At 59.1% G+C, this 47,702-nt stretch carries 54 protein-coding genes; 25 read left to right on the forward strand and 29 right to left on the reverse strand.

Translation table 11 applies throughout. The features are described from left to right. From ABIZ35_RS15860 to greA, 3 genes are all read right to left on the reverse strand, one after another. Positions 1-419, reverse strand: a 419-nt coding sequence (locus tag ABIZ35_RS15860) for a PaaI family thioesterase (protein WP_348220895.1), incomplete at its 3' end; no start/stop codon positions are given. Next, positions 416-1,132, reverse strand: coding sequence for an endonuclease III (locus tag ABIZ35_RS15865; protein WP_348220896.1), 717 nt, complete (start codon positions 1,130-1,132; stop codon positions 416-418). The genes ABIZ35_RS15865 and ABIZ35_RS15860, both read right to left, overlap by 4 nt. Before the next feature lie 72 nt (positions 1,133-1,204). Further along, a complete protein-coding gene (gene greA / locus ABIZ35_RS15870) occupies positions 1,205-1,675 on the reverse strand; it encodes a transcription elongation factor GreA (protein WP_348220897.1) in 471 nt (156 codons plus the stop codon). Positions 1,676-1,880: 205 nt separating this feature from the next. Here greA and ABIZ35_RS15875 point away from each other — a divergent pair, with 205 nt between their 5' ends. Then, positions 1,881-2,120 (forward strand): hypothetical protein, encoded by a 240-nt coding sequence (locus ABIZ35_RS15875; RefSeq protein WP_348220898.1) that lies wholly within the window; start codon positions 1,881-1,883, stop codon positions 2,118-2,120. Positions 2,121-2,288: 168 nt separating this feature from the next. Here ABIZ35_RS15875 and ABIZ35_RS15880 read toward each other — a convergent pair whose 3' ends face one another. Both ABIZ35_RS15880 and ABIZ35_RS15885 read right to left on the reverse strand, forming a co-directional pair. Beyond that, on the reverse strand, positions 2,289-2,975 hold the full coding sequence (locus ABIZ35_RS15880) for a sugar transferase (RefSeq protein ID WP_348220899.1): 687 nt from the start codon (positions 2,973-2,975) through the stop codon (positions 2,289-2,291). Between the two features lie 290 nt (positions 2,976-3,265). After that, a complete protein-coding gene (locus ABIZ35_RS15885) occupies positions 3,266-3,619 on the reverse strand; it encodes a VOC family protein (RefSeq protein ID WP_348220900.1) in 354 nt (117 codons plus the stop codon). A gap of 179 nt (positions 3,620-3,798) precedes the next feature. Here ABIZ35_RS15885 and ABIZ35_RS15890 point away from each other — a divergent pair, with 179 nt between their 5' ends. Together ABIZ35_RS15890 and ABIZ35_RS15895 are read left to right on the forward strand one after the other, a co-directional pair. Continuing rightward, positions 3,799-4,308 carry a MerR family transcriptional regulator gene (locus ABIZ35_RS15890; RefSeq protein WP_348220901.1) on the forward strand — a complete coding sequence of 170 codons (510 nt, stop codon included), beginning with the start codon at positions 3,799-3,801 and terminating at the stop codon, positions 4,306-4,308. A 29-nt stretch (positions 4,309-4,337) separates the two neighbouring features. Continuing rightward, entirely contained in the window at positions 4,338-5,387 is a 1,050-nt protein-coding gene (locus tag ABIZ35_RS15895) for an NAD(P)-dependent alcohol dehydrogenase (protein ID WP_348220902.1), read from the forward strand. Between the two features lie 120 nt (positions 5,388-5,507). Here ABIZ35_RS15895 and ABIZ35_RS15900 read toward each other — a convergent pair whose 3' ends face one another. From ABIZ35_RS15900 to ABIZ35_RS15985, 18 genes are all read right to left on the reverse strand, one after another. Then, positions 5,508-6,863: an ABA4-like family protein gene (locus tag ABIZ35_RS15900; RefSeq protein ID WP_348220903.1), complete on the reverse strand. Its 1,356-nt coding sequence runs from the start codon at positions 6,861-6,863 to the stop codon at positions 5,508-5,510. Between the two features lie 30 nt (positions 6,864-6,893). Further along, on the reverse strand, positions 6,894-7,352 hold the full coding sequence (locus ABIZ35_RS15905) for a MarR family transcriptional regulator (RefSeq protein WP_348220904.1): 459 nt from the start codon (positions 7,350-7,352) through the stop codon (positions 6,894-6,896). Positions 7,353-7,761: 409 nt separating this feature from the next. After that, on the reverse strand, positions 7,762-7,989 hold the full coding sequence (locus ABIZ35_RS15910) for an addiction module protein (protein ID WP_348220905.1): 228 nt from the start codon (positions 7,987-7,989) through the stop codon (positions 7,762-7,764). 91 nt (positions 7,990-8,080) lie between these two features. After that, positions 8,081-8,521 (reverse strand): VOC family protein, encoded by a 441-nt coding sequence (locus ABIZ35_RS15915; protein ID WP_348220906.1) that lies wholly within the window; start codon positions 8,519-8,521, stop codon positions 8,081-8,083. Continuing rightward, positions 8,518-8,826, reverse strand: a complete 309-nt coding sequence (locus ABIZ35_RS15920; protein WP_348220907.1) for a hypothetical protein — start codon at positions 8,824-8,826, stop codon at positions 8,518-8,520. Before ABIZ35_RS15920 ends, ABIZ35_RS15915 begins: the two co-directional genes overlap by 4 nt. Further along, positions 8,796-9,446, reverse strand: a complete 651-nt coding sequence (locus ABIZ35_RS15925; protein WP_348220908.1) for a DUF3226 domain-containing protein — start codon at positions 9,444-9,446, stop codon at positions 8,796-8,798. Before ABIZ35_RS15925 ends, ABIZ35_RS15920 begins: the two co-directional genes overlap by 31 nt. Further along, on the reverse strand, positions 9,443-10,597 hold the full coding sequence (locus tag ABIZ35_RS15930; protein WP_348220909.1) for an AAA family ATPase: 1,155 nt from the start codon (positions 10,595-10,597) through the stop codon (positions 9,443-9,445). The genes ABIZ35_RS15925 and ABIZ35_RS15930 overlap by 4 nt, the downstream gene beginning before the upstream one ends. 143 nt (positions 10,598-10,740) lie before the next feature. After that, entirely contained in the window at positions 10,741-13,419 is a 2,679-nt protein-coding gene (gene ppdK / locus ABIZ35_RS15935) for a pyruvate, phosphate dikinase (RefSeq protein ID WP_348220910.1), read from the reverse strand. A 199-nt stretch (positions 13,420-13,618) separates the two neighbouring features. Continuing rightward, positions 13,619-14,275 carry a hypothetical protein gene (locus tag ABIZ35_RS15940; protein WP_348220911.1) on the reverse strand — a complete coding sequence of 219 codons (657 nt, stop codon included), beginning with the start codon at positions 14,273-14,275 and terminating at the stop codon, positions 13,619-13,621. Between the two features lie 101 nt (positions 14,276-14,376). Then, positions 14,377-15,039, reverse strand: coding sequence for a BsuPI-related putative proteinase inhibitor (locus ABIZ35_RS15945; protein WP_348220912.1), 663 nt, complete (start codon positions 15,037-15,039; stop codon positions 14,377-14,379). Positions 15,040-15,079: 40 nt separating this feature from the next. Then, positions 15,080-16,237, reverse strand: a complete 1,158-nt coding sequence (gene mazG / locus ABIZ35_RS15950; RefSeq protein WP_348220913.1) for a nucleoside triphosphate pyrophosphohydrolase — start codon at positions 16,235-16,237, stop codon at positions 15,080-15,082. After that, complete coding sequence (locus tag ABIZ35_RS15955) at positions 16,234-17,388, reverse strand: peptidyl-prolyl cis-trans isomerase (RefSeq protein ID WP_348220914.1); 1,155 nt, start codon at positions 17,386-17,388, stop codon at positions 16,234-16,236. Before ABIZ35_RS15955 ends, mazG begins: the two co-directional genes overlap by 4 nt. Positions 17,389-17,462: 74 nt before the next feature. Beyond that, positions 17,463-18,470 carry a hypothetical protein gene (locus ABIZ35_RS15960; protein WP_348220915.1) on the reverse strand — a complete coding sequence of 336 codons (1,008 nt, stop codon included), beginning with the start codon at positions 18,468-18,470 and terminating at the stop codon, positions 17,463-17,465. A gap of 15 nt (positions 18,471-18,485) precedes the next feature. Next, entirely contained in the window at positions 18,486-19,406 is a 921-nt protein-coding gene (locus ABIZ35_RS15965) for a hypothetical protein (RefSeq protein ID WP_348220916.1), read from the reverse strand. After that, the gene (locus ABIZ35_RS15970; RefSeq protein WP_348220917.1) at positions 19,373-19,951 is read right to left on the reverse strand and encodes a hypothetical protein; all 579 of its coding nucleotides are present in this window, start codon (positions 19,949-19,951) and stop codon (positions 19,373-19,375) included. Before ABIZ35_RS15970 ends, ABIZ35_RS15965 begins: the two co-directional genes overlap by 34 nt. A 122-nt stretch (positions 19,952-20,073) precedes the next feature. Then, positions 20,074-20,871 carry a GNAT family N-acetyltransferase gene (locus ABIZ35_RS15975; RefSeq protein WP_348220918.1) on the reverse strand — a complete coding sequence of 266 codons (798 nt, stop codon included), beginning with the start codon at positions 20,869-20,871 and terminating at the stop codon, positions 20,074-20,076. 48 nt (positions 20,872-20,919) lie between these two features. Further along, a complete protein-coding gene (locus ABIZ35_RS15980; RefSeq protein WP_348220919.1) occupies positions 20,920-21,699 on the reverse strand; it encodes an anti-sigma factor in 780 nt (259 codons plus the stop codon). A gap of 4 nt (positions 21,700-21,703) precedes the next feature. Further along, positions 21,704-22,246: a sigma-70 family RNA polymerase sigma factor gene (locus tag ABIZ35_RS15985; RefSeq protein ID WP_348220920.1), complete on the reverse strand. Its 543-nt coding sequence runs from the start codon at positions 22,244-22,246 to the stop codon at positions 21,704-21,706. 157 nt (positions 22,247-22,403) lie between these two features. On the opposite strand from ABIZ35_RS15985, the gene ABIZ35_RS15990 reads away from it, so the two are divergent. From ABIZ35_RS15990 to ABIZ35_RS16010, 5 genes are read left to right on the forward strand one after another with little or no spacing between them, the layout of a single operon-like run. After that, positions 22,404-23,414, forward strand: a complete 1,011-nt coding sequence (locus ABIZ35_RS15990; protein WP_348220921.1) for a metallophosphoesterase — start codon at positions 22,404-22,406, stop codon at positions 23,412-23,414. Then, entirely contained in the window at positions 23,411-23,833 is a 423-nt protein-coding gene (locus ABIZ35_RS15995) for a DUF2231 domain-containing protein (RefSeq protein WP_348220922.1), read from the forward strand. Before ABIZ35_RS15990 ends, ABIZ35_RS15995 begins: the two co-directional genes overlap by 4 nt. Positions 23,834-23,846: 13 nt before the next feature. After that, the gene (locus ABIZ35_RS16000) at positions 23,847-24,218 is read left to right on the forward strand and encodes a c-type cytochrome (RefSeq protein WP_348220923.1); all 372 of its coding nucleotides are present in this window, start codon (positions 23,847-23,849) and stop codon (positions 24,216-24,218) included. A gap of 33 nt (positions 24,219-24,251) precedes the next feature. Continuing rightward, on the forward strand, positions 24,252-24,689 hold the full coding sequence (locus ABIZ35_RS16005) for a c-type cytochrome (protein ID WP_348220924.1): 438 nt from the start codon (positions 24,252-24,254) through the stop codon (positions 24,687-24,689). Between the two features lie 14 nt (positions 24,690-24,703). Then, complete coding sequence (locus tag ABIZ35_RS16010) at positions 24,704-25,162, forward strand: nuclear transport factor 2 family protein (protein WP_348220925.1); 459 nt, start codon at positions 24,704-24,706, stop codon at positions 25,160-25,162. Between the two features lie 15 nt (positions 25,163-25,177). On the opposite strand, the gene ABIZ35_RS16015 is transcribed toward ABIZ35_RS16010, so the two are convergent. Next, a complete protein-coding gene (locus ABIZ35_RS16015) occupies positions 25,178-25,765 on the reverse strand; it encodes a class I SAM-dependent methyltransferase (protein ID WP_348220926.1) in 588 nt (195 codons plus the stop codon). Positions 25,766-25,884: 119 nt separating this feature from the next. On the opposite strand from ABIZ35_RS16015, the gene ABIZ35_RS16020 reads away from it, so the two are divergent. The 6 genes from ABIZ35_RS16020 to ABIZ35_RS16045 all read left to right on the forward strand — a co-directional run bounded on the left by ABIZ35_RS16020 (position 25,885) and on the right by ABIZ35_RS16045 (position 30,336). Further along, positions 25,885-26,445: a pyridoxamine 5'-phosphate oxidase family protein gene (locus ABIZ35_RS16020; protein ID WP_348220927.1), complete on the forward strand. Its 561-nt coding sequence runs from the start codon at positions 25,885-25,887 to the stop codon at positions 26,443-26,445. Continuing rightward, on the forward strand, positions 26,442-27,401 hold the full coding sequence (coaA, locus tag ABIZ35_RS16025; protein ID WP_348220928.1) for a type I pantothenate kinase: 960 nt from the start codon (positions 26,442-26,444) through the stop codon (positions 27,399-27,401). The genes ABIZ35_RS16020 and coaA overlap by 4 nt, the downstream gene beginning before the upstream one ends. A gap of 62 nt (positions 27,402-27,463) precedes the next feature. Continuing rightward, the gene (locus ABIZ35_RS16030; RefSeq protein WP_348220929.1) at positions 27,464-27,880 is read left to right on the forward strand and encodes a VOC family protein; all 417 of its coding nucleotides are present in this window, start codon (positions 27,464-27,466) and stop codon (positions 27,878-27,880) included. Then, a complete protein-coding gene (locus ABIZ35_RS16035; RefSeq protein ID WP_348220930.1) occupies positions 27,877-28,329 on the forward strand; it encodes a PaaI family thioesterase in 453 nt (150 codons plus the stop codon). The genes ABIZ35_RS16030 and ABIZ35_RS16035 overlap by 4 nt, the downstream gene beginning before the upstream one ends. A gap of 116 nt (positions 28,330-28,445) precedes the next feature. Then, positions 28,446-29,909 carry an alpha-amylase gene (locus ABIZ35_RS16040; RefSeq protein ID WP_348220931.1) on the forward strand — a complete coding sequence of 488 codons (1,464 nt, stop codon included), beginning with the start codon at positions 28,446-28,448 and terminating at the stop codon, positions 29,907-29,909. A gap of 112 nt (positions 29,910-30,021) precedes the next feature. After that, positions 30,022-30,336: a hypothetical protein gene (locus ABIZ35_RS16045; protein ID WP_348220932.1), complete on the forward strand. Its 315-nt coding sequence runs from the start codon at positions 30,022-30,024 to the stop codon at positions 30,334-30,336. A 233-nt stretch (positions 30,337-30,569) separates the two neighbouring features. Here ABIZ35_RS16045 and ABIZ35_RS16050 read toward each other — a convergent pair whose 3' ends face one another. The 4 genes from ABIZ35_RS16050 to ABIZ35_RS16065 all read right to left on the reverse strand — a co-directional run bounded on the left by ABIZ35_RS16050 (position 30,570) and on the right by ABIZ35_RS16065 (position 36,080). Next, positions 30,570-31,076: a chromate transporter gene (locus tag ABIZ35_RS16050; RefSeq protein WP_348220933.1), complete on the reverse strand. Its 507-nt coding sequence runs from the start codon at positions 31,074-31,076 to the stop codon at positions 30,570-30,572. Continuing rightward, positions 31,073-31,666: a chromate transporter gene (locus ABIZ35_RS16055; protein ID WP_348220934.1), complete on the reverse strand. Its 594-nt coding sequence runs from the start codon at positions 31,664-31,666 to the stop codon at positions 31,073-31,075. Before ABIZ35_RS16055 ends, ABIZ35_RS16050 begins: the two co-directional genes overlap by 4 nt. 267 nt (positions 31,667-31,933) lie before the next feature. Further along, complete coding sequence (locus ABIZ35_RS16060) at positions 31,934-35,314, reverse strand: polysaccharide lyase family protein (protein WP_348220935.1); 3,381 nt, start codon at positions 35,312-35,314, stop codon at positions 31,934-31,936. Between the two features lie 10 nt (positions 35,315-35,324). Then, complete coding sequence (locus ABIZ35_RS16065; RefSeq protein ID WP_348220936.1) at positions 35,325-36,080, reverse strand: phytanoyl-CoA dioxygenase family protein; 756 nt, start codon at positions 36,078-36,080, stop codon at positions 35,325-35,327. A 113-nt stretch (positions 36,081-36,193) separates the two neighbouring features. On the opposite strand from ABIZ35_RS16065, the gene ABIZ35_RS16070 reads away from it, so the two are divergent. Then, the gene (locus ABIZ35_RS16070) at positions 36,194-36,976 is read left to right on the forward strand and encodes an AraC family transcriptional regulator (protein ID WP_348220937.1); all 783 of its coding nucleotides are present in this window, start codon (positions 36,194-36,196) and stop codon (positions 36,974-36,976) included. Positions 36,977-37,017: 41 nt separating this feature from the next. Here the strand turns inward: ABIZ35_RS16070 and ABIZ35_RS16075 are convergent, their stop codons facing one another. After that, on the reverse strand, positions 37,018-37,290 hold the full coding sequence (locus ABIZ35_RS16075) for a ferredoxin family protein (RefSeq protein ID WP_348220938.1): 273 nt from the start codon (positions 37,288-37,290) through the stop codon (positions 37,018-37,020). Positions 37,291-37,450: 160 nt separating this feature from the next. Between ABIZ35_RS16075 and ABIZ35_RS16080 the strand changes: the two genes are divergently transcribed. The 10 genes from ABIZ35_RS16080 to ABIZ35_RS16125 form a co-directional block, all read left to right on the forward strand. Continuing rightward, positions 37,451-38,131, forward strand: a complete 681-nt coding sequence (locus ABIZ35_RS16080) for a Crp/Fnr family transcriptional regulator (protein ID WP_348220948.1) — start codon at positions 37,451-37,453, stop codon at positions 38,129-38,131. 152 nt (positions 38,132-38,283) lie between these two features. Continuing rightward, on the forward strand, positions 38,284-40,962 hold the full coding sequence (locus ABIZ35_RS16085; protein ID WP_348220939.1) for a diguanylate cyclase: 2,679 nt from the start codon (positions 38,284-38,286) through the stop codon (positions 40,960-40,962). 110 nt (positions 40,963-41,072) lie between these two features. Continuing rightward, entirely contained in the window at positions 41,073-41,537 is a 465-nt protein-coding gene (locus tag ABIZ35_RS16090) for a GNAT family N-acetyltransferase (protein ID WP_348220940.1), read from the forward strand. A gap of 135 nt (positions 41,538-41,672) precedes the next feature. Then, on the forward strand, positions 41,673-43,496 hold the full coding sequence (locus ABIZ35_RS16095) for a hypothetical protein (protein WP_348220941.1): 1,824 nt from the start codon (positions 41,673-41,675) through the stop codon (positions 43,494-43,496). Positions 43,497-43,625: 129 nt separating this feature from the next. Next, positions 43,626-44,006 carry an MmcQ/YjbR family DNA-binding protein gene (locus ABIZ35_RS16100; protein WP_348220942.1) on the forward strand — a complete coding sequence of 127 codons (381 nt, stop codon included), beginning with the start codon at positions 43,626-43,628 and terminating at the stop codon, positions 44,004-44,006. 30 nt (positions 44,007-44,036) lie between these two features. Beyond that, positions 44,037-44,828, forward strand: coding sequence for a hypothetical protein (locus tag ABIZ35_RS16105; RefSeq protein ID WP_348220943.1), 792 nt, complete (start codon positions 44,037-44,039; stop codon positions 44,826-44,828). Between the two features lie 42 nt (positions 44,829-44,870). Further along, the gene (locus tag ABIZ35_RS16110) at positions 44,871-45,263 is read left to right on the forward strand and encodes a hypothetical protein (protein WP_348220944.1); all 393 of its coding nucleotides are present in this window, start codon (positions 44,871-44,873) and stop codon (positions 45,261-45,263) included. Between the two features lie 30 nt (positions 45,264-45,293). Beyond that, positions 45,294-46,001, forward strand: a complete 708-nt coding sequence (locus ABIZ35_RS16115; protein WP_348220945.1) for a hypothetical protein — start codon at positions 45,294-45,296, stop codon at positions 45,999-46,001. Further along, entirely contained in the window at positions 45,998-46,831 is an 834-nt protein-coding gene (locus ABIZ35_RS16120; protein ID WP_348220946.1) for a hypothetical protein, read from the forward strand. The genes ABIZ35_RS16115 and ABIZ35_RS16120 overlap by 4 nt, the downstream gene beginning before the upstream one ends. Continuing rightward, on the forward strand, positions 46,828-47,702 hold an 875-nt coding region (locus ABIZ35_RS16125; RefSeq protein WP_348220947.1), incomplete at its 3' end, for an aldo/keto reductase. The genes ABIZ35_RS16120 and ABIZ35_RS16125, both read left to right, overlap by 4 nt.

Consider the following 47,702-nt stretch of genomic DNA (forward strand, 5'->3'; position numbering starts at 1 on the left):
CCGCGCGCGATCACTCCCCCGGTCGCTTCGTCGATAACTTCTCCCACGCAGAGGATCAGTCTTGGCCGGACGCTTTCAATATGGCCGCGAACGATGAGCGCCTGGCCGGTGGGCGCAGGCTGAACGAGCCGAGTTGTCAATTCCGCCGTGACCCAGTCCAAACCGTGACGCTCCAAAGCGGCGCGCGAAAGGACTTCATCGAGCAGTAGGGCCAGGATCCCGCCGTGCACCCGGCCGACCCAGCCCTGATGCTGGGCTTGCGGAATAAAGCGCGTACTGTAAGTATCCCCATCCCAGCCGAAAATCAAATGCAAACCGATCGGATTTTCCGAGCCGCACCCAAAACACATTCCATCATCGCGCAGCAGAGACGAGCCGTCCGCCATCGGAGTGGAAGACGCGGTCAGTCCGTCGCTCATGCCGCCTCCTTGAGCTTTTCCGCGCGATACCAATCACACACGGTCCGGACAGGGCATATCGCGCACTCTGGGCTGCGCGCGTGGCAGATGCGCCGGCCATGCTCGATCAAATGGACATGAAAGGAATAGACCTGATCGTCTTGGAGCAGAGCCTGCAAGGCGTCATGCGCCTGATCGGCGGTGGTCTTCGGTCCAATCAAACCCAGGCGTCCCGAGACCCGATGGACATGCGTGTCGACCGCAAGAACGGGACGTCCTAGATTGAACATCAGAAGACAGGCCGCCGTTTTGGGGCCAACGCCGGGAAAGGATCGGAGAAACTGCCGGATATCGTCGTCCGCCCAGGAGCGCAGATGATCGAGGCTTGTGCTTCCGGTCCGTTCATGAATGTCCTGCAGCACATTTTGGATGCGGATGGACTTTGTGTCGGCGAGCCCTCCGCAGCGGATCGCGTCGGCGACGCGGGTAACGTTCGCTGTGCGCACCGTATCCCATCCGCCCGGAAAGGCCGCGCAAAGCGAGGCGTAAGCGCGGCCGGAATTCAAATCGCTGGTGTTCTGTGAGAGAATGGTGGCGACAAGCGCGCCGCAAAGGTCGCGGCTGTAGTTCTCGGCCTTCCAAACACGGGGACCATATGCCTGCGTCAGCATCTCCTCGATCCGCGCCGCCTTGGCTCGCAGCTTCTCTTGCTCTGCACTCTCCACAGGCGCCATTATATCATAACGGCCGGTGCAATGCAAGCAATTTCGCGGGCCGACGCAAGCAGCCGCAAGACTAATCGCATCCTAAGAAAGCTCGATGATCTCGTAGATGGCGACACCGGCGGGAGTCTGTACTTCCACCTTTTCACCAACCTTATGGCCAAGCAGCGCCTTGCCGACAGGAGAGGTGTTGGAGATCTTGTCGGTGGCGGGGTCCGCCTCCATGACGCCGACGATCTGATATTCGATATCCTCATCGAACTCTTCATCGTGGACTTTGACATGGGAGCCAAGCTGAACGACATCGTTGCCGACCTCATAGGCGACGATCCTCCCGCGATCAAGAATACGCTTCAGATTGATGATCTTGCTTTCCAGCAATCCCTGCTGTCGCTTGGCGTCATGATAGTCGAAGTTTTCCCGGAGGTCGCCCAGGGACCGAGCGGTGCTGATACGCTCCGCGATCACGCGGCGCTCGGTCGTTTGCAGCCGCAGCAGCTCCTTTTCCAGTTCTTGATATTTGGCCTGAGTTAAAACAATCTCGTCGTCTGGCATGTTCCGGATAATCGCTTTCCTGCAGTTCAAATTGCGCACTGTTGAGCTGTTTTAGTATTCGAATAATATACCACAGCGCCTTGGCGGTGTCAACGACGCGACGCCGTCTTCAGCGAGAATGAAGACGGTTTGAAAATTAATAACAGAGTGTCAGCAAGCAAGCAGGTTTGGCACGGTTTGTGCACTATGATGTAACGAGACAGTTATGGAGGAGTCAGTGCGGAACGCCTACATCAAATTTTTGTCGAACGAGGACAGCGTGCTTGGGTTTTATGAGCTTGTTACTCATTCACAAGTAACGCGTCTTTCCAACGACATCTACTGCGTGCCGTGGTCCAGCCTCGCGATCCTTGATTCGCGTCAGGTCGAGTATTCGTTCGCAACCGAGGAAGACCTCACGAATGCGCATCCGATCTGGGGTTTTGCGGCCGCCAAAACACGTTAGAACAAGCAATACTCATCACCTATTAAAATATCGGCCCCGGCGCAACGCGCCGGGGCCGATATTTGTTTTTCACCACGCCGGAGTTTGCCCGGTCAAACAAAAATACGTCCCTCAACTACCATCAGAGGGTAGCTCAGGGACGTATTCAATCACGTGAGAACGGAACCGTTAGTAAGCGCCGCGTCCGGCGACGACCGCGGGAATCGTCTTCGCCATGATCTCGACATCCAGCAGCACTGAGCGGCGTCGGATGTATTCGAGGTCCAGGTGGATCGCCTGTTCAAAGGACAGATCAGACCGGCCCGAGACTTGCCAGAGACCGGTAAGACCGGGCGTAACCACCAGGCGCTGACGCTCCTTGTCGGAATAAGTCGCGACCTCGACGGGAAGTGCGGGGCGGGGGCCGACGAGCGTCATTTCGCCGCGAAGGACGTTCAGCAGCTGCGGAAGCTCGTCAATCGACGAACGACGGATCAGGCGTCCGACCTTCGTGATGCGGGGATCTTGCTTCATCTTGAACAAAGGGCCGGTCGCTTCATTGTCCACCAGCAGAGCGGCGCGCCGCTCTTCGGAGTCAATGTACATGGAGCGGAACTTGAAAAACGGAAACTCGACTCCATCTTTTCCCACACGCTTCTGGATAAAGAGCACTGGGCCCGGGCTATCCATTTTGATGGCGATTGCAAGCGCCAGAAACAGCGGAAAGAGGAGTATCAGCGAGAGGGTGCAAAGGGTAAGGTCAATCGTGCGGCGCAGGAATTCGTCGATCATCACGACAACAGGCCGGCGGACGCCGGCGGCTGTGACGATCGGTTCTTCAGCGCAATTACGCATTTTCGTAGCAGGTACGCTCACTTGGAACTCCTTTCTCATTTGCACAAAAGGCAAAGGATTTAGCAGGGGACAGCATTGGCTTCATGCGGGTTGGATTCGACTTGCTTCCCACTCCACGCAAGACTTCATAGCCACGCTGTCATTAACAGCAAAATCCATGCCACCTTGTCCGTAAAATTTGGTCTCAAAACGACAATTGCTCTCAATCCGCAATAAAAGTACGCATTTTTTAATGACTGCCACCGATTTAACCGTTTAAACACACTAAAAACCAAGTCTATAAGCGGCAAACAACAATTTTATATAATATTTTACGACTTGTCATAGACCGTTCGCCTGGACGGATAGTAGATCAATTCGACTTGATTGCCGTCGGGATCGTCAATGTAAATGCCGGAGGTTCCGTCCCGATGCTGGTCGATGGGCTTGCCTGCAGCCATCGCCGCCTCGCGCAGCGTTTCCGCCCCCACCCGCACCGCGACATGTGGCGGATGCTGCGTTGGGGTCACCAGCGCCAGCTTCCCCTGCCCCAGCTTCAGGAAGGCCCAGGTGCCGTCCTGATAGAGCACTTCGGCGCCGAAGTGCTCTACATACCATTGTACGGAGGCGGCGATATCACGCGAGGGAATGGCGACGTGATCAAGCTGATGCTCGGGTGTAGTCATAAGAGGTTGCTTTCCGAATCGATGTGGAATGCTTTCTTTATACCCAATGGATCGATTGTGGCCCCAAACGAAAAATTGCCGAAGTTTTATGTTCGTGAGGGTTGACCTAGAGCGCTCTAGGTCCGTCATACTCTTCTATGGATGCTCGCCAAAAGAAATTTGCCGAAAGGATAATCGCCATGCCCAACACCGCTGCACTCGATCTCCCATGCAGATATCTCATCGCTCCCCTTGAGGAGATGACCGTTCAGCAGGTCGTAGATCTCACCAGTCTGAGTGAGCATACGCTGCGCTACTACGAGCGGCTTGGCCTGATTCATCCGGTCCGGCGGGATCCCAGCAGCGGCCACCGGCGATATTCTCAGGCAGATGTCACGCGACTCGAATCCCTCGCCTGCCTCCGAGCGACCGGAATGCCTCTGGCCGAGATGCGCCAGTACTTTGAAGCGATGAACCAGGGCGCGGAGGCGGCTGTCACCGAGCAGAAGGCGCTTCTCACTCAGCATAAAGCTGTCCTTCAAGAGCGTCTGCGCCAGATGCAGCGCAACTTGGAATACCTGGACCATAAAATCGCGTATTGGGACGCCATCGAAACGGGCGATGAGAAAAAGGCGTGCGCCATTGCTTCGTCCCTGCAAGGCTGGATCCGCGCCGACTCCGAACGCGATCATGACACATCCACTAATTAACGGACTCTCACAAACATAAGGAATACAAAATGAGCAACACACTCGCCTACGCGACGCAAAGCGCGACTACCCCAATTACCCCATTCGACTTCGATCGCCGCGACGTTGGTCCAAGCGATGTCAAGATCGAAATTCTTTTCTGCGGCGTCTGTCACTCCGATATCCATCAGGCGCGCAACGAATGGGGCAACTCCATCTTTCCCATGGTCCCCGGTCACGAGATCGTCGGCCGCGTCACCCAGGTCGGCGCGGAAGTCACACAGTTCGCCGTCGGCGATCTGGCGGGCGTCGGCTGCATGGTTGATAGCTGCCGCGAATGCGAGAACTGCAAGGCCGGCGAGGAGCAGTACTGCGAAGGCGGCAAGCTCGTCCTCACCTATAATAGTAAGTTCCCGGATGGAACGATTTCCCAGGGTGGCTACTCCGACAACATCGTGGTGGACGAAGCCTTCACGCTGAAGGTCTCCCCAAAGCTCGATCTCGCCGCAGTCGCCCCCCTGCTCTGCGCGGGCATCACAACCTACTCGCCTCTCAAGCACTGGGACGTGAAGGCGGGTCAAAAGGTCGGCGTCGTCGGCCTGGGCGGCCTCGGCCACATGGCGCTCAAGTTCGCACACGCCTTCGGTGCGCACGTTACGCAGTTCACTACTTCGCCCGGCAAGGAAGAGGACGCGAAGCGTCTCGGCGCGGATGAAGTTGTGCTCACCCGCGATCCCGAAGCGCTCAAAGCGCTGGCGAACTCGTTCGACTTCATCATCGACACCGTCTCCGCCAAGCACGATCTGTCGATGTATCTGAACCTGCTCAAGCTCGACGGCAGCATGGTCCTGGTCGGCGTCCCCACCGAACCCGCAGGCGTCCACGCCTTCGACCTCGCCCTGCGCCGCCGCCGTCTCGCCGGCTCCGCCATCGGCGGCATCAAAGAGACCCAGGAGATGCTGGACTTCTGCGCCGAGCACAACATCGTCAGCGACATCGAGATGATCGATATCCAGGACATCAACGCCGCCTACGACCGAGTTCTGAAGAGCGACGTCAAGTACCGCTTCGTCATCGACATGGCGTCGCTGAAGGCGTAATATCCCCCTCAAAACTAAGGACAGGAAAGAGAACCTCGGCGCTTGCGGCATATGCCGCAAGCGCTTTTTTTACGTCATGACGTCCCATAATCAGCCGTGTGCGCCTTCAAAACTCTCGGTTCACGCCTTCCTTGCAAAGATAGCGATAATTGCAACAAATATTACGCTCACAATCAGAATCCCCCATGCGCCCAGTGTCGCGGTGTCTGGGCGGACAATCGATAGCCCGCGCAGCGCCTGCCAGACAAGCAGACCGATCCCAGCCAGATACCCGCCTCCGATGATTCCGACCAATCGCAGTCGTACCGTCTCGCTCCAACGCGACATGCCGAGCAGCAGAGCCGCCAGCGGCAGCAATTGCAGGGCGTGCAGTCCAACAAAGTGCGCCACGCGCAAATCGCCCGCCAGTGTGCTCCAGCCCAGAAAAGGCAGCCCCGCGCCGCCGTCCAGGGCGCCGACCGTATGCGCTCCCACGACCGGCATCGCATGCAGCGCGGCGGCCATCGCCAGCTGCGTGGAGGTCGGCGCCGTCATGAGAAACCCGACCGCCATTCCCACCGCCGTGAGCGCCGCTCCCAATCGTATCCCCAGAGCGAGCGGGCGATCCGCAATCCGCGTTCGCAGCAGCTGCACGCTGACGACAATCTGCGCGATCCACAATACGGTAATTGAAATTCCCATCACGCCATAAAGAATGCCATCCAGCAAATTCGCTTGATTGAAATGGCTGGTCGTTCCCCGAAGCGCCTGAATTGGGATGATCATCATCTCCAGTCCGACTGTCACTGCGATAACCCACGACAGTACGCGTACGATCCGCGCTCCCTTTGGCAAAAAGCTCATCATCCACGCCAGCGTCGCACTATAAATAGCGACGGAGATCGCAAACTTCAGCGGCTTCAGCCACGCCGGCGCTCCCGTGATCATCCGATGATCGACCAGCATTCCCACCGACGCCGCGCCGATCAGAGCGACGTTGAACCAAAACAGCAGCATCAGCGGCGTATTGGCGCGAAGCGCCTCCAACATCACGCTCCCACTGCGACGAACCTTGCCCGCGCGCCAAAATCGCAGCGCCGCCCGCAGTGTCAGAAACGTCAGCAGCCCCATCGGACCGAACATCAAGGTGAGATACAGAATAGGGCTGACGATCCACGCCGAGATATTCTCGCGCCTTGCCTCTAGAAAGATCCAGCGTCCCACGAAGAGATCGAAGGCAAGAAAATGCACCCACCCGATAAACGCGCCGCTTGATGATCCCAGCAACGCCGCCACGCCCGCCAAGCTCGGGTGCATAATCGCGGGCGCCACCTGCCCCATCCTCGGCAGAAGTAAAGTCGCATACGCCAGCGCCGCCGGCGCGGCGATCCACGGCGACTCCACAATCTTCCCCGTCACACGCCAGTGCGGCGCAAAGATCATCAGCGCCCAAAATGGCATGATCAGCAAACTCGCCAATGAAAACCAATGCTCCATAGTTCGCTCCTATTCTTCACAAAGACGTATTCAATCAATCGGCGCATCGCTCATCAGCCGTAAACGCGCCTCGATCGTCTCCAGCCGCATCCGCGCCTGCTCCAGATCCCCACGCTCAATCCCCATCAGCGCCGCATCCGCCAGCCGGACCGCCGACGGGATCGCCCGCTCCAGCAGCGCGACGCCCTCTTCCGTCAATTTCAAGAAATGCGTCCGCCGGTTCACCCCCGGCATCCGCACGACCAATCCCCGATCCACCAGCCGCGCCGTCAGTACCGTGACCGTCGCCCGCTCGATCAGCAGCGCCTCCGCCAGATCCGACGGCGCGATGCCCACATCATTCACGTCATACATCGCAATTAGCAGCCGGAACTGCGCCTGCGTCAAATCCAATTCGCGAAACGTCCGGTCAAACACCATCGCCATCCGTGTTCCGATGCGCATGAGGGCGGTGCAGACTTCCGAGGTCAAGAGGTCGTCGTGGTTCATAGTTCGTATTATAATAGTTAGTTTTCAAATTATCAACACTCAAATCAATTTTTATGCTAAAAAACCCAGGACCATTCGATCCTGGATTCACATCTCAATTTCTCCGGGAGCTATTCAACCGCTCGATCTATCCAATAATCCGGTTCCCTCTTTGCGTGCGCGACTGCAACCACCCACACGAAGTGAGAGGTTTCGCGATAGTAAAGCGAGTAAGGAAAATTCCTGAGCACCAAGCGACGATAATTTGTTTCCTTGTATCTCGCTCCTAAGTTTGGAAAGTGAGACAATTTCTCGGCGGCTCCAAAAATCTCATCGAACAATGATGTTCCTAAGCCAGCCTGCAATTCGTCATAATAGAAGACAGAAACTTCCAGTTCAGACCGTGCTTCGGAATGAAAACGGACAGGCTTCATTTCAGTTTGGCTTTCAAGTCCGCAAAGACCTGTTCAGCAGGAATACCTGTCTCTTGTCCATTCTCGATTTGTGCCCAACGCCGCTCTAACACGGCTTCTAAATTTGCTTCGTCGCTCTCGTCCAATGGGCTGAGTGTGCCCAGCAGATAGTGAGCGATCGCAGCGCGATCCACCACGGGCAAGTCGCTCAGTTGTACTTTTAGTTGTTCGGCAATAGGAGACATAAGGCGAACTCCGTCTAAAGACTGCATTCTTATTTGAATTATTCTACCAGACTTCGTTCACCAAAACAAGACAAAGCCCAAGCGCCTAATCTTACAGTTCTTCCGCCAGCCCGATAAGAATCCCTTCGGGACCACGGATGTAGCAGAGCCGATACGAGTCCTCGTACTGAACCATTTCGCCAACGAGCTGGGCTCCGCGTTTACAGAGCCTGGCGACTACCTCGTCGATGTCCTCTACATTGAACATGACGCGCAGGTAGCCGAGAGCGTTCACAGGAGCGTTCCGGTGATCGGCGACGACAGGCGGGGTAAGAAATCGCGAGAGTTCGAGGCGGCTGTGGCCATCGGGGGTAACCATCATGGCAATCTCGACGCACTGATTGCCCAGTCCGGTGACGCGCCCGGCCCATTCCCCTTCGATCGTGGCTCGCCCTTCGAGGGTCAGGCCAAGCTCGGTGAAAAAAGAGACGGCCTCATCAAGGGATTCGACCACGATACCGACATTGTGCATTTGTGGTAACTTTTTTGTCATATCCCATCTCCCTTTAATCCATGCGACTTAGGATACGGCTCGACGTACTCCGGCTCTATCCAAATCGAATGCAAATCGCCCCGCTTCGTCCGGTTCCCCTTGTCCGTCATCCACAGTTCCAATTGACCATTCTCATCGAACGCTTCGATCCGAAAGACTTTTCCCAAGCACAGTTCGAAGAAATCGGCGATCTCGCGAGTGACGGGATCGTCATTGTAAAGATATGGAGGGACTTGGACCACGCGGATCTTGTCGCCGATTTTGTAGTCAGCTACTATGCGATCTTGTATAAATCCATCAGCCATTTCTGAAATGCCTTCGCCTGCTCAGTCTCCGTACTGAAATATCGCTTCACAATGGCTTGGCCGATTGGTTTACCAGGTTCTTCCTGCCAGGCAAGCCAAGTGTGCAATCGAGCTTTAGATATTGATTCTTTGAATAACCGTTCGGCTTCAGGAATGTCGTCGATAGCGTTACACGCTCTCGGCCAAAGACTATCCGCTTCCGGTATGAGCATGCGGACAAAGTCTTCCAATTCCCCAGGCAATCGATTATCTGGCATGATCCAAATGCCAATCGTCGGACGCTCAGCCTGAACGACAATAGTTCCTGAAGTTTGTGGCTCAGCAGGCATTTCGTATCCAGCATTTTCAAAAGCGCCACGGATAGAAAGCCAACGCGAGGGAAGATCTTCGTCTGCATCTACAATCACGCCAAACCGTTCCAAGTTACTCGCATCCACACGGGTGTCGATCGAATCACGAAGGCGTTCATAGCCCCCGCCTTCTTCAAGACGAATCTTTCCGACAAGTCGAAAGCGAAGGAACCAGTTTTTCAGCAAAAAGAAATCATCTGCTCCTTCAACGATAAGAATATCGCTCTCAGGCCCCTCTTCTATCTTCAAACTGTCCGAGTTACGTCTCATCGGACCTCTATCTGATCGCGAGTCGCGATGGCTAGACGGCGCTCGTCGAAGATTGTTGGAGCAACAAGACCTTGACGCCTATCCAGGCGAATAAGTATTCCTTCTGAAGAAGCAGAAGTAGTAGAATGCTGAAAAGCTTCTATACACTCCCAGCTATGTGTTGTTGCGAAAACCTGGACGTTCAATTGTTCTGCAACTTTGCGAATTAGCCGCCAGAAATCTGGCATTACACTGTAATGAAGGCCGCTTTCAATTTCGTCAATAAGCAGGACGCCACCGTTCCCAACGGTCGTTAAGCCTAGGATAATGCCAAGTACACGGCTCATCCCTTCACCAAAACTGCGTAGCGGCGCCCGCTCTCCTTCAGTTGATTTTACGAGAGGGACCCGTTGCCCACTTCCGCCTTCTTCGGCGACAAATACCAATCGCTCAATAGAGGGATGTAATATACGCAATGCTTCTAATACAGTTCCCTCGGCAGAAGTTGCAACAACGGCATCCCACATCGTTCCTATCTTCTCGTCTTGAACTCCATGAGGAGTTATATATTCCGAACGACGCATTCCCTTATCGTTCGGTATATCCTTAGAAAGTATGCGACCCAAAATATATTGTCGAACAGGAATAGAACTCCCCTGCCTCACTGTCACATACAGGTCCGGATCATGTGCTCTATCAAGTTGAGCTTCCGCAATGGGACGTAACTCATAATTCTCTTCAGCATCATGCAAAGCAACCATATCAAACCATTCAACATTAACTGTCAATAGTTTTCCTAGAGGTCCCAGTAGAAACGGAGACTGGTATCCGTCTACAAGAGGACGATTATAGAACAAATTCTGAAGTGCTTGTTCTACAGGATGGGAGGGCTGAAAAGCTATCCGGGCGCCGGGATTTCGGCTGCGCATCCAAGCTGTAGGTAATTCATCACGCGATACAAGCAACTTCTGTAGCGTCATTGGAGAAATAAAGCTCGCATACAACTCAATGGCTTCCAACAAAGCGGATTTACCGACATTGTTTTTTCCAGTAATGAGATTCACCTTAGCCAGGTTAGGGATAGACAAACGCTCGAATGCTCGGAAGTTTATGACTTCGAGTGAATTGAGTGCTAGCCCCTCGGCAACTTTATGGTCAATGCTTGACAACATATCAAATCCTATTTACCACGCACAATTTCAAACGGGGAGAAATCAACCAGACAGAGACATTATAGCAGACCTCAAACAGAAAAGCCCAGGGGCCGCAGCTTGCGCTGTGGTCCCTGGGCTTTAGGAGCTAACGTGGCCTAATCTTACCGGTCGCGGTTGCTTCCACCGTCCTTGAGGTTGGCTTGGGCGGCTGCGAGGCGGGCGATCGGGACGCGGTAGGGGCTGCATGAGACGTAGTTCAGGCCGATCTCGTGGCAGAAGGCGATCGAGGAGGGCTCGCCGCCGTGCTCGCCGCAGATGCCGAGCTTGATGTTCGGGCGGACCTTCTTCGCGAGCTCGACGCTGATCTTCATCAGCTGGCCGACGCCCGTCTGGTCGATCGACTCGAAGGGATCGCCAGGAAGGATCTTCTGCTCGATGTACGGCTTCAGGAACTTGTCCGAGTCGTCGCGGCTGAAGCCGAACGTCATCTGGGTCAGGTCGTTGGTTCCGAAGGAGAAGAACTCAGCCTCCTCGGCGATCTGGTCCGACGTCAGCGCGGCGCGCGGGATCTCGATCATCGTGCCGAACATGTAGTCGATGGTCTCGCCGCTCTCTTCCACGACCAGCTTGGCGACGCGCTCCAGGTTGGAGCGAACCGACTTGAGTTCGTTGACGTGGCCGACCAGCGGGATCATGATCTCGGGGTGCGGGTCGGCGCCGTTCTTCTTGGCGGCGATGGCGCCTTCCAGGATGGCGCGGGTCTGCATCTCGACGATGCCCGGGAAGACGATGGACAGGCGGCAGCCGCGAAGTCCCATCATCGGGTTGATCTCGTGCATGCTCTCGACCTGGGCCATCAATTTCTCTTTGGCTTCCAGTTCGGCGGCGTCCGAGCCCGTCGCTTTCAGCGTGGCGACTTCCTCGATCAGCGTTTGCAGGCTCGGAAGGAACTCGTGCAGCGGCGGGTCGATCAGGCGGATCGTGGCCGGGCGGGAGCCCAGGGCCTCGAAGATGCCTCGGAAGTCTTCGCGCTGGAACGGCAGAAGCTCGGCGAGCTTCTCATTGCGCTCTTCTTCGGTGGCGGCCAGGATCATGGCCTGGACGACCGGGCGGCGCTCCTCGGCGAAGAACATGTGCTCGGTGCGGCAGAGGCCGACGCCTTCGGCGCCCAGCTTGATCGCAAGCGCGACGTCTTCGGGCGTATCGGCGTTGGTCCGGATGCCCAGGCGGCGGGTCTCATCGGCCCACTGCAGCAGGATGCCAAACTCGCCGGTCAGCTCGGGATCGACGACTTCCACCTGGCCCTCGATGACTTCGCCAACGGCGCCGTTCAGGGAGATGTAGTCGCCTTCCTTGATCACCTGGCCGCCCTTGGCGACGAACTGGCGATCGGTGACGGTGATGTCGGAGCAGCCTGCAACGGTCGGGATGCCGAAGCCGCGCGCGACAAGCGCCGCGTGGCTGGTCATGCCGCCGCGCTCGGTCAGAACGCCTTCAGCCGCCAGCATGCCCTTGAGGTCATCGGGGGAGGTGTCGGCGCGAACGAGAATGACTTTCTTGCCTTCGCCGCCCTTGCCCAGGTCCGCCGCGCGCTGTGCGTCGAACACGGCGATGCCGGTGGCGGCGCCGGGGCCGGCCGGGAGGCCCTTCGCCAGGACGTTGTACTTGAAGCCGGGCTTGATGACCGGGTGCAGACACTGGTCAAGCAGCTCTGGGTTGATGCGGGCCAGAGCGACTTCCTTCGTGATCAGGCCTTCGTTCACCAGATCAACCGCGATCTTGACTGCGGCGGGGCCGGTGCGCTTGCCGGAGCGGCACTGAAGGATGTACAGCTTGTTGTGCTCGATCGTGAACTCGATGTCCTGCATGTCCTTGTAGTGCTGCTCAAGGCGCTGGCAGATATCGTCGAACTCCTGGTAGATCTCGGGGTTCTGCGTTTTCAGGCCGGAGATCGGCATGGGGGTGCGGACGCCGGCGACGACGTCTTCGCCCTGAGCGTTCATCAGGTACTCGCCGAAGATCTCGTTCGCGCCGTTGCTCGCGTCGCGGGTGAACGCGACGCCCGTGCCGCAGTCTTCGCCCTGGTTGCCGAAGACCATGCTCTGGATGTTGACGGCGGTGCCGAGGTCATCCGAGATCTTCTCACGCTGGCGGTAAAGCTTGGCGCGGTCGTTGAACCAGGACTTGAAGACGGCTTCGACAGCGTCCTCAAGCTGGACGAACGGATCCTGCGGGAAGTCCTTGCCGCTCTGCTCCTTGATGTATGTCTTGTACGTGTCGCACAGGGCCTTGAGATGATCGGCGCTGACGTCCAGATCTTCCGTGACGCCGAGCTCTTTCTTCAGATCGTAGAAGATATGCTCGAAGTCATGCTTGGCAAGTTTGTTGTCGGGGGTGGAGTAAGCGACGTCGCTGAGCATCATTAAGAAGCGGCGGTAGCTGTCGTACACGAAGCGCGCGTTGCCCGTAAGCTTGATCAGAGCCTCGGCCGTCTCATCGTTGAGGCCCAGGTTCAAAACGGTGTCCATCATGCCGGGCATGGAGAACTTGGCGCCGGAACGCACGGAAACCAGCAGCGGGTTCGTCGCATCGCCCAGCTTCTTGCCGGTCTTGGTCTCGACCGCCGCCAGGGCCGTCTTGATCTCGTCCAGCAGTCCTGCGGGGAACTGGCCGTCGCCCTTGTTGTAAGCGATACAAGTATCGGTCGTGATCGTGAAACCGGGAGGGACCGGCAGTCCGATATTGCTCATCTCGGCCAGGTTCGCGCCCTTGCCGCCGAGCTCGTCGCGCATCGTCGCGTTAGCCTCTTCAAACAGCCACACGCGCTTGGTATTCGCCATTCAGTTACTCTCCTATTTTGAAGCTTGTTCGTCGCTTCCGTCTATCGCAAAATTGTCAAAAAGCCGCCGATAAGTATACCTGATGATGCGGTTTGAGGGCAAGGGGGTAGAGTGAAGCGTTAAAACTCTTGCCGCAAAAAAAACGCACGCCTCGCGAAGAAACCCGCAAGGCGTGCGCTACTAGAATTGTGTGTCTGCGCTACTGCAGCGACGGATGACGCACAGGCGCGACGACGTGTGTCGACGGGCTGATGATGATCGTGGTTTCCTCCGACGCGCTGTCCTGGATCGGATCGGCGAGCGGACTGCTGCGGTGCGCCCAGCGGCGGGTCATACCTGCGGAATTCACACGCGCGATGTCCGTCGTGGAAAGAAACTCAGGATTGGAACGCGGATGCAGCGTGTAGACGCCGCTCATGGCTGGCGCCGTCAGCATGTAATCACGATCCAGCAGAGCAAGGATCGCGCTCGGGCGTGGGCCAGCGGCTTCTGCTGGCGCGACACTGACCTGGCCACTCAGCAGGCTCCACTGTTCCTGGCCGTGGCCGTCCATCACCGTGATGTCGCGGGCGGAGCCGGCCGGAAACTTGTAGCCGATAGTCGGGTCGGCGCTCTTGGAAGCGCTGTAATCGACTTCGGCGCCGGACGCGGCGTCGGTGACGATCGTCACGCGAACCGGCGTGTTCTTTGGGTGCTTGATCGTCAGCTTCATCGGCTCGGCGAATGTCGGAGCCGAAAGCATCATATCGCTATTGGCGTTTTGTGTGCTGGCGCTATCGGCCATGACCGGCGCCGCCGTCATGGCGGTCAGCAGGCATAATGCGCTAAAAAGGCGCGTAATCGTCTGGGAATCCATAGTACAACTCTCCCTGGTACTATGCTTATTCCCGATTACGCGCCGTCACAACCACTATTTACCAGTATTCTTCCCAGTTTTCATGGCCTCAATTTGTTATTTTACGACTTTGCGGCCACCTGGAATTGCGTCGTCGCCGTCACCGCATAGCGTGCGGGAGTCTGCACTACCATCCCATTCTCGGCGGGAGAACGGGTCGGCATGCCGATATTATTCGGGTCGCGAACGGGGTTGACGAGAATGCCGCCGCGAATGGCCGGCCGGGTCTGCGTGGTCAATCGTCCCGTCAGCGTGTATCTTCCGGGAGGCGCGGGCTTGCCGTCCACCATCCCATTCCACTGGCCCTTGTATGTGGCGCTGTCGCCTGGCTTCAGCACCAGCTTGTCCGTGGACTGTGTGAAGGAAAGGCCCCGAGACCATTCCCACACGACCACTCCTTTGGGATCGCGCAGTTCAAAGTCGTACTTCTGTCCGTTGTTGAAATCGTATTCGACCGGACTGCCCGTGCGGTTGGCGATCGTTAAGGTAATGGGAACGGGAGATCCAGAGACAAAGCGAGGCTTGCTGGTGGCGACGACTGCCGTCTCCCCAAGAGTGGTGGCTTTCAAGGTCGCACCGGGCAGCGGCAGCACGGCTCCGGCCCCGCCGCCCGGACCAACGCCCGTGGAGGCGCCGACGCCCGCAGACGGCGCGCCCTGCGCGGAAATTTGTATGGGAGCCAGCGCGATCAGCGCCAGCGGCATGGCAAAAATAAGATGCTTCATCGAACGATCCTCCGATTCTATTTCTCGGTTCTCCGATGATTTATTGTTCCCTCTTTGCCTGCGCCCAAACCGTTTCCATTTCGTCCAATGAAAGATCCTGCAAACGCCGCCCTTCAGCCTCCGCGTGACGCTCGATATAACGAAAACGATTCGCAAATCGCAGGGTCATGTTACGCAATGCTTCTTCGGGATCGACTTTCAATTGGCGCGCGACGTTAACCAGTGTGAAGAGCAGATCGCCCAGCTCCTCACCGGCGCGCGCCGTATCGCCGATGGCGATCTCCGCGCGCAGTTCCGCGATCTCCTCGTCGACCTTGTCCAGGACTTCCAGTACGGTCGGCCACTCGAACCCGACCTTGACCACGCGCTTGGAGACTTCCAGGGCGCGCATCAGCGCGGGAAGATCCTTGGGGATGCCGTCGAGGATGGAGGTGCGGTCCTCATTGCCTTTTTCCTTGCGCTTGATAGCGTCCCAATTCGTGAGGACATCTTCAGAGTTTGCGACGGAAACGGAGCCGAAGACATGGGGATGTCTCCGGACAAGCTTCTCGACGATCGCCTGGGTGACGTCGTCCACCGAGAACTCGCCGAGTTCGCTCGCCATCTGCGCGTGAAAAACGACTTGCAGCATCAAGTCGCCCAGCTCCTCGCTCAGCTTCTCGGGCGCCCCCGAATCGATCGCCTCCGCGACTTCATAGGCTTCCTCAATGACGTGGCGGCGGATCGTCCGCGATGTCTGCTCCAAGTCCCACGGACAGCCGCCATTGGGATTGCGCAGGCGCGCCATCAGGGCGACTAAAGCGTCGAAACCATAGCGGGGGTCATCCTCGGCGCGGCGCGCCAGGCGGATCACACGGACTGCAATGCCCTCAGCGCGCGCTTGTGTCCAGAGATGAAGGGAGGCGTTTTCATCCAACAAGGGATCGCCGGGAACGGCGTAAACGACGTCGCCCACACGGGCGGCTTCTAAAATGGGGGTAATGATGGCGGACGCCCGCTCATCCGACGCGCCGACCGGGACGGAATCGAAGGCGGCGTCGAACACGACGCCGCCTTCCGGAGATTCCAGCCAGCCAATCGCCGGCAGCGATCGGGTCCGCGCAAACCGGCGGGCGCCGGCCTGACGGAGGGCGTCGAGCGCCCCCAGCGTCAGGCTATCCCGCCGGCCGTCGCCCAGACCGATCACCGTCAGCGTCAATGGGCCGCCTGCGGCGCGGGTGCGCTGGGAGCGGTCATTGGGGCGGAAGCGCCGGGCCGTGGGCCGGTCGGAGCGCTGGGGGGAGCCAAGTTCATCCCGGGAGGCGCCATGGGCGGCGGCGGGGACTTGATTTCCGCGATCAGATCATTGTACTGCTTGGGAACGATCGAGATGGTTGCTTTGGACTGGAAGTCACGCAGCTTTTGCTCCATCTCCTGCTGCCCCGCCGCATTCTGCTGGGCCTTCTGGCTGAGCAGCATGTACTTGATCGAGCTCTTCACCTGATCCACGGGAACGATTTCCAGAGGCTTCTTATCCACGACCTTAACCAGCCACCAGGCGCCCTGGAGTGGGATGGGCTTGGGAACGTCGCCGATCTTCGCGGCGGTGATGGCCGTCACGAGCGGCTTGACCATAGGGTTCGTCGCGTCGTCCAAGTTCACCCACTGAGTGAGATCGCCGTCCACGGGCTGCTTGATCACGGATTTGGCAACGTAGTCCTCAAACGGCTTGCCCTTTTGAATGTCGTCGTAAACGGAGTTTGCGTCCGCTGCGGTCGCCAAGGCAATGCGCTTGATGTGGGCTCGGTTCGGCTTGGTGAACTGATCCTTCTTGTGCAGATCATAGAACGCCTGGATATCGGCATCCGCGATCGTGACGCCTTTCGTCAGAAGGTTGATCTGCGCCAGCTGCGGCTTGATCTGGAATGTCTTCAGATCCTCTTCGGTCAGGCCGGCGGTGGCGAGGGTGTCGTCGAAGCCGCGCACCAGGACTTTATCCGCGGAGGACTTAAAGTTAGCCATCTGCTCGTTGATCTGCGCGTCGGTCGGCGGAACGCCTTCCTGCTTTGCGAGCTGCTCCGTGAGGGTGTTCATGATAAGCTGCTGCAGGACGGTCTTGCCGGCCGGTGCGGAGCTCATTTGCTGGGGGTTGGGCGTGTAGCGCTGCAGCTGAGAATAGAATTCCGCCTGGGTGATCGCTTCGCCGTTGACCGTCGCTACAGCGTCGGTCCCGGTCAGAGTCGGGGCGCCCTTGCTGCTGGCGTCGCCGCCGGCTCCGCCGCCCGTATTACAGCCGGCGAGGAAAACGCCCATGGCGGCCGCGGAGGCGACCAGCGCGGCGCCGCGCCGTTTATTTTGCATCGTGATCATAAAGATCGACTATCTCCTTTAGATGAGGCTCCCAAAAACTTGGGCGCTAGTTGAACAGATTAGACAAGACGGACTTACAAAACGTTGCGGGCGCGCAGGCCAAGGATCAGCTCGACCTCCCCGCGTCCCATCCCCGTGCGCCGGGCGATCTCCGTAGAGTCCGTGACTCCCGATGCAATCATCGAATAAATCGCGGCGTATCGGTCATTCTCGACAGGAGCCGCAGGCGGAGCGTCGGCGACAACCGACTCCGCTTCCTTCACCGGAGGCTCGGGCGCAGCGGCGGATTCGGGAACTGCGGTCGGCGCGGGAGCTTCGACAGGAGCGGCTGGTTCGATGCGCAAAGAACGCAGACCGATCAGCAGTTCGACTTCGCCGCGCGGCAGTCCCGTACGGCGCACGATCTCGATAGGATCGATCACGCCGATCGCCAGCTGCGCCCGAACGAGCGCGGCGCGGCGCTCGGCTTCCATCACCTGCTGATGCAGTGTCGGAGGCTCCGCCGTAATCTCGGGCTTGGCAGCCGCATCCGAGGCGAGAAGATCTTCGGGCGGCGCGCTATCCTGCGCATCCCCCACCCCAATCGGCGCGGCGGCGGGCGAGACGATCTCATCCGCCGCTTTTTTTAGCGTCTTAACGGCGGGCGCGGCAGGCTCCTCCGCAATGACGGGCGACGCAGGTTCTTTCGCGGCAGACGGCGCGGCTGCCTGGGGCGTCACAGCGACTGGCGGCTTGGGCGCGGCCGCGACAATCGGCGTGACGGGCGCTTCCACAGCTGCTGACGAGACAGGCACCGCAGCGACACGGGAGACTTCTGATGGTGCGGTCACACTCGCGACAGACGAAACGAGGGGAGACTGCAGGGCGCGCGCTTCGGCGATGAGCGCCGACAGCCGCTTTTCTTCCTTCGTCACGCGCTCTTCCAAAGCAGCCGTGAGCGCTTCCACGGTTTCCTTCAGCTGATCCACTTCGGCGGATGAGGCGGCGCGCAGGCGCGCCGCCCGGGCCGTGAGGTCGCGCTTCGCCAGCCACCAGACCAGCGCTGTAAAAGCCAGCACCAAAAACTGTACAAATTCCGTCATTACGCTTCGGCCGCCTTACTGCACAGTTTGAATTGTCTTGCCGGTTTCCCGGTCTCGCCCCACGAGCAGCGTCAGCATCTTCGGCGTGGCTCCCGAGGCGAGCGCCTCCGGCTTCAGCCAAACGCGCAACTCCGTCCCATCCGGCTCCAGCGCCAATCGGCTAACGACCGCGACAGGAACGGCGGGAAAGATCCCCACCACCAGCACGCGATCCGGCGTCGTCTTCCCCATCGCCGCCAGCCGGGCTCGCTCCTCGGGATGCGCGGTCGGCGTCGACCGGTCTACCGCGAGACTTCGGCGAATGAGTGGAATACGGCTGACAGCCCCCATTCCGTTCCGCACGACCATGCGTCGAAAGCGCGGCAGGCCGTCGGCGCCGGCCGCAAGGCGCGGCATTTTTGGCGCGCGGGCAAATTTCGGAAGCACCGTCGCGAGCCGTCCCATCCGAGGAACGCTCAGCCCATCCAGCGGCAGCATTCGGCACGCGCCTCCTATCGGCTGGGTCGGCTCCTCGGAAACGCCTAAGGCTCCAAACTGCCACTGGCTGGAACGGGGGGCGAACACCCGAGCGGCGTCCGGCGCGATGGACGCGGCATGTGTGCGGCAGTCGCCATTCCCCAGAGCGCCGTTGCCGCTGATCACCGTGATGACGGCGGCGAGATCGACCCCGCCTCCGCCCGCACGGGCTTCCGGCGTGATATGAGCGAGCACACGCGCTCCCGGACGGCACTCCATCTCTCGAATCCCCTGCGCCGGTTCGGGACCGCGCAGCAGGTCGTTCTCTGAAATGGAGGCGAGGCGCAGCAGGGCGTCCGGCGGAAGATCGCGCACCTGTGTGCGTGCAACCCACTTGCCCATAGCGCGGCGCACAGCCTCCCAAGCCTGGGCGGCGACTGCGGCGCCTAACCTGTCGGAGTCTCGGGCGCTTCTTCCCATAACATCTTTACCGCCGCCTCAACACGGGCCTGCGGCTCCAGCAGATCCATTGTCCGGCCGCAATCGGTCAAAATCCGTGTGATCTCCGCCTTGCGCGTTGCATCGGTCGCGGCGGCGCCTGTCAGCTGAAAACGAATGCGCATCGGCGCGCCGCTTTCCGTCAGCTGCATAAAAAACTCGCCGTCCGCCCCATCCTGCACCGCGCCGTATTCCTTCAAAGGCGCGCCGCGTCCCGGCGCAATCGAAACGATCTTCTGTTTGGAGCCGTCCATCGCCGTCAGCAGATTGGAATCAAAGACCAGGATCAGCTCCGGCTTCTGCTCCAGCCGCCCCACGAGGTTTCCCGCGATGACGTCCGCCTGGATATATTTCTCCAGTACATCGCCATACAATACCCGCTGCAGCTTCGTCGCGCGCACCGGTTCGGTGTATCGAAACTCCAGCGGCAAGCCGAATGCGTCCGTCACCATTGCGCCTCCCATAAAGACGCTGTCGGCCACCGGAAGCGCCAGCACGTACCCGATCGTCAGTTTCGCGGCCGCCATGAGTTTGTTCTACCACCAGGAAAAAGCTTACAGTTCCCCGTAGTGTAGCAAATTGCGGGGGGAGTGTCAAGTCAAACGCGCCATAAACGAAGCTTAATCGAGACCGAAGCACAGCGCCTCGGTCAACTTCGCCACCAAGTCACACCCATCTGACGCTCGACAGGGAGGAAGCCGACGCCTTCATAGATGCGCGCGGCGTGATAGTGCGCGTCGGCGACCATTACCAAAACTTCCGCTCCCATATTTGCCAGGGCGTATTCTGCGGCTTCATAGACCAGAGCGCCGCAGACGCCGATGCGGCGAAACTCGGGATGCGCGCCGACCGCCTGGAAACGGCCGACGCCATCCCGCACGAATAACCCCAGATCACCGACTAATCGGCCGGCCAGGAACGCGCCGAACCAGTTTCCCCACCCGGCGCGGGCCATCGCATGGCGACGCTCCATTTGCCTTGTGGCGTAAACACGCCAGCCTGCCTCCTCGTGCTTGGGGTCGCGGCATGCAATTTTGTTCTGGAGGGCCGCCTCCCATTCCCAATCTTCGGCAAGAGGCCGAACAACGACCTCTTCGTTGTACTTCGCAGGCCGGACGATGACGCGCGCCGTCAGGACGACGGAATCCTCCAGAGTGAACCCAGCCTCCAGAAACGGCGCGATCTCGCCCGTCTCCCCAGCAGTTCCGTCCCACCCGAAGGCCATATGGTTTACTATGGGAGACGCGCCGATTTCCTTCGCAAACAGCGCCCGCCATCGGTCGAAGTCCCCCTCAGCGGGCGGTGCGGCGAAGAGCAGAAAGTTGCCCCAGTAGAAGGACGGATTGGAGGGCGTGCGGATCACGATGTAGTCGCCACGGTCCATCACTTCACCATCGAAGCGAGGAAAGAACAGGTCCGTTCGGTAACCCAGGGATTTGAGGATCATAACGGCATTATACGCCATCTGACGCGAATGCAGAACTAGGATCGTCGTCTAACCGGAGACGCCTGGAGCGGGTTGGGACTGGGCTTGATAGAGCTTGACGAAACGGGACAGCTCGCCGCGATCGAGATCGGAGATCGACCAGTAGGTCATGCCTCCCGCCTCCCAGGACATCAAGTGATAGCCCTGGCTTTCCATCGCCACAGTCTCGCTCTTCGCGGCTTTTTCGCCGGATTTCGCGGGCCACACAAACAGGTTGATCCGGTGCTTCTGGCGCCGATAGACCAGCGCCGCCACAGGCCTGCCGTTCAGGTAGTCTAGCCGGCCGCCAATCAATGGAAAGCCCTGCGCCTCCAGATCCGTAACCGGAGGCGAGTAGTCCAATTTCCCGCTGAACCATGGCTTGACGGTGTGGTGGCTGGACGACGCGATATCGGCGAGATGGCCGGCCATCAGCGACCGAACATGGCTGGAGACGACTTCCTGCGCCAGAAGGCGCTCGGCGGACGGCGAGGTTCGGATTCGCGTCAAGCTCCAGGTCAATAAGGCCGCGAGGACAAGAACTGCCGCCATACTCCATCTTCGCCACGAGGTCATAGGGAGCGTCGGACGGCTCACAGCGTCCGCGCGGCGTGCGGCGGACCGTGCGCTTGCCTGAAGCGTTGCTGGCCCGGAGAAGTAGAGCGCGCTGTCGCGCAGACCTTCACGCAACGCAAGATAGTTTTGATGGGCAAGATCGCACGACGCGCAGGTGCGAAGATGTTCCTCGACCTGCAAACTCGTCATCAAATCCAATTCTCCATCCAGATAGGGGTGGAGCAGCGTTTGCATCTTCTCACAATCCACGTTCGGATCCCTCCGCAAGCCGTTCTCCAAGCGAATCCGCGAGCCGCTTTCGGGCGCGGGCTAAACGCGACATGACTGTCCCCAATGGGACGGCGGCAATCTCACCGATCTCTTTGTAGGACAGCCCTTCAAGTTCACGCAGCACGATCGCCTCTCGATATTCCACGGGCAGCTCCTCCAGAGCCTGTCGAAGCAGCCCCGCATCGACATGCCGAAGCACGATCGCCTCAGGGTTTAACTCCTCGCAGGGCAGCGCGTGCAAGGATTCGTCGAATGACAGGGCGGGCTCCAGCGCTCGATTGCGGCGCAGCCATGTGTAGGTCGTGTTGCGCACGATGCGCAAAAGCCATGGCCGAGCGTTATCACCGCCGCGATAGCCGTCAAACGATCGGAACGCCCGCACGCAGGCTTCCTGCACCACATCTTCCGCATCCTGATCATTGCTTGTCAGCCAGCGGGCGAGATTATACGCCGCCGCGAGGTGCGGCAAGATCGTGTGTTCAAAGCGCGAGCGCGCTTCTCGTTGTTGCACCGATTTCACCCTCTTTTTACGCCCTACTGAACACCAAGACCGGATTTCTCGACGATTTATTCCCGCGACGGCCATCAAAAATAAATCTTTTTCGATCAGGAATAAAAACGCAATCGAGCCGGTCTAGGATGCAAAACACACCTCGAAGGAGAATGACATGACAGATACACTCGATCACAATCACGAAGAACTGATCGCAGACGATCATCACGACGGCATCGACCGGCGTGGGTTCCTAAAGTGCATGGCTTGGGCCGGCACGGGAATGCTCTGGACTATCAACGGCGGCCTGCTGTCGTCCCGTGTCTTCGGGCAGGATAATCCAGCGGTCGGAAAAGCGCTGAACTTCGTGCAAATCAGCGACAGTCATATTGGCTTCAGTAAGGCGGCTAATACCGACGTCACCGCCACGTTTCAGGAAGCGGTCGCCAAGATCAACGCGCTTCCGGCGCCGCCCGCGTTTATCCTGCACACGGGCGATCTGACGCAGCTCTCACAGGCGGATCAGTTCGATACGGTGGACCAAATCCTCAAGGGCGCGAAGACAACCACAGGCAACGTCTTTTACGTGCCGGGCGAACACGATGTGCTGGGCGACGGCGGCAAACGATTTCTAGATCGGTATGGCAAAGGAACGAAGGGGAGCGGATGGCGCAGTTTTGACTACGAAGGAGTGCATTTCATCGGTCTCGTCAACGTGCTCAGCCTGAAGGACAAAGGGATGGGCGATCTGGGACAGGAACAGCTCGCGTGGCTGAAAAAGGACGTCGCCGGCCTCGCCAGCAGCACGCCCATCGTGGTCTTCGCCCATATCCCGCTCTGGGAAGTATACCCGCAGTGGGGCTGGGGCACCGTCGACGGTGCGCAGGCCCTTTCTTATCTCAAGCGATTTGGATCGGTGACGGTGCTGAACGGTCACATCCACCAAACGCTGCAAAAGGTCGAAGGGGGCGTCCACTTTCACACCGCCATGTCGACGGCTTTCCCCCAGCCCGCGCCCGGAACAGCCGCAACGCCTGGACCGATGGTCGTGCCGGCCGGCCAGCTTCGCCACGTGTTAGGAATTACCAACGTCAACTATGTCCCAGGCAATCACCCACTGGCGCTCGTGGACTTGCCGCTCCTCTCATCCACGGCGACTCCGACGACCAATGGCGGCGCGCAATGAACAGTGCGCTCTTCGCGAGAATGCATGGGGGAACGACGCATTTTCCGATCGGCCTAGTGATTGCGTCCCTGGTCTTTGACGTCCTAGCTCTGATCGTCAAAGATCCGAATCACCAGTCAGGGCTGCGCGCGGCGGGGTTCTACTCCTTGCAGCTCGGAGCATTGTCTTCGTTCGCCGCCGTGCTGTCCGGTCTTCTGCTGACTCACGGAGAGATGTTCGGAACCGGGAAGGTCGCCAGGCACCATCAGTTTTTGTGGCCGGCCTTCGCAATGATTGTCGGGATGGCCGTGTGGCGCATGGCAGTCCGGGACAGCGCTTCCCGGAAAGCATACGGCGTCTATCTCGCACTGACCCTTTCGGCGTCCTGCCTCATGGCCGCCGCCGGTTATTGGGGCGGCGAAATTTTACTTGGCGGATGAAAGGATATTGACGTTGAAGACGATTCCACTGACAACGATGTTTACGATAACCATGATGGTAGTTGCGGTTATCGCTTTTATCACTCCATCGCAGGCGCGAAAAGGCGCCGCCAAACCGGAGGCCCCGCCAGCGGCAAAGTCCGCCGCGCCAGACGCGCTCGTCGCTCGGGGCCATGAGGTGTTCCTCGCCAACTGCGCTGCCTGCCACGGCGCCGACGCCGGCGGGGATGACGGGCCAAACCTGCATCACAAAAATCTGCCGGACACGGCTATCGCGCAGGATGTCGCGAACGGCTTCGCCGGAGAGATGCCGGCCTTCGGCGGCAAACTTAATGCGCCGGACCGGAAGGCCGTCGTGGCTTATGTCCGCTCGCTGCAGAAATAAGAGAACGATGACACACATGTGGAGGATAGGCAATTGCCGGAAGAGATGAAAGGCGCTTCGAAGACAACACCGCTGGAAATCCGGGCCGCCGGCCTGGCTCTGGCGGCGGCGTGCGCCGCTCTGGGGGCCGCGTTCGGCGCGGCGCTCTTGATCCATGGGCGCACGGATGCGATTCTCGCGCAGTCTCCGCCGGCGGCTTCCACGCCAGCGAAAGCCGCGGCAGGAGCCGGCGAGTCATCCACACAGCTCGTTCGTGGACACTCCCTGTTCACAAAAGAATGCGTGTCCTGCCACGGAAACCGTGCGCAGGGCGGAATTGGACCAGACCTGCGCCGGCTGGAAATCTCAGATGCGCGGATGGCGATGACGATCAAGGCGGGGGTAAAGCCGGTCATGCCTGCTTACGGAAGCAAATACGGTGATACCGATGTCCAAGCACTCACACAATATATTCGCTCACTGAAGAAATGAAGGAAACTTAAGAGATGATTACCCAAAATAACTTTGTCGCCATGACGGCATGCGCGCTCGCCCTGAGTCTCGCATTCGCGGCGACCGCCCAGGCGTCTCCGACCCGTTCGATCGCTCGCGAGCACTGGCAGGCGATCGCCGGGGGTGATGTGAGTTCCGTGATGGCTGATTACCGTTCGGACGCCGCTTCCCACTGGAAGAGTGGCGGCTTGAAAGGCGATTACAGCGGGACGGCGACGATCCGTTCCGCCTGGATGCGGTTCGCCAAGACACGATCGCCACTCAAGCTTGCCGTCCGAAATGTTCAAGAGACGAAAAGCGGCAAGGACCAAGATATCATCACTGCTGAGGTCACCTTCAGCAGCACCGAGTGGACATACCCTCTGGACTGCCGCCTGATTTTCCATGACGGTAAAATCGCGGAAGAGACATGGAGCCAGGCGGGCTATGACGCCGATCCAGGGTCGATCTGAACGGGAGCCAGCCGATCATTCCGGCCGATAATATGCGATGCTCAGCCCCTCGCCCACGGGATCCACGGAATGCTCGAAGTCTTCGTGCGCGGAGATGGCGGAAATGTAGCCGGCGATCTCCGTGGGATGGGAGTTGACGTTGTCGGCCAGCAGCAGCGCGCCGGGCGTCAGTTTAGAAAGCAGCTGGGTGAGCATGGCGGGATATGTGATGCGGTCGGCGTCAAGAAATACTAAGTCGAACTGGTCTTCGAGATCGGACAGGATCTCGGCGGCGTCGCCGGTGCGCAGGGTGACGATATCGGTCAGGCCGGCGCGTTTCAGGTTGGCGAGCGCCAGCTCTGTTTTCGCCGGGTCTCGGTCGATGCTAAGCACATGGCCGCCATTCTGCCTGGCGGCCCAGGCCAGCCAGATCAGGCTGTAGCCGCTGGATGTGCCGATCTCCAAAATGCGCGTGCTATGAGCTTCGAGCGCCAGATCGCTGAGCTTGCGCGCAGTGTCGGGATGCAGATTGAGCATTTTGCTGGCGCGGTCGGTTTCGCGTGCGTCGTTCTCGCGGCCGGACGCCTCTATCTCGGCGAGGACTTGCTGGATCTGTTCTTCCATAATAGGCGCTCCTTTGTCGGTTTGGTAAACTTATCCGACGATATCATCTTCCCCCGGTCATTTGACAATCAACCGCAGGTATCCTTAAAGCAGTGAAATTTCACGAAAAGGTGCGAGAGATGAGCAAGCAACTCGATTCCATTGATGAAGAGCTGGCCGAATGGCTGCGGAGCCAGCATGTCTTTTTTGTCGCAACGGCGCCGCTGTCGGCCGACGGACACGTCAACTGCTCGCCCAAAGGCGGGGACTGTTTTCGGATCTTGGGGCCGCTCGAAGTGGTCTATCAAGACTACACGGGCAGCGGCGCGGAAACGGCGGCGCATGTGCGCGAGAACGGGCGCATCCTGCTGATGTTCTGCGGATTCGAAGGCAAGCCGAACATTGCTCGGCTGCACGGACAAGGCGAGTTGATCGCTCCCGGTCACACGGATTACGAATCTCTTGCCGCTTTGTTTCCCGAAAATCCCGGCACGCGCGCGTATGTCCGCGTTCAAGTAGAACGCGTTTCCACCTCCTGCGGCTTCTCCGTGCCGTTCATGGATTTCCTAAGCCACCGAGACACACTGGATAAGTTCGCGCTGTCCAAAGGACCGGAGGGAATGGATGAGTACCGGGCAAAGAAAAACGCCGTCAGTATTGACGGGCTTCCCGCTCTGCCGCTGCCCACGGAGCAATATTGACGGATACACACGAAACAGGCGGACCACGCTCCGCGCAGTTCACGCGTTTTTCGCGCTCCGAATGGGCCGCGTTGAGAGCGGCGACGCCTTTGCAGCTGACGGAGGCGGATTTGATCGCCGTGCGCGGCGTCCACGAACGCCTCTCGCTCCAGGACGCGGCGGAGGTCTACCTGCCGCTGACGCGCCTTCTCAATCTCCAGGTCGCCGCAACGCAGCAGCTGCGCCGCGTGACCGAGACCTTTCTAGGCTCCCCCGCCGCCCCGGCGCCTTTTGTGATCGGCCTTGCGGGAAGCGTCGCGGTCGGCAAGAGCACGGCCGGCCGGCTGCTGCAAACGCTGCTCGCGCGCTGGCCGGAGCACCCACGCGTCGCCCTCGTCACCACCGACGGCTTCCTCTATCCTAACGCCGTTTTAGAAGCGCAGGGACTGATGCCGCGCAAGGGATTTCCAGAAAGTTACGACCGGTCCCTGCTGCTCCAGTTCGTGCGCGACGTGAAAGCCGGCAAGCCAAACGTCTCGGCTCCGATCTACTCACACTTAATCTACAATATCGCGCCTGGCGAAAAACAAATTGTGGACCGGCCCGATATCTTGATCCTGGAAGGATTGAACGTCCTTCAGCGCGGTATGGAGCCGGAGACGACGGGACGGCGATTCGTCTCGGATTATTTTGACTTCTCGATCTATATTGACGCGAACGAGGATGACATTCGCCAGTGGTTCCTGGATCGATTTCTGAAGCTCCGGGAGACGGCGTTTCAGGATGAACTGTCGTACTTTCGGCATTACGCCCAGATGCCGGTGGAGGATGCGCTTGAGATCGCGCGCGGCATTTGGGAGCGAATCAACGGCAAAAACCTGCGGGAGAACATTGCGCCGACCCGCGAGATGGCGAACCTCATTTTGAGAAAAGGTCCTGACCACGGCGTGACGGAAGTGCGGCTGCGCCGATCGTAAGCTCGCCCCTCTGGAACCACGAGCGCACGGCGCGCGTTGGAAAATCCGGAGGTTCCTGCACAATGCCCGATTCGACTGAAATCCTGATCAATCGCCTCGACCATCTCGTCCTGACCGTGGCGAACATTGATACGACCTGTGAGTTTTATACACGCGTCCTCGGTATGGACTGCATCACGTTCGGTCCGGGACGCAAAGCGCTGGAGTTTGGTCGCCAGAAAATCAACCTGCATCAGGCAGGGCATGAGTTCGAACCGAAGGCGCACGCGCCGACACCCGGTTCCGCTGACCTTTGCTTTATCGCGGGAACGCCGCTGGCCGAAGTCGAACGGCATCTCCATCGCCACAACGTTCCGATCGTCGAAGGTCCGGTCGAACGCACCGGCGCCGAAGGCAAGCTTCTTTCCCTATACTTCCGAGATCCCGACGGTAATCTCATCGAAGTTTCGAACTACCACGCCTTGAACGAAGTACTATGATCCCACTCCACCCCGACTACGTCCGCCACACGCGCGACACGATCCTCATCCAGCCCTTCGCTCAGTACTTAGGAATCACGGTCACGGACATCGCGCCGGGCGTGCTGGACGTTCAGATGCCGCTGGCGGCGCATCACTTGCAGCAGGACGGCATCGTCCACGGCGGCGTGACGGCGACGCTGGCGGACACATGCCTAGCGATGGCCGCGCACACCCTGATCGGTGATGGCGAACGGGTCGTCACGATCGAGTTCAAGATCAACTACCTGCGGCCGGGAGCAGGACAAATGCTGCGCTGCCGGGGAGCCGTACTGCGTCCTGGCCGGACAATCACGACCAGTGAAGCGGAGATTTACGCCATCGATGGAGATCAGAAAAGACTCATCGCAAAAGCGCTCGGAACTATCGCCATCCTTCCTCCGTATGCAGTATCGTCCACATCTTCTTAGAAGTGCAAGGCGCAGGCTATCTCCAGCCTGTCTCGCTCATCTAATGCTTCCGCGTACGCCCCGCCCCGCAATTTTCCGTTCGCAACGCACGGCATTTTCAAAATTGGAGGCTTTCCATGTCCACACCCAACGGCGTCATGATGCAGTTCTTTCAATGGTTTTCTCCCAATGACGGGTCTCTTTGGAATGAGATGGCGGCAAGGTCTGCGGACCTTGCCGCCGCCGGCTTCACCGCGCTCTGGATTCCCCCGACCATGAAGGGGTCGCACGGCGTCAACGACGTCGGTTATGCCCAGTACGACCTTTTCGATCTCGGCGAGTTCGACCAAAAAGGGGCGATTCGGACGAAGTACGGGACGAAGTCGGAACTGCTGGCGGCGATTGCTGCGGCGCACCAAGCAGGGCTTCAAGTCTATTCGGATGTCGTGTTCAATCACAAGGACGGCGCGGATTCGCAGGAAGTAGTGTGGGTTCAATCGATTGATCAGAACGATCGAAACCATGTGACCAGCGACTGGTACCAGATGCACGCCTGGACTCGGTTCGACTTTCCCGGCCGGGGGAAGCAATACTCTTCCATGAGCTGGTACTGGTGGTGCTTTGATTCGATCGGCTATAACGCGGATACCAACACCGTTGGGCTATACCGGCTTAAGGACAAACAGTTCTCCACCCAGGTCAGCCCAGAGCATGGGAACTATGATTATCTGATGGCCGACGATCTGGATATGGGCGTGGAGTTTGTACGCGACGAGCTGATGTATTGGGGCGAGTGGTACCTAGAAACAACGGGAGTGGACGGATTCCGGCTCGACGCCTGCAAACATATCCGATCCAACTGGTTTCCGGATTGGCTTGGACATCTGCGGGCGAAGTATGGCAGGGAGCTTTTCAGCGTCGGTGAATACTGGTCACAAAGCCTCGATGACTTGAACAAATTTATTACCGATACCGGCGGCGCCATGTCGCTGTTCGATGTTCCGCTGCACTATACGTTCAGCCAGGCCAGCAATGCGGGAAACAGCTTCGACATGCGGACTATCTTGGACGGTTCCCTGATGCAAGCCCAGCCTACTAAGGCCGTCACCTTCGTGGAGAACCACGACACACAGCCATTCCAGCAGCTGTTCTCACCGGTCGAACCATGGTTCAAGCCGCTCGCCTATGCGCTGATCCTCCTGCGTGCGGAGGGCTATCCCTGCGTCTTCCAGCCGGACTACTACGGGGCGACCTACTTCAATCAGCATGGCGGACCGGACGTTCAGCTCTATTCGCATCGTTTTCTCATTGATCGCTTCATCAAAGCGCGTCAATCCTTCGGCTTCGGCGACCAGCACGACTACTTCGACCATCCAAACACCATCGGCTGGGTGCGCACGGGAGACGCCGGACATTCAGGCGCCATGGCGGTCGTGCTCACCAACGGCGCGGCCGGAAGCAAGTGGATGAACGTGTATCGCGCGAACGCCGTATTCACGGACATTACAGGACATTTCCCGCAGACAATTACCACAAACAGTGATGGCTGGGCAGAGTTTCTCTGTCCTGCTGGATCTGTATCCGTATGGGCGTCTCAATAAAAACACGTGCGTCTCGGCGCGAATTTGCAATTCGCGCCGAGATGTGATTTCTTGCCGCAAAAGCGCTCGGAACCGTCGCCATCCTGCCGCCCGCCGGTGTATAATAGAATACATGTTCGTAGACACCGCCATGGAAGAAGCCCTGACGCTTCTCAAGACACGCCTCGCCGAAGGCGTCAAAGCCTCTCCCCTTTGCCTCGCCGTCATCGGCTGGCTTACCGAGGTTCCCACGATCCCCTATATCGTCGACATCCGCCGATCCGACGAAGGCCGCGTCTGGCTCCACCTCTCCGATGAAGACGGCCTCTCCCCCCTCTGCTCATTTTACGAGTTCCTGGGGCAGGTTCGAATTATCTGCCAGGTCGTGAAGATGTCCGAAGAACAAAGCGCCCAGATCGTGTCATTGGCGCGCCACCGATTGGGGTAGTGACAATATCTTTCGTTGAAGCAGGAGGCGCCAGCGACTGAAGTCGCGCCTGCAAGATCGCAGAAGTCCGCCTTCGCGGACTACATTTTCCTTGCCGTCGCCTCAAATTTTACGCCTCTCGTAGAGGTGTGCACGCAGACGATCATGCAGTCCCCGCAGGGGGACTTCCGCGCTCTTGCAGGCGCGACTTCAGTCGCTGGCGCCTCTCATTTTGATCAATATTGCCCCTGCTATTATCGCCACAGCACGCTTGACAGCCCCGCAAGCGCGACGATCCCGATCACAGGAACCCGGCGCGTTAGCGCCAACCCCACCGCGCCAGCGGCGATTGTCATGGTACGCGGGCTGATGCCCGCGCTTTGCAAAATTCCAAACATCGCCACGACGAACACGCCCACCACTGCGAGGCCCAATCCTCGTACGAACCCTTCAACGGCCGGATGATGCTGGATGCGCCGATAAAGCCGCTCCACGCCGAGAATGAGCATCGGCGGTAGGAGAATAGCGAGGAGCGCGAGCAGGGAGCCGCGCAGGCCGTCGGTCAGATAACCGAGGCTGATCACCCACAGACCGCTGGGGCCGGGGGAGAGCTGGCCGATGGTCAATGCTTCTCCGAACTCGCCGTCGCTCGCCCACCCGCGCGCCAGCAGGTCGGCGTGAATGCTTGGCAGGTTGCCGGAACCGCCCGTAGAGAACAGCGACGCTTTGAGGAATATCCAGAAGTAGAGAATGGGATTCATGATCGCGCGCCTCGCGCTGACCGCCGCCAGGACCAAGCCGCGCCAAGGACGGCGGCGGACATCAGGATCAATACCACGGGAACATGCTGCCTCCATGCGGCGGCCATGCTTCCGACGATCAGCAGGAGCGCCAAAAACACGCTGTCCTTACCCTCCGCCCGGCTCTGGACCAGGGGCGGCTTGGCGATCTGCCAAACCGTGACCAGCCCCAGACCCACGACCGCTGGCACGATCCCGCTCAGAGCCTCCTGCGTCAGCGACGCGTGCGCGACGCGCGCAAAGCCGGCGGTCAGTAAAATGGTGATTGTCACGCTTGGGAAGAGAAGCCCGAAGAGCGAGACCGCGATCCCCAGCGCGCCGCCGGTCTTGCGCCCGATCAAAATCGTCAGCGCCAATAAATTAATGCCCGGCGCCAGTTGCACCAGCGCCCAAAAGCGCGCGAACTCCTCGGCGCTCACCCACCCCTGCTCCTCCACGACCGCCCGCCGGATCAAGGTCAGCGTCGCCGACCCGCCGCCGAACGACTGCGCACCGAGCAGGGACCAAACGCGGAGAATTTTGGCGAGCGTGGGCTGATGCGGAGGTTCCATGGGAAGTGTGGTATTGCCTGAAGTCACGCGTCATTGTAGCACGATGGAGTGTAAACAAGTAGACGATAAGAAGACCGGAAAAGATTAAGATGCCGGCGAATGAACACCCGCAAGCGAGTACCAGGTCTGCAAAGAACGGCCGTCCGCGAAGACGAACTTCTGAACCCGCGCAGGCGGGTGACCGTACTTTTAGCCGCGAATTCATTCGCCTGGCATTCTTTATTCGCCGGGCATCTTTAGCTCGAATTGCGTAAACAACACATCGTCTTACGGTTCGATGCGAAGCGTCACGACCTCCATCGCCGCCAGCGCTATTGCTCCTTTGACAGACTTGCCCGAATGTCCGAAGAGATCCGTGCGCTGGATGCGCAGGTTCTTCGAGCCAGTCCACCCAGCGTTGACTGTCTGCGCCCGATCGGAGCCGTTGTAGAGGCGTACGATCCAGCCGTTGCCGTCCTCGGCGGGATGGCAGGCGGTCACGAGCACGGCGTCGTTGGAAATGGTGAGGCCGAGACTGGCGTCTGGCTGTGTCGGCGTGACGGGGAGGATGATCAGCGGCTGGCTTTGCGCGATCCCGAACTGCTGCGCGGCGGTCTGGTCGTACTTGCCGTGCGGCCTCAGGACGTATCGGAAAGTGACGGGGCCGTTCTGGTATGCCTTATAGTTGGTGTGCCAGTAGTTGTTCATCACATTCCAGTAGATCGCGCCGCCGGGCTGCGACGTCTTCCGCCAATCGCGCCATGCTTCGCGCGGCAGGGTAATCGCTCCGATCTGCATCATCGGTGAATCCAGCGCGGCGCAGGTGACGCCGACTGTGTCGTTGGAGACATCGACCCAGCGGCCCACGGGATACACGCTCTTGTTGGCGTGCGGCGTCTGATCGATGTCCGGACGCACCACGGAGAACGGCATATCCATACGCACCGTGCTGCCGGGAACGTGGAAGTTGAACCCGAAGTGGACGGCTTCTTCGTCTGGATAAACCGGCAGCTTGTCGATGGTGTCGGCGATACGGATCTCATCCAGACCATCCACCACTTGAATGACGCGAGAGAGCGATTTGCCGCCCGGCGCGTCGGAATCCACACGAATGGAGGCGACGAGCGGGCCGTTGTCCAGCACGGTCAGCTTGGCGTTCGATGCGTATTGGACCTTTCCGTTATCGGCGCCCAGAACGTAAAGATAGTCGTTGAGCCCTCGGCAGGTTTTGTCGCTCGCGTCCACGAAGTCATGACCGTTCGCGACGGTCTTGAGACGGGTGATCGCTCCCGTGCTTGCATCGAACGTCAGGTTTATTGCCGCCGTCTCCAGCGTCGCGGGGCCAGCCAACGCCGAACCCTGAGAGACGGGAGTCCCCGAGACGACAGTGAACTTGCGGGACGACATCGCGGGAATGTCCGAAGCAAGGAACGCGAGCGAACCGTCGGCCAATCGCTGCGACGGGACGGAGATCCCCCGATCATCCTTCACCACGTCGCCGGCCTTGCTTTGAGCAGCGCTCAGGATTACCAATTCACGCCGCTTCCAGGAACTCGTATTGAACACAGCGAAGGTGCTCGACGCAGCTTGCGTCGCGATGCTCTGGAAGGCGTCCGTCCTCAGAGTTTGGGCATGCGACGCCGCATCCAACGCGAACTTCTCTTTAATCCGCCACTGCGTCTTGACGAAATTCGCTTCGGGATCGCTGAAGCTGTTGTAGGCGCCCCAGGTGTGCTCATCGAACAGCAGCGCATTGCGCCAGGAGTCAGCAAACCGATCGTGCGGGTACTGGGCAGGATCGAGTATGGACCAGAGGATTTCGTTCTGCGCGATCTCCTCGGCGGCGGTGCGGTTGGTCGCCGTCGCCTGCGCCGTGGACGCCGCGCCGTCCTCCCAGTATCCCGTATAGTCGCCGCTGTAGGTCTTCAGCTTGTTCCCGTATTTCGCCTCGAACTCGTGGAACATATGGCTCGTGGTGGAGATCACCAGATGCGGATAGGCGTAGCGCTTGTTCCAGTCCTCGACAAACGCCGAAAGCTTCGGCTCTGCGCCGGCGTTGTCGCCCGTCGTGTAGCGAATATAGACCATATCATACGGCGAGTTTGGGAAACGGCTGTGATATCGGGCCATGAAACGCTTGACGGAGGCGTCATTGTCTTCAAACCCCGGCGGATTGTAAGGCGCGGGGCTTTGCCACATCAAGACTTTGTCCTTGCCGGAGGGTCCCTGCCAGTAAAAGGCCTCGTTATCCCATTGGTGCGCATAGCCCGTATGATCGCCCGAGTTCGGCCCCAGCGACAAGTATTTGACGCCGCTCTGGGCCATCACGGAGACAAGACCCCAGGTATAACCTGGAACGTCGCTGATCATCGCCGCATCGATCGGAAGATGATATTTCTCCCGAATGCGATTAGCGCAAGCCAGATACGATACTAATTCCTCGGGACGACATAATCCAGTCAATTCGTTCGCGTAAAGCGCATCCAGGCCGATGCCGCCGCTCTTCACGGATTTTACAAACTGCGCGGTCTGAGCCGGCGTCGCCGCTTTCAGCCATTCGTCGGCCTCATAGAGCGTTTCGAGGTTCCACTTGAAGCGCGCATCCGGCGACAGATGGGAAGTTCGAGCGGCAAGGTCCATCCCCTCTTCTAAATATCTCTGATGCTTCGCCAGCGCATCTGGTTGCACGTCGGTATAGCCGATGTCCGTATGGGAGTGCGGCAAAATATAGACGGTGTACTGGCGAGCCGACGTGCGCTCGGCCGACAGCGCCTCGCCCAGCGGCTTCCCTTGCGAAAGCAATTGGACTTGATCCGTCACGACATAATCGATGCTGGGATAATAAACGTCGATGGAGCCTTGCCCATGCGCGAGCGTGATGGTTTGGACCGGCTCGCCTCCCACCTTCAATTGGGCCGTGCGCTCCGGCCCGGTGTTGAGCGTAGTGATCGAAAGGTTCTGCTGAAGCCCCTTGGCGCCTCGAACGAGTACGTCCGGCGCCCAAGCCGCCGCGACGATCTTGGTGACCACAGGCGCGGCGCCGACAATCACGCCCTCGGGCGCGGTCATGGTCACGGCGTCCCAGATCGCCCAGCCGCCCTGACCGTTTTGGATCTGAATCGTATTCGCCCCGACTTTCAGGAGACTGACGGGAAAATCGAGATCGAGATCGAATTTATGTCCCATCTCGGGATGTCCCTCAATGGGGTCGTCGCTTTCAGCCCCCGCCGGCGTGGGCTTGGTCCATGTTTGTCCATTGACGGTGATCTTGAGAACCGGAGGCCGGCCGCCATGCGCATTGATAAAATGCAGAGTCAATCGACAATCGCCCGCCGGGGCGACCCGATCGGCGGCGAAGACGATAGTGGCGGTATGGGCGACGCCCCCGGCCCAGCCGTCGGCTGGGCCGGGAAGGACATACGGCCATTCCTTGCGCGGGTCGCTCGCGCCAACGGTAAAGACGGCGTCCTGCTTGTAATCGGCGTAGCCGCTGGGGCCAAGGGCAAGCTCCCGATCGTCACCGTCCGCCTTGCCGATCTCCCACAGGACATGGCTTCCGGCGGGAGGCGCGGCGTTCAGAACCACGGGGGTCAGGGTGAGGCTCGACAGAGCGACGGCGAAAAGCAGGGTGACGCCGCCCCGGAAATGGATACGCGAAAATCGATTCAAAGGGACGCCTTTACTTGATTTTGATCCGGCAGGTCGGATCGATGCCCGAGATCATCATGCCCTGCCCCAGCGAATCATGGGTTTGGATCGTCGGCGGGTCGGCCGGATCGCGCATCTGGACAAGCAGCGTGGTGCGCGCTTCGCTGCTTTCGTTGACGCCCGAACCATGAATAGTAAGGTAAGAGAAGAAGACGACATCGCCGGCCTTCGCGGGCAGCGGCAGCGCCTTATCGACGGGATATGCTTCGGCGGACAGATGGAAGTTGCCCTCGCTCTCATGCTCGATCATGCCGAGCTTGTGCGAGCCGGGAACAACACGCAGACAGCCTTTTTCGAGCGGCGCGTCATCGAAATGGATGATGGCGGCGATCATGGAATGGTTGTCGTGCGGGAAGTAAGGCGCGTCCTGATGCATGGGGAACGGCGCGCCGGTTTCGGAGGGCTTGATAAACATCTTGGTGTGGTGCAGCTGCACGTTCGGCCCAACAATGCTGGCCGCCGCGCCGGCGAAACGCTCGTCCACCAGAAGCCGCGTGAAGGCGGCGGAGTAGAACTGGACATCGTGACAGTGCAGCAGCCGCGTCTTCTTGGCGGTCACGGTCTGGGCGCTGCCCCACGCGGCGTCGACATTACGCACAGCTGCGAGCCGCTCAATAAGCGCATGCGACTCCGCCCGATACACCGCCGCTTCCTCGGCGGTAAAGAGCGACGGAACGACGACATAGCCGTTCTCGTGATAAAAAGCGATCTGTTCGGGTGTCAGCATAGGGTTCTCCATAACGAGCAGTTGCGTATCGACTGAATGATTGGTTATACTATATCACGCACGGAACAAATCGTACAGAGAAATTCTCACTCTTTCTGTTGTCAAAAATCACCATGAATATCCCCCATCTCACCTGGAGCCTCCCGCTCGCCCAGCGCCCCAGCGCCCGGCTGATGGCGGTCGGCGTCCACGGCCCCGATCGCGTGGAGCGCCACCGCACGCACGGCCACTGGGCGCTGCATCTGTACGCCTATCAGGCCAGGGTGGAGATTGAGAGAGTTTCACTCCCGATCCGCCCCGGCTTCGTCAGCCTGACGCCGCCCGATGTGGAGGCGGTCTATCATTTCCCCGACCGCTCCACTCATCTCTGCGCCCATTTCTCATTTCCAGAAGCGGCGAGCGGGTCCCGCATCGTACCGGCAATGCAGGACCTGGGAGGTGATTACGCCGACTTCTATAAAGCGCTGGAGGAAGGCATCTCCTGTTTCCGGATCAACCCGGAGCGCGCGGAGGTGCGGCTTTGGGACTTGCTGTGGCGGCTCGCCGACCGAAGCGCGTTGGAGCCGGAGGTGCATAACAATCCTGCGGCCCTCGTTCAGGCATGTGAGCGGATCGAAATGCGCCTCAGCGAACCAATCGTCGTGGAAGCGCTCGCCGCCGAACTTGGCGTGTCGCACAACCATCTGACACGCCTCTTCCGCAAACGGTTTGATACGACAGTGGTGGGATATATCCGGCAGCGGCGCGTCGACCGCGCCGGCCATTTACTGCGCAGCACGGGCTTACCCGTGCATATCGTCGCAGCGCAGGTGGGGGTCGAAGATCCGAGGCAGTTCAGCAAGATCGTCCGGGCGGCGACGGGGATGTCGCCGACGGAGCTAAGAAAGAGCGGGTAACCCACCCCGGCAGGGCAGCCGAAGGCCGGGGCGAGTTCTGACTACGCGCGTTTGCCGGACTTGTAGAACTCGGCGTTGATCTCGATATACTGGGACCATTGCGCCGGGACTTCATCTTCCATAAAGATCGCATCCACAGGGCACTCAGGCTCGCAGAGACCGCAGTCGATGCACTCATTGGGCTCGATGAAGAGCTGGTCGATCATGACACCGTCCACTTCGACGGTTCCCTCATGGATGCAGTCCACCGGGCAGACGGCGACGCACGATTTGTCCTTGGTTCCGGCGCAAGGCTCGGTGATGACGTAGGCCATGGTTTCGTTTCCTTTTCCGAAAGGGCGCCTGACGTTTCGAGCATCAGTGCGCTATACTAATCGCTATGAGGACGATTACAGCGCTACGATACCGCAGGAATGCGCTCGCGCACAATGACTTTCGTCATAGCGGGCGTTCGGGAGAAGGAAATGGCGCGTGATGGAGCGTAAAGAAGCATTGGCGCGGGTTCCATTTCTGAAAGAGCTGCCGGAGACAGTGCTTGCGGAGATCGCGGCGGCGGGACGCGAGCGGAAACTCAGCCGGGGCGAACTGCTGGTTTCGGAGCGGGACGCCTGTCTTGGCCTCATCGTCGTACTGTCTGGCGCCGTCAAGGTCTACAAACTGGACAGTCGGGGACGCGAGTTGACACTGGGGCTGGAGGCGCCGGGAAGCAGCGTGAGCGAGCTGCCGCTGTTTGACGGCGGCAATTACCCGGCCAGCGCGGAGGCGGCCGAGGACGGGACGCGCGTGCTGGTGGTGCCGCGCGATCAGTTTCAATCAATGATGGCGCTGCATCCACAGATTGCGATCCTCGCGCTGCGCGCGCTCTCCATACGAATGCGCAAACTGGTGGTGATGCTGGAGGCGCAAACCATGCACAGCGTCCGCGTTCGTCTCGCAGCCTATCTGCTGCGCGCCTCGGAAGGGCGCCAGACGTTCCGTCTGGAGGGCGCCAATGAGGAGATTGCAAGCCAAATCGGCACCGTGCGCGATGTCGTCTCTCGAACCCTGGGCAGCCTGCGGGAATCCGGGGCCATCACCGTCAACGGAAGGACCGTTACCGTTCAAGACCGGGACGTCCTGCGCCGGATTGCGGATTTTGGTGACATGGCGCCATGATAGCCTAATGCTCGAAGCGTTTTTTGCCGAAACAATAATCGAGTATTATTACCGAGTGGAATAGGCGCCGTATGCGGGCGTCACGGCTATCATCTCCGCTTCGGACCGGTAACCCGGCTACCGTCATACGGAGGAAAAGAGTATCGAGTCGCATGTCCAGATTACAAAAAGGCATTATTGGAGCAGCGATCATTTACGCCATGGTGTTTATCGCCATGCTGATCCTTCGCCCTGGAACGCCCGAGTTCTACCACGCCTTTTTCAACACCTATCAGATCATCCCACCAATCTGTTCGGGGATCGGCGGCGTCTTCTACTTCTTTCGGGGCCGCCGCATGAGCCCGATGCGCCGTGTCGGCTGGCTGCTGATCGGTATCGCCTGTCTTTCGTTTGCGCTGGGACAATGTACCTGGACCTATTACGAAAGCATCAGAGGCGTGGAGGTTCCCTTCCCGGGATGGTCCGACGTAGGCTACCTCGGCGCTTATCCCTGTTTGATCGTGGGCGTATTTCTGCTGTTCGGCAGCATGCCGGTGGCGGGGCGGACGAAATTGATCCTGGACAGCGCGATCGCCGCGCTCGGCGCCGGAATGCTGAGCTGGCATTTCGTCATCGACCGCCAGTGGGAGACATCGGACCTGCCCAAGCTGGGAAAAATCATCACCGTGGCCTACCCGCTGGGCGACGTCATAACGATCTTTGGCGTCATCGTCCTGCTCAAGACAATGACGGCGGATCGCGTGATGCGGCGATCCTGCGCATTCCTCGCCGCCGGTATGACTCTGCTCGCGTTTTTCGACACCTCGTTCGCCATCATGACCCTCAATGGGACTTATAAGACGGGAAGCTGGACGGATTGGGCCTGCTCCTTCTCTTGGATCATGATCGGTTTCGCGCTGGTGCTCCCAACATGGCTGCCCGGCTCGAACAAAGCGGTCTCCATCACGGAGCGGACAAGGAACGCGCAGACAAGCCTAATGCAAATGATCCTGCCGTATCTGGCCGCGTTCGCCGCATTCGCCGTAATCTGCATCCGCGATTACAACGAACCGCCGTTTCATCAGATCGGCGTATCGACCCTCGTAACCGGCCTTGTGTTGATATTGCTGGTGATCCTGCGACAGATGTTCACGCTGACCGAGAACCGCCGCCTGACTTTGCAGCTGCGCCGCACCAACGAAGGTCTGGAAGAAACGGTCGCCCAGCGAACGCGCCAACTGGAGTGGCGCACGGAGCAGCTGGCCGCGCTGCACCGCCTCACAAAAGAAATCAACACCACTCTCGACCACGATCAAGTCTTGAACCAGGTTCTGGAGCATGCGCCGAACCTTCTCGGAGCAGACGCGGCCGTAATCCGACTGGGCGATCCCGCCTCTTCGTCGGAAGCCAATTTCCCAATTGTTCGCCAAACAGGTTTCGGGCAGAGCGGGCCAGGTCTGAACTGGATCGATCAGCTCCCGCGCTGCCGCGAGATCGAGGTCATCCATATGCCCGGCGGCGCGGGTTGCGCCGGCGCCTATCTCCGGGCGCCCCTGCTCTGGCAAGGGCAGATCCTCGGGTCCGTGGGCTTCGTGCGATGGATGAGCGACTTCGACGCTTCCGACGTGAAGATCATCGAAGGGGTCGGCCTGGAAGTCGGCGCGGCGCTGAACAATGCGCGCCAGTACCAGACAGCGAAGCACGCCGCCGACCGCGACTCGGTCACCGAACTCTACAACCATCGCGCCATCCATCAGCGCCTGGACCGCGAGTTTGAAACCGCCGTACAGCAGAACCGCCCGCTGTCGGTGATTATGATGGATCTGGACAATTTCAAGCTTTTCAACGACACCTATGGCCACCCGACCGGAGACCAGGTGCTCAAGCACGTCGCCAAAGCGCTCTCCGAAACGTGCCGGGAAGGCGATCTGGCGGGCCGGTATGGCGGCGACGAGTTCATCATGCTCCTGCCGGACACCACCGCCAACGACGCCCGCGCGCTCGCCGAAGCACTGCGCGAACGGATCAACTTCGACGGTTTCCGGAGACCCGGCGACGAGCGGATCGTTCCGATCGGCCTGAGCCTCGGCATCGCGGACTACCCGAACGACGGCCTCAGCCGCCACGACCTACTCAACGCCGCCGACAGCAACCTGTATGAAGCCAAGGTGTCGGACACCGGCATCGCTCAGACCAGCTCGACCCAGCGCTCCAACCGCAAGCTGCGCGCCGAGCAGTCGTTCGGCACTCTTGACTCCATGGTCACGGCTGTGGATAACAAAGACCGATACACCCGCCGGCATTCAGAAGATGTTACCGATTTCGCCCTTTGGATCGCCGCGGAGCTGGGCCATTCCGACGACACCATGCGCGATATTCGCATCGGCGGCCTGCTGCATGATGTCGGCAAGATCGGCGTCCCGGATTCGATCCTGCGCAAGCCCGGCCGCCTCACCGCCGAAGAGTACGAGATCATGAAACAGCACCCGCACCTGGGCGCCTTGCTTGTCGGTGCGCTGCCGGGTATGGAATCGTCCCTGGACGCCGTGCGCTCACACCACGAACGGTGGGACGGCAAGGGTTACCCGAACGGCCTCGCCGGCAACGAGATCCCGCTGCTCGGCCGTATCCTCGCCGTCGCGGACGCCTTCAGCGCCATGACGACCGACCGTCCCTACCGCAAGGGCATGGACTGGGATAAGGCGCTTGCGGAGATCGAAGCGAACATCGGAACGCAGTTCGATCCCATCTCCGGCGCCGCCTTCCTGCGCGCCGCCCGAGGCCGCCGCCCCGCATCTCCCCCTTCCGCGCAAGAATCGATCGCCCATGAGCGCGACGTGAAAGCGGCATAGACCGCCTAGAATACAGCCATGAATAACAGCAAAGGATCGGGACACTTAGCATTCTGAAACTTAGACTTGCGAAATCAAGCGACGTCGAGACGCTCGCGGCGCTGATCCGTTTGTCGGCGCGCACGCTTCAAGCAGGCGATTATTCTCCCGCCCAGATTGAAGCGGCCTTCGGACCTGTCTTCGGCGTGGACCGTCAATTGATCGCCGACGGAACGTATTTTGTCGTGGAAGCAAACGGCGGCATTGTCGCCTGCGGCGGCTGGAGCCGACGAAAAACCCTCTTTGGCGGCGATAGTAGCAGCGCGTCCCTTCTTGATCCCGCGCGGGACGCCGCACGCATCCGCGCCTTTTTCGTGCATCCCGACTTCGCCCGGCGCGGCGCCGGACGGCTCATGATGACCGCGTGCGAGACGGCGATCTCCGAAGCCGGGTTTACGAACGTGGAAATCGTCGCCACCCTGGCCGGCGAGCCGCTGTACGCAGCCTTTGGATATCTCGTGTCGGAACGGTTTGAAATTCCCCTGCAGGACGATTTGACTCTGCCGGTCGTCCGTATGCGAAAACAGCTCAAATAAGCCGCATAACAAAAAATATCACGCAAACCTCACGCTAAGATCGCGATCCGCTCACCCTATTCTCACGACAACGCTTTATACTCCTCCTGACGCTGACGGATGAACCGCCGGCGCGATCCAACGGAGGACAAGCTTGTGAACATCCAGAAATTACTGACGAAAAACTTTTACGCGGCTCGCCGCAGCGCTCCAGTCGCCGTTCTAGGCGTACTTGCGCTTTTGACCGGCGTGCAGCCGTCCCATGCATTCGATACCGGCCCGCATCATGACCTGACGCGAGACGCACTCGACCGTGAGGGTTTTGGAAACACGGCGATCAAGATCGCTCAGGTCGACAACTGGTACACGGATTATTTGAGCGACATCCATCCCGGTGTCCAGGACTTTGCGCGGCAGCTGCACTTTGACAATACGCCGACGATCCATAACTCCTCATCTTCCCAGGTGAACAACTACTGGAGCCATCTGACGACCAATACCAAAACGGCGATCCAGCAGGCGGCGCTTCAGCACGATACCCTCAAAGGATTGACGGTTTTAGGCGTGTCTCTGCATACGGTGCAGGATTTCTACTCGCATTCAAATTGGGTAGAGGCGCACCCAAAAGCGCCACACGCGGCGTTTCGCACAGAAACCTGGTTTAACTCGCAGCCAGCGCCGCTGTATTTCGATATTCACACCGGACACTATCCGAACTTCGGCGGATACAACTCGCTCGATCACGGCGACGACACCTATGGGATCAACCACGACGCTCCCGGCGCTTCTCCGTCGCGGCGCCACTACTCCGAGGCCTATGTGTATGCTTACGTCGGCTCCCGCGAATGGACCCACGCCATGAAAACGTGGTCGGACCAGATCGATCCTACGTTTTGGGGAAAAATGCAGCAGTTCGCCGTCTCCGGCAAGAACAGCACGGATCTGGACTGGGACCTGAACGCCTCCTACCGGGCTTCCGAATGGCTTCCCAGCGGCGGCGGGCACTGGAAAGGCCCGGGCAGCTCCAGTATTCCTGACTTCGCGGGCTTCATGGCGTCCTGGCTCCCCAACATTTCCATTTATGATATCAAAGTGCAGCAGCTGCTCCTGTCGGGCGTGCTGACAAACGGCCTCACGAGTAACTCTCCGGCGGCGAACCCTCCCGCCGTTTCCGGTTACGCCACGGCGGCCTGGGATGTGCAGTCGGTCTCCGTCAAGACCATCGGAGTTCACTCCCTATCCAGCCTCGATTGGAACTCGCAAGCTGATTTTTACGCTCAGCTCACAATCGCCGGCCAGCCGTTCTACGAAGCGACTCAGGATAACTTCGACACGATCTATCCGAACAACTGGATCTCCATGAAGTTCGTCCCATGGTCCAGCAAGGGCGCGCACGTTACCTATATTCTTAAGGATGAAGACGGCGGACTGAACGGCGGGGACGACACATGCGACATCAACCCGGCGCCTTACGATTACGGCTTCGCCTGTGACATCGATCTGCTCTCAGGATTGCTTACCGGCGACGTCACCGGCCTTCACGACACGCTCGCCACCTCGATCCTGCGCACCGGGCAGCCCGGCGCCACAAACCGGGCGCAGGCAAAGATGACCGTCAAAGTCGATCGCCTTCAGCTTGCAAACGCAAGCTTTTACAAGACCATGACGGCCTACGCCAACCCCAATACCATTCACTTCCAGCTGCTGAGAATCAATGGCGTTGCCTTCCCGCAAGCCAAAGCGGTGCAGGTGACGGTCCACGCCGTCGATTCCAAAACAGGCCTGCCGATCCAGGGAGAAGTATTTATGGGCGATCCTTCGCACGACGACGTTCAGCTGGGCGTAACCGATCAGCCGTTCTCGTACATCTTCCCTTCAGGATCGAAAAGCTACGACGTTCCCTTCACAGTGTGGGCTACGGGAAATCAGCATTACAATCCCGTGACCGTGCACGTCACCGTAAGCGATACGTATCTGTAAAGCATCCGGAAAGCTAGACTTTTCCTTTGACGCAAACATCCCCGGCGCGAAATCATCGCGCCGGGGGGTTTCTTGGGTATAGTCGTTGGGTGGACAGGCAAGTATACTGTCCGCGCAAGGAGCCGCGCGATGGATTGGAAGACGCTGCGAGCGCATTTGTCCGAGTATCCGGGTTCCGTGGAAGAGTATCCCTTCGGCCCGGAAACCGCCGTGCATAAAGTCGGCGGCAAGATCTTCGCCTTTACTTCATGGGACGTAACTCCGCCGCGACTGGCTCTGAAATGCGATCCGGACCAGGCAATCGCTCTGCGCCACGAGTTCCCCTCCATTCTGCCCGGCTATCACCTGAACAAACGGCATTGGAATACGATCGTCCTCGACGGCGGTGTTCCCGAAGACTTTTTGACGGACCTGATTTACCATTCGTACGAACTGGTGGTCAAGGGACTGACGAAGGCCGTGCGGGAATCGCTGCCGCGCGACACAAAGAACGAACCACCGTCGTTATAAAACCCGCAATGTGACCGAAGGAGAATACACATGCAGCGAATCCTCACTCTCGCCCTCGCGCTCATGCTGGGGCTATCGGCCTTCACCGCGCAGGCGAAAAACAACGCCATCAAGATGGCTGTCGGCGAGACCGTCCATCTGACGCTCGACAAAGACGAATCCACGGACTACGCCATCTCGCTCAGCAAGGGCGTTTACTACGTCGTCATGGACGTCAAGCGCTCGGATGACCATTCCAGTAATATTCAGGCGCAGGTGCAGCTTCTGAAGAACAACGGCGTCCTTGTCAATAATCGGCTGATCTCCAGCAACGAGATCGGTGTCTCCACCCGTGTCGGCGAGCAGTTCCGCGTCGACAAGACATTCGGCGCTCGCCTGCGCGTTCAGCACGACCAGGAAATCCCACTCGATATCTGGCTGACCGTACTGCCGGCAAAGCAAATCAAGCTGCTGCCGTTCGGTTACGGCGGCGAGGTGTCGCCGGCAAAGATCTCCAACGAGGAAGGCGTCGGCGGCGATATCTCCGGCTTCGCGCCTGTGTACTATTCCATCACCCTGCCTCCCGGCAAGTGGAGCATCTCCCTGGGCCTGCGTTTGCCGCAGGGCGAAAGCACGAACATTCAGGGTAGCATCGACCTGCTCAACAAATATGGCTTCCCGGACAAAATCAATTACGTCAATGTCAACGAAATCGGCGATCAGGCGCGGGGCGAAGCGATCATGACCGTCACCAAACCCAAACCGATCATTCTCGCCGTGCGCAACACCAACGGCGACAAGACCTATCACTACGACCTGACTATTGAGAAGGCCACGGATTAGTCGTCGCAGGATTTCTTCAGAACGACCTCGAAACAGCCGGGCATGTCTCCATATTTTTATCTTCGCCTGATCTACTACGTGTTTATCAGTTTCCTTGCGGTTGCGATCTTGATCGCGCAAGTGAAAATATACCAGCATGCCCGGCAAAACCATCTGACCCGCGTGCTGACCTGGGCTATTCCCGGACTGATCAACGGCGTGATCGCGGCCATCGTGTTAGGGATCGACGACATCTATTTGCTGATGAACCTGCGAGAAACCAAGATCGCATATGTTCTGACTTTGGCCCTAGGCGCGACAAGCATGACTTTTTGCCTTTTCTCCGTTCAGCGCCTCTGGGAAATGGTTCAAGCCACGCCGCCCGCAAGCTCCGCCCCCGAAAACGATCCACAAGAAAGCGGCGTCTGGCCGCCAGCTCCCGCGCCGCCTCAATAATTCCCCAAGAATCACACCAGGAGCAGCAGCATGCCGACAGAGCGAGAAGTCAAACGGCGATACGATCAGGCGCGCATTGACGCCAAAAAGGGCAAGTACGCCGAGGCGCTGGAAGGGTGTTTATTTTTTCTCGATAACGGCGGCAGCGCCGGCGTTCGGCTTTCTTACACGCTCAGCGATATTATGGCGCTGTCCGAACACCTCCCTGATGCGCGCATAGCGCTGGAGACACGCCGTGACAGATGCGAGGCCAGTATTCTGGATGGCTCCGGCGGCTGGCAAGAAATTCACGACTTCACATCGTTCAATAAGTACCTTGATGAGCGAGACCGCAGCCTTGCGCTTCTGGAGCAGATCTCGCATATCCCCAAGCTTCAAGAACTACATGCAACGCTGCTGAATCATCTTTGGGAGCGACTTGCCACGGAAGGTCAATACGAAAAATTGGCCTCAATCATTGAAGACGAGGCAAGGAATATCGCAGGCTATCTTGCGCGTCATTATGTCGTTTGGAGCTTTCTTACCGAGGGATCTGATGAGCATTCCCGCGATTTAGGGATGATTCGCCGTCAAGTGGCGCAGGCGTCTCTGGCCTACGAAGTCTTAATGGCCGTTCACAAAGATCGTGTCGCCGAAACGCTGTTGCGGTGGGTGCTGAGATGCGATCCGACCGGAGAAGCCGAGGCACTGATGTCGGCAGCAGCAGCCAAGGCAGGACGCGGGAGCGACAGCAAATGACACAACAAGAACTCGATCAACGTTTCTCCAGCGCGGAAGAATTGAAGGAGAAGGGCAAATATTTAGAGGCGCTGACCGAATATCTGGATCTCCTCGACAATTATCGTAACCCTCGGATCTTTGGTCCCGCACATCTCATCAGCGCACTTTCGGGCATTATCGAAATTGCAAAGCATATTCAGGAAGCCAGAGAAGCGCTGCTGGTTCGCCGAAGCCAGTGGGAAGAAATGGTCCTGTCCGGCAGCGGCGGTTATCAGGAGATGAGCGATATTCACCTGATGAATGATTTGATGGAACACCCTGAACAGAACCTTGTTTTCCTCACACGATTGGCGAACCTCGGTCCATCGCATCAAGACGCCTACAACCGTTTTCTGAAAATGGTTTGGAAAGAACTTGCCAGCGCGGGGCGTTTTACGGAGTTAGAGCCGTGCATTGAAAAACAGACCTCATTTATTCTCTGCCAAATCGCACAGCATCACGTGATGTGGGATTTTGCAGAGGACGCGGAGAAGGGCGAGGAAAGCCAGGGGATGTTGGAGTATCTTCTTCCAGACGCCATTCTTATCTACGAAGCGCTCCTTGCCCTCGGCAAAGACGACATTGCCTCAAAGCTTGCGAAATGGGTATTCGAGTGCGAGCCGCTGGCTGAGGCGCCCCCCCAATTTATCACGGCGGCGAACAAAATGGGCAGAACCGACACGGCGGACGCGCTGACACGCGCGCTCGATTCTCGTTCGTTCTTCCCGAAATCCGGGAACGCGGGCGCGGTTTCGCCTGTTCCAAACTCCGGAGACCACTCCCAAGTTTTCGAAGGAGACACACCATGAACACCACACAAGCGCCGGCGAACGCGGCGGCGTCCGGAACGTTTACTTTGGGCGGCGATCTGACCGTCAATCGACTGGGCTACGGCGCCATGCGCATCACGGGCGACGGGATCTGGGGCGAGCCGAAGGACCCGGATGAGGCGAAGGCAGTGCTGCGACGGGCCGTGGAGCTGGGCGTCAACTTCATCGACACCGCCGATTCCTATGGACCGGAAGTCTCCGAGCGGATTATCGCGGAGGCCCTCTTTCCTTACGCCGATGGCCTTGTGATCGCCACCAAGGGCGGCCTGACCCGTCAAGGTCCTGGCGTCTGGACCCCGGTCGGCCGCGCCGAGTATCTTAAGCAGTGCGTCGAGATGAGCTTGCGCCGCTTGAAAGTCGACACCATCGACCTCTATCAGCTGCACCGTATCGACCCCAAGGTTCCCGTCGAGGAATCACTGGGCGCGCTCAAGGAGCTTCAGGAGCAGGGCAAGATCCGGCACATCGGTCTGAGCGAGGTTTCCATTGAAGAGCTGGAGCATGCGAAGACGATTGTGGACATCGTCTCGGTGCAGAACCTCTATAACCTGGCCAATCGGCAGTCCGAGGCGCTGCTGGATTACAGCACGAAGAACAACATCGGCTTCATCCCGTGGTTCCCGGTCGCCGGCGGCGATCTGGTGAAGCCCGGAGGTCTGCTGGACACCTACAGCAAGCAGCACGGCGCGACCGTCGCTCAGCTCGCCCTCGCGTGGCTGCTCAAGCGCTCGCCCGCCATGCTCCCGATCCCGGGGACATCCAGCGTGGATCACCTGGAAGAAAACATCGGCTCGGTCAACGTGGAGCTTTCCGACGAAGAGTTCCAGGCACTCTCCGATCTGGCGAAGTA

Origin of the sequence: Capsulimonas sp. (assembly GCF_039929585.1) — a bacterium.
In the GTDB taxonomy this organism is placed as follows: Bacteria; Armatimonadota; Armatimonadia; order Armatimonadales; family Capsulimonadaceae; genus Capsulimonas.

Excerpts from the sequence above, each read along its gene's own strand:
- ABIZ35_RS16070 (WP_348220937.1), top strand. The coding sequence starts at position 36,194 with ATGAATATCCCCCATCTCACCTGGAGCCTCCCGCTCGCCCAGCGCCCC.
- ABIZ35_RS15925 (WP_348220908.1), bottom strand. The coding sequence starts at position 9,446 with ATGAGACGTAACTCGGACAGTTTGAAGATAGAAGAGGGGCCTGAGAGC.
- ABIZ35_RS16055 (WP_348220934.1), bottom strand. The coding sequence starts at position 31,666 with ATGGAACCTCCGCATCAGCCCACGCTCGCCAAAATTCTCCGCGTTTGG.
- ABIZ35_RS15980 (WP_348220919.1), bottom strand. The coding sequence starts at position 21,699 with ATGCAAACGCTGCTCCACCCCTATCTGGATGGAGAATTGGATTTGATG.
- ABIZ35_RS16110 (WP_348220944.1), top strand. The coding sequence starts at position 44,871 with ATGTCTCCATATTTTTATCTTCGCCTGATCTACTACGTGTTTATCAGT.
- ABIZ35_RS15905 (WP_348220904.1), bottom strand. The coding sequence starts at position 7,352 with ATGAACCACGACGACCTCTTGACCTCGGAAGTCTGCACCGCCCTCATG.
- ABIZ35_RS15930 (WP_348220909.1), bottom strand. The coding sequence starts at position 10,597 with ATGTTGTCAAGCATTGACCATAAAGTTGCCGAGGGGCTAGCACTCAAT.
- ABIZ35_RS16100 (WP_348220942.1), top strand. The coding sequence starts at position 43,626 with ATGGATTGGAAGACGCTGCGAGCGCATTTGTCCGAGTATCCGGGTTCC.
- ABIZ35_RS15900 (WP_348220903.1), bottom strand. The coding sequence starts at position 6,863 with ATGGAGCATTGGTTTTCATTGGCGAGTTTGCTGATCATGCCATTTTGG.
- ABIZ35_RS16015 (WP_348220926.1), bottom strand. The coding sequence starts at position 25,765 with ATGGAAGAACAGATCCAGCAAGTCCTCGCCGAGATAGAGGCGTCCGGC.
- ABIZ35_RS16035 (WP_348220930.1), top strand. The coding sequence starts at position 27,877 with ATGATCCCACTCCACCCCGACTACGTCCGCCACACGCGCGACACGATC.
- ABIZ35_RS15875 (WP_348220898.1), top strand. The coding sequence starts at position 1,881 with ATGGAGGAGTCAGTGCGGAACGCCTACATCAAATTTTTGTCGAACGAG.
- ABIZ35_RS16085 (WP_348220939.1), top strand. The coding sequence starts at position 38,284 with ATGTCCAGATTACAAAAAGGCATTATTGGAGCAGCGATCATTTACGCC.
- ABIZ35_RS16080 (WP_348220948.1), top strand. The coding sequence starts at position 37,451 with ATGGAGCGTAAAGAAGCATTGGCGCGGGTTCCATTTCTGAAAGAGCTG.
- ABIZ35_RS15890 (WP_348220901.1), top strand. The coding sequence starts at position 3,799 with ATGCCCAACACCGCTGCACTCGATCTCCCATGCAGATATCTCATCGCT.
- ABIZ35_RS15885 (WP_348220900.1), bottom strand. The coding sequence starts at position 3,619 with ATGACTACACCCGAGCATCAGCTTGATCACGTCGCCATTCCCTCGCGT.
- ABIZ35_RS16065 (WP_348220936.1), bottom strand. The coding sequence starts at position 36,080 with ATGCTGACACCCGAACAGATCGCTTTTTATCACGAGAACGGCTATGTC.
- ABIZ35_RS16050 (WP_348220933.1), bottom strand. The coding sequence starts at position 31,076 with ATGAATCCCATTCTCTACTTCTGGATATTCCTCAAAGCGTCGCTGTTC.
- ABIZ35_RS16105 (WP_348220943.1), top strand. The coding sequence starts at position 44,037 with ATGCAGCGAATCCTCACTCTCGCCCTCGCGCTCATGCTGGGGCTATCG.
- ABIZ35_RS15945 (WP_348220912.1), bottom strand. The coding sequence starts at position 15,039 with ATGAAGCATCTTATTTTTGCCATGCCGCTGGCGCTGATCGCGCTGGCT.
- ABIZ35_RS16045 (WP_348220932.1), top strand. The coding sequence starts at position 30,022 with ATGTTCGTAGACACCGCCATGGAAGAAGCCCTGACGCTTCTCAAGACA.
- ABIZ35_RS16075 (WP_348220938.1), bottom strand. The coding sequence starts at position 37,290 with ATGGCCTACGTCATCACCGAGCCTTGCGCCGGAACCAAGGACAAATCG.
- ABIZ35_RS15915 (WP_348220906.1), bottom strand. The coding sequence starts at position 8,521 with ATGACAAAAAAGTTACCACAAATGCACAATGTCGGTATCGTGGTCGAA.
- greA (WP_348220897.1), bottom strand. The coding sequence starts at position 1,675 with ATGCCAGACGACGAGATTGTTTTAACTCAGGCCAAATATCAAGAACTG.
- ABIZ35_RS16030 (WP_348220929.1), top strand. The coding sequence starts at position 27,464 with ATGCCCGATTCGACTGAAATCCTGATCAATCGCCTCGACCATCTCGTC.
- ABIZ35_RS15995 (WP_348220922.1), top strand. The coding sequence starts at position 23,411 with ATGAACAGTGCGCTCTTCGCGAGAATGCATGGGGGAACGACGCATTTT.
- ABIZ35_RS15975 (WP_348220918.1), bottom strand. The coding sequence starts at position 20,871 with ATGATCCTCAAATCCCTGGGTTACCGAACGGACCTGTTCTTTCCTCGC.
- ABIZ35_RS15965 (WP_348220916.1), bottom strand. The coding sequence starts at position 19,406 with ATGGGAAGAAGCGCCCGAGACTCCGACAGGTTAGGCGCCGCAGTCGCC.
- ABIZ35_RS15955 (WP_348220914.1), bottom strand. The coding sequence starts at position 17,388 with ATGATCACGATGCAAAATAAACGGCGCGGCGCCGCGCTGGTCGCCTCC.
- ABIZ35_RS15940 (WP_348220911.1), bottom strand. The coding sequence starts at position 14,275 with ATGGATTCCCAGACGATTACGCGCCTTTTTAGCGCATTATGCCTGCTG.
- ABIZ35_RS16040 (WP_348220931.1), top strand. The coding sequence starts at position 28,446 with ATGTCCACACCCAACGGCGTCATGATGCAGTTCTTTCAATGGTTTTCT.
- ABIZ35_RS16115 (WP_348220945.1), top strand. The coding sequence starts at position 45,294 with ATGCCGACAGAGCGAGAAGTCAAACGGCGATACGATCAGGCGCGCATT.
- ABIZ35_RS15960 (WP_348220915.1), bottom strand. The coding sequence starts at position 18,470 with ATGACGGAATTTGTACAGTTTTTGGTGCTGGCTTTTACAGCGCTGGTC.
- ABIZ35_RS15970 (WP_348220917.1), bottom strand. The coding sequence starts at position 19,951 with ATGGCGGCCGCGAAACTGACGATCGGGTACGTGCTGGCGCTTCCGGTG.
- ABIZ35_RS15910 (WP_348220905.1), bottom strand. The coding sequence starts at position 7,989 with ATGTCTCCTATTGCCGAACAACTAAAAGTACAACTGAGCGACTTGCCC.
- ABIZ35_RS15920 (WP_348220907.1), bottom strand. The coding sequence starts at position 8,826 with ATGGCTGATGGATTTATACAAGATCGCATAGTAGCTGACTACAAAATC.
- ABIZ35_RS15865 (WP_348220896.1), bottom strand. The coding sequence starts at position 1,132 with ATGGCGCCTGTGGAGAGTGCAGAGCAAGAGAAGCTGCGAGCCAAGGCG.
- ABIZ35_RS16010 (WP_348220925.1), top strand. The coding sequence starts at position 24,704 with ATGATTACCCAAAATAACTTTGTCGCCATGACGGCATGCGCGCTCGCC.
- ABIZ35_RS16120 (WP_348220946.1), top strand. The coding sequence starts at position 45,998 with ATGACACAACAAGAACTCGATCAACGTTTCTCCAGCGCGGAAGAATTG.
- ABIZ35_RS15990 (WP_348220921.1), top strand. The coding sequence starts at position 22,404 with ATGACAGATACACTCGATCACAATCACGAAGAACTGATCGCAGACGAT.
- ppdK (WP_348220910.1), bottom strand. The coding sequence starts at position 13,419 with ATGGCGAATACCAAGCGCGTGTGGCTGTTTGAAGAGGCTAACGCGACG.
- ABIZ35_RS15895 (WP_348220902.1), top strand. The coding sequence starts at position 4,338 with ATGAGCAACACACTCGCCTACGCGACGCAAAGCGCGACTACCCCAATT.
- ABIZ35_RS16020 (WP_348220927.1), top strand. The coding sequence starts at position 25,885 with ATGAGCAAGCAACTCGATTCCATTGATGAAGAGCTGGCCGAATGGCTG.